This is a genomic window from Roseburia faecis, assembly GCF_001406815.1.
Classification (GTDB): domain Bacteria; phylum Bacillota; class Clostridia; order Lachnospirales; family Lachnospiraceae; genus Roseburia; species Roseburia faecis.
In genome coordinates this window covers 57,672-115,342 of record NZ_CVRR01000082.1, presented here as the reverse complement: position 1 = coordinate 115,342, position 57,671 = coordinate 57,672, and the positions used below count along the sequence as shown (strand labels likewise).

Here is a 57,671-nt window from a genome sequence, read left to right as displayed (position 1 = left end):
CTGTCTAAATGTTGTTTCATGCTGTTTTCAAGAGCAGAATACTTTTCTTCTGATATTTCTGTCCGTTCCAGTTCTCCATCTATAGCACAATCCAGCATTTGCTGCAGCCGGTTCAAAAGCTTTTTTTCTTTCTGATAAAAAATGCTATGCCAAAAGATTCCACTTAAAACAAATATTCCTACAATCAATATAATTAGTTCTATCATCCATTCACCGCCCAGGTATAACCAATTCCATAGACTGTCTTGATATATTCAGGCTTCTGCGTATCATCTTCTAATTTGTCCCTGAGGCGTTTGACTGCAACAGTCAGAGCATGAGCATCCACAAACTCTGTATCTCCCTGCCATACCTCGTCAATCAGATATTCCCGTTTCAATACTTTTCCTCTGTTTTCACACAGCACTCTAAGGAGCTTTTGATCTGTCTTACTAAGTTCAATAGGTTCTCCATCTTTGAAAAATTCCATTTTATCGAAATAGAACTCAAATCCATCAAGCTCCATAGAATTTTTAGCTGCTGCCTCTTTATTTCTAAGCTGCACAGACACTCTTGCACGCAAAACCATCAAACTAAACGGTTTCGTAATATAATCATTTGCCCCAGCTTCCAATCCTGTTACAATATCTACTTCCATGTTATTTACTGTAAGCAGAATAATCGGCACCTGACTATTTTTCCTTATTTCTCTTACAAAATCAATCCCATTCCCATCCGGCAAATTCACATCTAATAAAACCAATGTGATATCTTCCTTTTTCAAGATTTCTCTAGCTTCCTGCAAAGTTCTGCACTGATAAAAGAAATAAGCATCATTCTTTAAAGCCAGACGGATTCCATCATTTAATTTTTTGTCATCTTCAACAATCAGTAACTTTTCACTCATATTTTCTCTGCTTTCTTTCAAATTACGCTAATTGTATCATTGCCAGTTTTATAAATCAAATCATTAAGTCAAAAGCTCCGACAGAATTTATCTTATAAACAGCAAAAAGCTCCCGAAGGAGCTTTCTACGCTTTAAATATACACTAATTCTTTCAACACAATCTCTTCTGCATCATTCCATATTTGTTTTTCCTCTGCTTCACTATACAATACCGTTGTAAAAACCAATGTCCAAAGTAGGAAAAATTTGAGTAAATTCCGACACTTATTTTATGCAGTTCTATCTTTATGAGATTTCATCAACATCATAATACTTAAAATCCCGGAAGCAGGCACTTCCTCCTGTTTCCTCTGCCGCATAGCAGAACAGACCAAACCGGCAACCAGTAAAATGATCCAATTTGAAGTACAGCTTATGCACGGTTCCGATGGGTAGCCAGTCTCCCTTATTTACCCGGTAATAGCAGCGTGCTTCATCCTTCATGTTACAGAAATCTGCTTCAAGACGAAAATCCATCTGGTGTGATTCAACAACAGTTCCTTCCGTCATATCCAATATACCATCTTCTTTTTTATCCAGCATAAGGACTTCATATTTTCCATGACGTTTTGTAATGCCAACTGCAGCATAACAGCCCTGCAACGCACACAAACCTGCGACATCGCCCTCTTTCAATGCAGAAGCATCAACAGTAACCTCAGCTGCGCAGGACGGATAACTCATCCTTTGCGTAAGCGTATTTACTGCCTGTGTAAGCTCTGTACAAACTTCCCGTGTTGTAATTGTATAGGTTCCCTGCAATGCATCCAGATGATAGTACCGTGGATCTGGATCATGATTAAACTGCCAGCGCGGAAGCAGCCCATTACGGAAATCATCACTTCCCACTAATGGCTGATAAATATATCCTGGTCTGGTACTGTGAACCTCTATTTCTTCCGGCACATGTCCGTTCTGTCCAAAAAACGGAAAATGATCCTTCCAGGTAACCGGAAGCAGAATAGGAATCCGTCCAACTGCTCCGGAATCCTGAAACAGCATTGCATACCACTTTCCATCCGGCGTATCCACTATTCCTCCCTGTGCCACGCCCTGTCCACAATATCCACGATCATCACAAAGTACATCTCCACCCGTGAATTCTCCTTCCAGAGAATCACTGTAAAAGCATGCTTCCGTCCGCATCCAGCGGTCTCTCAGGGAATGAACCAGAAAAATATAATAATAGCCGTTTATTTTTTGAATATGAGAGCCCTCATAGCCTAGCTCCGGGTTCTTATGATCACTGACTAAAAGACGATGTAATCCGTCCTTCTTTGGTGCAGTCAAATCTTCATTCAATTCTGTAATCCAGATTTCATCATTTCCATATACAATATAGTTTCTGCCATCCTCATCAAATAATAAAGAGCCGTCATGATAAAAGCCTTCTATCAGCTGCTTTTTCCATGGACCATCTATTTTTTCCGAAGTATACAAATAAGTCTTACGGGTATCATTTGCCACAAAGCAGATATAAAATCGGCCTTCATGATAGCGCAGGGAAGCTGCCCACATGCCCTGTCCGTAAATATTCTGACCGCTTTTCAGTTGCTGCGCATCCGTATGATCCAACGTCTCATAGACATAAGTCACATGCTCCCAGTGCACCAGATCAAAAGACTGCAGAATCTCACAGCCCGGCATAAAGTGCATGGTTGTGGATACCATATAATAGGTGTCTTCTACGCGGATCACGTCCGGATCTGGATAATCCAATCTTGTTATAGGATTTACATTCATTGTTTATTCCTTTCTGTTTTATCTCCATATTCTTTCTTTGTTCTATTCTATTTTTACTATTTTATCTTTGTTTCTTATCTATACATTAACAGTAGTATGCTTTTTAGTTGTACGTAAAATGATATGCCCTAGCACCATGACTCTTTAATGACACACTAAGGCTCTTTTGCTCTTCCACGTGCTCTCCGCTCCAAAGCTCCGTTCCATTTACTCCATCATAAATCTCCAGATCGGCAAGCGGTATGGATATGTCACTGTCTTTATCACCCAGATTAAATACCGCGACATAATATCCACCCTTTGTATCTGCTGCAATCCACAATGCATGCTCTATACCATCGATTTCACGTCTCCACACCTGATGCGAATGCCGTGCATTTGCATGCATGGCAAGTATTTCAGAATTGGTTACCAGATTCATAGTGAATTCGTCAAACCCTGTCAGCTCTCCTCCCAGCATCAAAGGAGAACGCATGATACTCCAGAGTGTCAGCATGGTGATCTGCTCATCCTGTGTGAAATTCGTCCAGTTATTCACATCATATACCTGCCGTATCGGTCCGACCGGAAGCATATCGGCATCCGGCCAGTGCCCTGCACCTGCATGGGTGCACCATTTTTCTGCTCTTGAAAACATATCATATAACAGTTCCCACTTATCCCAGAAATCATCGGTGATTCTCCACATATTGGAAATCTGCTTATAAAGCTCTGCCTTTTCTAAAAGAGCAGGTCCCGGCGACAGACTTAAAACCATGGGTCTTCCGCAACCATGCAATGCTTTGCTCAGCATAATCAGTTCGGATTCCTCATGTGGCAGTTCCCGTGCAATATCATCACATTTAATAAAATCCACACCCCAGGAAGCATATAATTCAAAAATACTGTTATAGTATTCCCGTGCCCCGTCTTTCTCAGGATCTACACCATACATATCCGTATTCCAGGCACAGATACTGTTTGTTTTGGCAATTTCCCGGGCATGTCTGTCACTGTTCATGATTTTCGTGTTCTGATGTACAGCCTGGCGTGGAATCCCTCTCATAATATGAATGCCGAACTTCAATCCAAGAGAATGGACATATTCTGCCAATGGTCCAAAGCCCGCACCGTTTGCTGCGGAAGGAAAACGATTTACTGCGGGAAGCAGTCTTCCATACTCATCCATTACTACATCCGCAAAAGGATGATACTCATTGGTTGCAGCATAAGGCTCATACCATTGGATATCCACCACAATATATTCCCAACCGTACTCCTTCAGATGCTCAGCCATAAATTCAGCGTTCCGTCGTACGATATCTTCTGTAACAGCCGCTCCATAACAATCCCAGCTGTTCCACCCCATAGGTGCTGTTTTCATCTTCATCTGTTTTATACCCTCTCGATATCCTGTTAATTCTGTCCGTAATATGCATTTGCACCATGCTTGCGGAAATAATGCTTATCCTGTAATTCCTGCGGGGCAGGTGCTACCTGCGGATGAATCAGCTCGGTTCGATATGCCATCTTGGCAACCTCTTCAAGAACCACCGCATTGTGGATGGCCTCCTTTGCATCCTTGCCCCAGGAAAAAGGACCATGATTCTTGCACAACACTGCAGGAACTGCCATTACATCCTTCTTCATGCGTTTAAATTCCGAAACAATCAGGTGTCCGGTATTTTCTTCGTAAGCAGAGTTAATCTCTTCCTTCGTCAGACATCTCACACAGGGGATTTCTCCGTAGAAATAATCCGCATGAGTCGTACCATAACAGGGAATTGGATCTATGTCAATACTTTTGACACCAAAAGTTGAACTTTTCTCCCAGCATAACATATGCCGAGAGAATTATTTCTTAGGCTGCTAGAGCCTCATCTTCAACCTGTTGTGGTGTCTTGTAATCAATAGCACTATGGCGCCTTTTTCGGTTGTAGAATGACTCTATATATTCAAAGAGTGCTGATTTAGCCTCCTCAAATGTGTAATATGTAGTTGTGTATACTTCTTCCTTTTTTAATACAGAATGGAAGGATTCGATGCAGGCATTATCATAGGGGTTACCTGAAATTATGCCACACATATATAATTAAATTCTAACACTTAAATCATTGTTTGACTATTACTATATTGAAATCATCGACATTCATCCGCAGATCAGATAAGATAGATATCATTCATATCAGTCTTAATACTTCAGTATCATTACCTTGTCCCTTGAACACTTCCATATCAGTAAAAAGGACATCCCCTGACCTGTAAAATCTACAGTTCCGGAATGTCCTTTTTTCCATACTTCACTATATTTTTAACACATGATACTGCTTATCCACAATCTATATGATTCCAAAATGTCTAAATGCCTGCATAATCGCATCTTCCTTCTCCGGTGTACACTGTGGCTGTCTCGCATTCTCTGATTTAGCCGGATTGAAGTTCTCACCGACATCTAATCCACACTTCTTCTTAATCTGTGCGATATACAGTGATGAAACCTTCAGTCCTGTCTTTTCAAGTACATATGCCTTTATCTGCTCATAAGTTGCTTTTCCCTTAAATTCAGATAAATCCATATCCTCCAGGGAGAAGTCAACCTTCACTTTTCTGCTGTCGGCCATTCTCCGTTCCACTTCGGTGCGCGCTGAGCAAAGGTCCACCGGACCTTTAGCGCCCTTGGAAAGTAAGACAACCGTCTCCACATGTTTCGTAAACGGAAAAAGATCAAACGGTGTACACTCTTTCATCCGGTATCCATGCTTTGTCAGATACTTCAGATCCCGCGCCAGCGTTTCCGGACCACAGGATACATACACGACTTTATTCGGAGCCAGTCGCACTACAGAGGAAAGAAACGCCTCATCGCTTCCCGTACGCGGAGGATCCATAATGACCACATCCGCATGTTCTCCTTTTTCTGCCATCTCTACCATAAATTGTCCGGCATCTTCATTATAAAAAGTAACATTGTGAATATGATTGCGCTTTGCATTGGAGATAGCATCCTTTATCGCATCACGGTTTAACTCCACTCCGATCACATGCTTTGCGCGGCTGCTGGCAATCAACCCGATCGTGCCCGTACCGCAGTACGCATCGATCACAGTTTCTTTTCCCGTCAGTTTGGCACAGGAAATGGCTTTCCGGTAGAGTTTTTCTGTCTGCTGCGGATTTACCTGATAAAATGAAGTCGGTGAAATACGAAATGTGCATCCGCACAGTTCATCCTCAATAAATCCTTTTCCATAAACCGTAATATTGCGCTCCCCGAGCACCATGCTGGTCTTGCGGTCATTGACATTGATCACTACTGTACTGATCTCCGGGAACTTCTTCCGCAGTGCCTTGACAAAATTATTTTTGGATGGAAGGATCGGAGATACCAGTACAAGCACCACCATAATCTGTCCGCTGTGATAGCCCTTTCGCACCAGCACATGACGCAGCAGCCCATATCCGGTATCCTCATCATATGCACGAATCCGGAAAGAACGCATCATATTTTTGATTTCACGGATAATGGCATCTGCCTGTGCATCCTCGATCTGGCACTGCTCTACATCCACGATGTCATGCGAATGTTTCTCATATACGCCTGCCACAATATGTCCGCGTTTATTGCAGGAAAAAGCCGCCTGTACTTTATGCCGATAGTGGTATGGATCGTCCATCCCGATGATTGGATTGATCTTTCCAAACGGTTCCATGAGTTTGCGCATGTAACTCTGCTTTTTGGAAAGCTGCTGACTGTACAAAATTCCCTGATAGTCACATCCTCCGCATCTTTTTGCGTAAATGCAGTGTTCGCCTGTTTTTTGTATCTGGCTTATGTTCGGTTTTCTATCCGTTTCTCTTCCCCTGTTCCTCTCTTTTTTCATCTTCTGTCCCGTTGTTTTTTTCTGTCCTATTTGCATATTTTCCAACTTCCTGTACTTGATTTTTAAAGTTCTTTCTCGTAGCACCACCAGTCCTCGTCAAATAAATCGCTCTCTCCCACTACGTCAAAATGCAGTTTTTCATAAGAACGGAGCGCTTTTTTATTTGTCTTACACACGAGAAAATGTACACTCCTTTTCCCCTGTTTTTTCAATTCTTCCATGCCATGCTGCAGAAGCTGCCGGGCAATTCCCTGATTCTGCATATCGGTGCGTACCCCGAGTCTGGAAAGCTCCGCAGACGGCTGCAGTGTTTCTGACCAGCAGGTGAGTGCTTCCACCTGCGGATCTTCATCCACTGTGATCGTGCCAATGATTTCTCCATCTTCATTTTCCATACAAAAAAGAGCATTTCTTTTCATATCATAATCAAATTCCTGTTCTCCTGGATACCCATTGCCCCATGCGCAGTATGGAGTACCGATCAGCGACTGATACAGCGCAAGAATTTCTTCCTTATCGTCCTGCTTAGCTTTTCGAAACTTCATTTTTCCTCTTTTCATCCTTCGCTTTCGATTTTCTTTCTCAACTATGCCATAATGCTCTCTAAAATGCAAGTATACTGCCCTTTTCATTTTTTTACCCAAAACACCCCGGCAGCCGTTTTTATAACGGATACCGGGGTGTCTGTTTTCTATAGCCGGGTGTACTTATACCTGAATACGATCTGCAATCTCATTTCCCATGGCGAACCGTTCTCCATTGGCACCGATGATCAGCCCATTGGATAATTTCTGAATCACCTGTACGCTGCCACCTTCTTCTACATGATGGCGGTGCAGGAATTCTACAACTTCCGGTAATCCGAATAACCACTGAATGGTATAATTTTCACCAACTTTTGCTTTTGATAATGCCTGCATAATGCTCCCTCCTTCTATAGCTCCTCCATTCGGTTACCACTATTATATGGAGTTTATACCCGGTTAGTCAATCGAGAGCTTTCTCCTTTTATTATAACCGAAATAAGTCATCACTGATCTGAAAACATGACATGTTATAAATTATGAACCGTTTTACACTTTTCCTTGCATCAACTCATAAGATATGTTATATTATGCGTAGAAAAAGGGAAAGCCAGAGAAGCGGTTTACCCGAATATATTAAGTAACTGTTTTATCAACAGCCGTCATTATTCGCAGTAATGGCGGCTATTTTCGTTTTCCCTTGAAAATCGTGTAGCACAATCCAACAAGGGCGCAAATGAACTAAGAGGATTTGCTTATTTCGAGATATTTTTCTATAAAAGTGTGTCAAAAGGTGTGTCAGTCTTTTATTTCATATCAGAGAATTGTTCCGGAACCCCTATAAATAAGCATTCTTCGGATTATTTCTCATCCACCACCTGAAAAATAAAAAATTTAAGATAATAGCTCTCCGGCACATTCGCAGAATTTGCCCACAAAATCGGATGATCCGGTGCCTGCGTACGGAATTCCACCTGACGCAGCCGTTTGTGTGCCGCCTTTGCAGCTTCCTTCACCGTCTTTGCCAGCAGTTCCTGTGTCATAAAATGGGAACAGGAACAGGTTGCCAGGTATCCGCCGTCTTTTACCAGCTTTAACCCTTTCATATTGATCTCCCGATAACCTTTGATGGCATTCTTCGTGGCCTCACGGGATTTCGTAAATGCCGGCGGGTCGAGAATGACTACATCATACTTTTCTCCGGCTTCTGCCAGTTTCGGAAGCTCGTCCAGTACATTTGCACAGCGAAAATGTACCGTATCTTCCAGATGATTACGCACGGCATTGGCATTTGCCTGCTGCACCGCATATTCCGAAATATCAAGTCCCGTCACATCGGAAGCACCTGCGATTCCTGCATTCAGTGCAAACGTTCCCATATGTGTAAAACAGTCCAAAACTCTCTTTCCTTTACAGATCCGCTGCATTGCCAGCCGGTTATACTTCTGGTCCAGGAAAAAGCCCGTCTTCTGACCATTTACCACATCGACCAGATAGTGCACGCCATTTTCCGTGATCTCCACCTCTGTATCAAATGTTTCCCCAATAAATCCTTTCACCTTCGGAAGTCCTTCTTTCCTGCGCTCATTGGCGTCACTTCTCTCATAGACTCCACGGATAGAAATACCGTCCTCTTTCAGTACCCCTTTTAATAATGAAACGATTGTTTCCTTGAACTGCTCCATACCGAGTGCCAGACATTCCACCACCAGCACATCCTCATACTTGTCAACCACCAGTCCCGGCAAAAAATCCGCTTCCCCGAAAATCACACGACAGGAAGATGTATCCACCGTTGTCTTCCGGTATTCCCAGGCATTCTTTACACGCATACGAAGAAAATTCTCGTTAATCTCCTGATCCACATGACGGGTCAGCATGCGGATACGGATCTTCGAATTCTGATTGATAAATCCCTTTCCCATCGGATATCCGTCAAAATCATGTACCGTCACCACATCTCCATTGGTAAATGTCCCCACAATCGTATCAATCTCATTATCAAAAATCCATGCGCCACCCGCCTTGATCGTGCGGCCTTCTCCCTTTTTTAAAGTAACAATTGTATGATTCTCCATCTTCTTTTCCTTCCTGTAAATATTTTCTTCATAGAGATACCATGTGCGATGTCGAACATTTGAGGACATATACACAATATCTTCTTTTCGCTGTCCCAGCTTCGTTTTCGTTTGGGACATATACACAATATTTCTTCTTTTATGTCCCGGTTTCGTTTTCGTTTGGGACATATGCACAATATTTCTTCTTTTATGTCCCACTTTTATTTTCGTTCGGGACATATACATAATATCTGCACTTCTATATCCCATTTTTAACGCTTTCCGGGACATATCAGTGGAAACTTTTTCTATATATCCCACTCTGACTCTTCTTCGGGACTTTTCAACTTAAAAATCTTCCATATATCCCTGCCCTGTCTATCTTAGAATTTTTTCTCTCAAATATCTTCTATATGCCCTCTCCCTGTCTACCTCAGGACTTTTTCCCTTAAAGTGTACCACAGAATAATTACGTTTTCCAGCACTCCCCATTGTTTTTGAAATCCATAAATGTTATAATGTTGTTAATAAATTAACGAAGTTGTTGTATTTCTGTTCACAACTTCACTCTAAGACATACAAGGAGGTCTTATACGAATGGATTTTTCAGAAGAATACAGACAGAAGCTCGTTTCAGCAGACGAAGCCGTAAAAGTAATCAAATCCGGTGACTGGGTAGACTATGGCTGGTGTACCAACACCGTAGATACACTGGACAAAGCACTTGCCAAGCGTACCGATGAACTGAAGGATATCAACCTGCGTGGCGGAATCCTCTTAAAACCGCTTGCCGTATTTGAGCGCGAAGACGCTGGCGAGCATTTTACATGGAATTCCTGGCATATGTCCGGAATCGAACGTCATATGATCGCACGTGGCTGTGCATTCTACAGCCCGATCCGTTATTCCGAGCTCCCTCGTTATTACCGTGAGCTGGATTGTCCGGATGATGTGGCAATGTTCCAGGTTGCTCCAATGGACAAGCATGGATACTTCAACTTCGGGCCAAGTGCTTCCCATCTTGGTGCGATGTGTGAGACAGCCAGACATATCATCGTAGAAGTCAACGAAAATATGCCGCGCTGCCTTGGCGGAACAGAAAACGGTATACATATTTCCAAAGTCAATGCAATCGTAGAAGGCTCCAATCCTCCAATCGGAGAACTCGGTGCCGGCGGTCCTGCTACCGAAGTAGACCAGAAAGTTGCACAGCTGATCGTAGACCAGATTCCAAACGGTGCCTGCTTGCAGCTCGGTATCGGTGGTATGCCAAACGCAGTCGGTTCCCTGATCGCACAGTCCGACTTAAAGGATCTTGGTGTTCACACAGAAATGTATGTAGATGCATTCGTAGACATTGCCAAAGCCGGAAAGATTACCGGTGCCTGCAAAAACATTGACCGCTACCGTCAGGTATATGGTTTCGGTGCCGGAACCAAGAAGATGTATGATTATCTGGATGAAAATCCAGAACTGATGAGCGCACCTGTCAGTTACACCAACGATATCCGCTCCATCGCAGCACTGGACAACTTCATCTCCATCAACAACTGTGTAGATATCGACCTGTTCGGACAGATCAGTGCCGAGTCTTCCGGAACCAAACACATCAGTGGTGCCGGCGGACAGCTTGACTTCGTTCTCGGTGCTTATATGTCCAAAGGTGGAAAGAGCTTTATCTGCTGTTCTTCCACATTCACGGATAAGAAAGGTGTTATGCATTCCCGCATCCGCCCGACCCTGGCAGAAGGTTCTATTGTCACAGACACCCGTGCAAATACCCACTATGTCGTTACCGAATATGGCATGGTCAATGTAAAGGGATTATCTACCTGGCAGAAGGCAGAGGCTCTGATTTCCATTGCACATCCGGACTTCCGTGATGATCTGATCAAAGAGGCAGACCAGATGCACATCTGGAGACGTTCCAACCGATAAGAACACCGTTTGTTCACAATTTATTCATATTGCAAAAAAACCTCGTTTTTAACGGGGTTTTTTTATAAATTTTACCTCTTGTCTTTACTATCCTTTTTTAGTAATCTATAGTTCGAGTAAAGGAGAGGTAAAGATGAAGAAATTTTTTAGTATTATCAAAGAAAAACTATTCACCAGAGTTGAAAAACAACATTCCGAAGCTTACCTGCGTCGGATCTCATTTCTGAATAAATATTCCCTGCTGTTCCACATGTTGATATCCTGTGGGATCGTATTTATTGTGGAGGTTCTTTCCCGAAGGAGTTTTCTCTCGGCAGGTTCCTTCGTTGGGATGCATACCGGTGCATTTTTTTATAATGCCTTTATTGTATTTGCATCCTTAAGCTTTGTTTATCTGTTCCGCAGACGTGCATTCTGGCGGATCATTATCAGCGGTTTCTGGGTGCTCCTTGGAATCATTAACGGATGCATCCTTTCAAACCGTGTAACACCGTTTGGCTTTACAGACCTTAAATGTATCAATGATCTGTTTGCCATGAACAATACCAACTATTTCACGGCAGAAGAAGCTACCATCGTAGTCATCGGGCTCGGTCTGTTCCTTCTGTTTTGTGTTGCGCTCTTCATTAAAGGACCGCGCTATCAGGGCAAGACCCATAAAATTGTTGTAGTAGGTGCCATTGTATCGGTACTGTTTGTCGGTCTTCCTGTTACAACCTCTGCTGCACAGAATGCCAATGTTGTTGCAAGTTACTTCTCCAACATTGCACAGGGATATGAAAACTACGGTTTTATCTATGGATTCTCTTCGAGTGTGGTAGACCGTGGAATGAGTAAGCCGGATGACTACTCCGAGCAGAAAATTGCTTCGATTGAAAAAAATGTAAATGACACAAAAAAAGAAACAACTGTCACCAAAAAGAATGCACCAAATATTATCTGTATTCTTCTTGAATCATTCTGTGATCCGGATGAGATCAAGTTTCTGAATTATAATCAGGATCCGATTCCTACCTTCCACAATCTCGAGAAGAACTACACGAGTGGTTACCTGACAGTTCCGGTTGTTGGCGCAGGAACCGCAAACACTGAGTTTGAAGTTCTCTCCGGTATGAGTATGCAGTACTTCGGAACCGGCGAGTATCCGTATAAAACAATCCTGAAAAAGACAGACTGCGAGAGCACTGCTGCTGATCTGGCTTCCATCGGATATGGAACCCATGCCGTACATAACAATGGCGGTAACTTTTACAGCCGTGTCAATGCCTTTTCCATGATGGGATTTGATACTTTCACCAGCAAGGAACTGATGAACATTCAGAGTTATACGCCAAACGGAAGCTGGGCTACCGATGATATTCTTGTTCCTGAAACAATCAAAACCTTAGATTCCACTCCGAATCAGCCGGACTTTACCTACACCATTACCGTAGGTACACATGGTGATTATCCAAAGACTCCGGTTATCGCAAATCCGGTATATACCGTCAGCGGTGTGGATGATGAAGAAAAGAAAAACCAGTGGACATATTACATTAACCAGTTAAATGAAGTGGATACCTTTATGAATGATCTGATCACAGAACTGTCCAAGCGGGATGAAGATACCATTGTCGTAGCTTTCGGTGATCACCTTCCAACCATGGGTCTGGAAGACTCCGATATGAAATCCGGTGACATCTACAAGACAAAATATGTCACATGGAATAACATGGGATTAAAGAAGCAGGATGCGGATCTGTATGCATATCAGCTGATGGCAAGCATTACGGATTCCACAGGTATTCATGAGGGAACCATCTTAAATTACCATCAGACCCAGATGAACAACACAGACCACACTGCATATCTGGACGGACTGGATAATCTGCAGTATGACATTCTTTACGGAAACCGTTACTGCTATGATGGCAAAGACAAATACCCTGCAACCGACATTGTAATGGGAATTGACGATGTAACGGTATCGGAGACGTCGGATTCCATCGGCGGATCGGAAGTATTTGTCTATGGAAACAACTTCACCAAGTGGAGTAAGGTATTTGTAAATGACGAGAAAGTCAATACAACCTTCAGCAATTCCGGTTGTCTGATTATTCCAAAAGACAGTGTCAAAGACGGTGATACCATTAAAGTGTGCCAGATGGGTTCCAACAGTACGATTTTCCGTGAATCCAACACGTACACATACAAAGATCCTGCTGTGGAAGAAACCGTTACGGGAACAGAGTCGGACAGCAATACCGAATCTACAGTTTCAGAAAGCCAGAAATAAGCAAAAAAGACCTGCCAGTGATTTATTCACTGACAGGTCTTTTCTTGTCTTAAATTGTCTTTAACGCATCCACAGCGGCATCCAGATACGGATTTTCCATCTCATAGAATGCACCGGCATCCGCAGCTTTCGCATATGCCGGATCCAATGGCAGTTTGCCAAGAACTCTGGTTCCTTCTTTTGCGGCAACTTCGTCAATGTTGCTTTCTCCAAACAGTGCGATCTTCTTTCCACAATCCGGGCATTTCAGATAACTGAAATTTTCCACCAGTCCAAGTACCGGTATATGCATCATATTTGCCATATGGAAAGCTTTCTTTACGATCATCTGTACCAGTTCCTGTGGAGATGTAACAATAACGATACCGTCCACCGGAAGGGACTGGAACACGGTAAGCGGTACATCACCTGTTCCCGGTGGCATGTCCACAAACAGATAGTCCACATCGCCCCAGACAGCCTCATTCCAGAACTGTTTCACAGCCCCTGCAATCACAGGTCCTCTCCAGACAACCGGTGCCTCTTCATCTTCCATCAGAAGATTGATGGAAACAATTTTGATTCCTTCTTTTGTCTCATACGGATACATTCCTTTTTCGTCACCGACCAGCTGACCGTGTGCTCCAAACATCTTCGGAATGGACGGTCCGGTAATATCGGCATCCAGAATTCCCACTTTATATCCTGCTTTTGCCATCTGTACCGCCAGGGAAGAAGTGACAAATGATTTACCGACACCACCCTTTCCGCTGACAACTCCAATCACATGTTTGATATTGGAATATGCATTCATCGCTTCGAGCATACTCTGCGGATTCTGAGAATTATGGGAACATCCCTCACAGCTTTCTTTGGAACAGGATGATGCTCCGCTGCAACTTGAATTTTCTGGCATAATGATAGCCTCCTTGTTAATTATTTAATGATTTATTTATATAGACTGCCCAGTCTTTGGAATGGGTAGTATATGAAATAAGCTTTTCCGATAATTTTATCTTTGCTGACATAGGTATGATCCCAATATCTGGCATCATAGGAATCATTCCGGTTGTCTCCAAGCACCAGATAACTGTCTTTGGGAACCTCAAACTCAAACGGTCCGGTTGCCTCTGTCCATGTCTCTTTCAGGTAATCCTCCTTCAAAGGAGTCTCAGAGTCATTGATATAGATTTTCGCATCCTCAATGGTAACCTTTTCTCCGGGCAGACCAATCACACGCTTGACGTATTTTTGCGTTTCGTCATCCGGGAACCGGAAAATCACGATATCTCCTCTCTTCGGTTCTGAAAACTGATACGCCAGCCGCAGCCCGAACAGGTCATCGCCCGGTTCAATGGTATGCTCCATCGATCCGGTCGGGACTGTTGCATTGATGATCACGTAATTCTTCAAAACCATCGCCAGCGCGAAGGCTGCCAGCAGAGTGACTACCCAGCTGAGCACTTCCCGCAGAGGCGAAGAAGCTTTCTCCTTTCCCTCGCCCTTTGGATCATTGTCCATCTTTATTTCTTCTGTTGACATTTCTTTTTTCTCTTCCATAATCACTCTACTCTCTTGGTGCAAACCACCAGTCAATAAAATCTTCCCTGCGGAAAACCAGTCCCACAAGTCCCAGATCCACACGTTCTTTCTGTGTCAGGGTCTGCGCAATAAATTCATTCACAGATACATCAAAATCGCCTTCCAGGCACCAGATACAACTCACTGTCGGCACATTCTCCTGATTTTTCCAGTCATCTACGAACGAACCGCCGAAATCAACAATCTTATTCCAACGATGCTGCGTATTGATAACCCGCTGCTTGATATTCTCATAGATGACCTCCATCATCCGGTGAACTTTCGGGTGATACATCACAGGCTCAAGAATCCTTAAGAGTCGGTGCTTTGGATTGACACGCAGTTCCAGCGTTCCGTTTGCCGTATTCGTCACCATACAGAAAATCTCGTTATCCGGAAACGTTTCCGGCCGCAGATGATACTGATAACGATATGGTACCACACTTTTTATCATATGGAAATCTGCATCCATTTCTTCATATATAACACCCGGACATTCACTGCTTATCACATAGTGCATGCTACCCTGATAAGGCGCCAGAAGCTGGCAGAACAGATCCCGGTTCTTTTCGAATACAATCAGCTGGTATTCCGTCAGGAAACGCCGGAAATCCATAATATGGTTCTGCCTGTAATATGTAAACAGCCCCTTGCTGATAAATGCAATCCTTATGCTTTTTCCGGTATAACCCTGAATAATCGTTGCAACCGGAAGTTCAATCTCCCTTCCCTTTAAATAAACTTCCACCGTCACCGATTTGCCAAGAAGCTGCATTTCTTCTTCATATTCTGTTAAAACCGGCTGCTGTCCGCTGGCAATATACTGGTTCAGCCCCAGCGGATTGGATGCAAAATGTTCTACAATCCGTCTTCCGATCAGTCTGCGCAGCTCCATCAGATGTTCATCATGTGCCACATCATCCCTCGCCAGTCTCAGCGTCAGAAATTTCTTCCGCAAATGCAGATGATACGTCATATGCCTGAGCCACTCCGGTTTCAATCCCAGATCTTTCTTTTCATCGGTCACAAGAAATCCCTGCTGATACAGGCAGGATGTCCCGATCAGCCCCTGATGTTTGGAATTATAAATCCAGATACACCCCTCCATCAGTTCATCCATAATACGAATCGATATAATTCCAAGAATATCCGCAAATGGATTGTCCATGATGTGATTCTGTTCCTGCAGCGTCACTTTTTTTTCATCAAAGGAAATCTGAATCGGAAATGGCTGATACAGCATATAGTGCTGTACTGCGTGTACCAGCCTCTGAAGGGACAGATTCTTTGCATATTTCGGCCGTAACACCAGCGTAATTCTGGTTCCGGACTGTTCGCGGTTGGAATTGATATATTCCATTGTTTCCGCCCCTTCTATCCATTTTGCGGTAACCGGTTCTAACGTCTGGCGATCCGTAACATTCCACGCGGTATTTACCGATTTGTCCTTTCTCGACTCAATCAACAGTGCCCGTGCAACCATAAAACCGGAAAGCATACCGACTCCAAACTGCGCCACCGGTTCATAGTGAAGCTGCTGTGTAGAAAAATCCTCGCTCTGATAAAAACTCACTCCGATTTTGGCGACATACTGCTCAATATCCCTGGCATTGATTCCGATTCCGTTATCCTCAAACACCAGACGCTGCGTTTCGGAATTATACTGAATGGAAATTTGAGGAGAATACGGATTTCGCATGGAATTTAAGGCTCTTGCCTCCTCCATCTCCAGAAACTCTGTTCCCCAGCTCCATTCCAACGCCGCCCTGGTATTGCATGCATCAATGGCATTTTGAAGAAACTCCCGGATATAGGCATCCGGATCTCCGTAAAACTGCGTACTTGCAAAGGTCGATATGATATTTTCCTGATCCATACCTACTTTGCACTGTTTCATAGCTGTTCCTCATTTAATAAAATTGCCTGAACCACAAACCGCTTGTCTGCCTGTCTGCTCACACAGGTTGATAAAGTCAGCAGATGACTGTCCACCGAAAGCTGGATTTTGTCCTTTACCTCCGGCGAATTCTTGGATTTTTTCACAATGCTTTCAAGATAACTTACACGTCCCTCTTTCGTTGAAAAGTCATTGGTGTGCAGAATATGTGCATCGTCCGTCTTATATGCCGCAAAAATCTCATACACGAGCACCTTTTCCTTTGTATACACATATATATACGGAAAATTGTTAAAAAATGTCTGGTCTTCATAGTTGTGGAGAGAAGCAAACATTGTGTCATTGCGCATATTGTGCCCATACACGACGGTATCAAAATCCGTAAACTCTTTACTGTTTGCCTTCTCTGTATAAATACATCCAGGATATCCCCTGGTACCATTCATATTGTAATTCAGATAATAGGAATCATCACTCGGATGCTGTAACACCGGATAATCCACCCCGGTTCCCGGAATGTAGATCCATGCGTAAATATCCGGATTGACTCCCTTTAATTTTTTCCAGTTTAAATTTTTCTGTGGAATTTCTATTCCTTTTTGTTCCAGTTCGCTGTCTTCGGTCTGCACTTCCTGTGCCACATTCTCCGTCTCTGTCTGCGTATCTGACGGAATATTGATCTGATTATCATTCACCTGATTCTGCAGATCATTTACCTGGGCAGAAAGCTTTTCATATTCTTTCTGTGCATTCTTCTGAACCATCCAGCTTCTTCCAAATATTATGAGTACCACGATCAATACAACTGCCAGAACAATGGTCAGAATTTTATAGATATTGATCGTTCTGTCGTTCTTTCTTTCCTGTCTTTTCATAAAATAGTTTTCTTTCTTTAAAATTGAGGCAGGGCGGCAGATTCCATTCCACCGCCCTCACGTGATGCCATGCATCACCTATCCATAGACCTACATGCTAAATAAAATTGTATCCAGTGAGATTAATTCTTACGTGCTTTTCTTCCGCATACAACAATACCTGCTGCCGCAAATACTGCAACGAACGGAAGTGCCGGAAGCGCTGCCCCGGTTTTCGGAGATGTCTTATAGGAAACAGATCCGGAAACGGATGTTCCTTTCTGACTTCCTGCTCCACTTTTGCCATTGACACGGGCAGAAGAACTCTTTGTGGAAGTATTCCGTACGGAATTCTTTCCATCGGTATAACCATCTGTATAACCGTCATCATAATCATCCTCGAAACTGTCCTCTCCATCGTCATAAGACTGTGGATAGTTTACTGTCACATTCTGATTTACACTAACCGGATTATACTGATTATTGGTCTGTGAGTTGTTCTGGTTGTTGTTGTTTGTCTGGCTGCTGCTGTTGGAATTGTCATTTACATTGGAATTTGTATTTGATCCCTGGGAATTTTCATCCTTTGACGGATCTGTTGTAACGGTAGGATTCACATTTGAACTGTACCTTACAACTATAACCGGTGAAAATGAATACAATGTAACCGTGACTTTGCCATTGGAAACGCTGTCCGGCTTTACCGTCTGCCAGCTTCCGCTTTTTAATTTATGTAATACATAAACATTGTCTCCAGCCTTAATTCCACTTGCACAAATCGTTACTTTGATTCCTTTGGATGTATTCGTTGCAGACGGAACACTGATATCAGACATGGCCATGACGGTTGCACTTCCGTTCTGTGCACTTGCCACAGCATTTGCCTGACGGTTTCCCTCGCGGTAAACATCTTTGTCCACACCCTTGGAAGAAACCGTGATAAGCTCATTGTTTGCATTATAACCGCTGCTTTCAACGGTTGTTGCCTTATTCAGCTCATTGGTTCTTTGAACCAGTGCCGTATCACTTGTTGGTGATGGATCTGCAAACACGGTTGTGCCCATTGTAAATACCAGCATCATAGCTGTCACAACTCCTGTGAAAATTTTCTTTTTCATCGCAATCTACCTCCTTTCCACGTAATATAAACTGCATGTAACTCTATCTATATCAAGTGCGCGCGCACTGGATACCTTATTGTACGGGTGTATAAAACACCTTCATAATGAGTTCTTCCATGGCATCTTCATCGACATGGTACTCCTCATACCGTTTCCCGTCAATCGGCTTTCCCTCCACCGTTTTTCCGGGAACCGTATACATCTGGTCTTCTGAAAAACCGTAATTCATCAGCTGCTCAATCATACTTGTGAAATCCACACTGGTTACCAGATAATCGGAAACAGAATTGTAAATTTCTGTCACCTGATCCGGGTTTTCTGTGGATACTTTTTTTAATTTATCCATATAGGCAACAATATACTGTTCTTCGCGCTGCAGACGCTTTGTTGCACTGTCATATTCTTCGGTATCCCTTCCATGCAGGTAATAATAAGCCTGCGTCCCATTCAGGGTTACTTTTTGCCCTTTCTTCAAATTCACACCGGCTTTTGGAAACGAAATATCCTGCTGTACAGTCACTTCCACTCCTCCCACAGCATCATTCATCTGTGGGATTCCCCCCATATTCATCGCAAGATAACCGCTGATCGGAATATTTTGAAACAGGCCGGAAACCGCATCCACGGTTTTGCTGCAGCTGAGGCGCTTACCGTCCCCGAATGCATGCTGCAAACAGATCTGAGTTTTAAGCGGTCCCATATCAATACCTTCTTCATCACACAATTCGATATCTGCCATCGTGTTTCGATTGATGGAAATGACCTGCAGCTGCTCTGTTTTGTTGTTTACAACAAGAAGAAACAGTGCATCGGACTGCCCGCCTTGGGTATAATCGCTGCTTCGCTGTACCGGACCATCGATATCAACCCCCATCATGAGGTAGGTTTTGATATCTGTATTATACAGATACTCTTTTCCCTGATAAGCAACTACACCCTCCTGCCACTTTTCCTGACCGGAATCGTGTGTGGTATCTGTCTGCCCCGCAACCTGCTGCTCATAAGAATTTTCTGTATCATCTGCAATGTGGAAGCCGGCATTTTCCGCCTTCGTTTTGACCCCTGCCACAATCACAAGTGCAAGAATCACCACCATCATTCCGGACATAAAATACAATGCATTATGAAGTTTTGTCGATGGTTCATGCATTCTTCTCATGATGTTCTCCGTAATTTCCATAATAGCTGCCATAATAGCCGCCATAGTAGCCACCCTCATAGCCGTTCTTCTTCATCCGTACTTTGTTCAGTACCGCACCAAGTACCCTCACTCCGGAAGCTTCCATCTGCTTTTTGACAGTCTGGATCAGACGTCCGCTTGCCATGCCCTGGGCAATAACAAGAATCGCACCATCACAGTGTTTTGCGATCACTGCTGCGTCGATTGCAGCTCCGATCGGCGCACAATCCAGCAATACATAATCAAAATGTTCTTTTGCAAAATTAAGTAACTCGGTAAAATACTTTTTTTCCAGAATTTCTGTCGGGTTTGGTACTGACGGACCGGCAAAAATCATAAACAGGCCCGGAATCGTTGTACCGTAAAGTACGTCTTCGAGTTTTCTCTGTCCGGACAGAAAATGGGATAATCCATAGATTTCTCTTCCATCCGAAGCCACTGCCCGTAATCGTCCCACGTATACGGATTTACGCATATCGGTATCGATCAGCAATACACGTTTGCCGGATTCCGAAAAAGAACGTGCCAGATCCATCGTCACGGTACTTTTCCCTTCGTTTGGCATGGCAGACGTCACAACGATGGTGCAGATATCATCTCCGCAGAACTGGATATTGGTTTTTAATGCCCGGAGTGATTCTTTCATCGTATAATTTTGTTTTTTCAGATTCTCAAATGTTACCGATTTCATTTCTTTTTCTTCCTTCTCTTACGCTTGCGCTCTTTTTCCCCATCGTATTCGGCTTCTTCCAAAGGAAGCGTACCAAGAACATTCAGCCCCAGCTTCCTTTGTACATCATCTGCATTCATAATCGTATCATTGAACAGATAAACCACCACAATAACCGCAATCGCCAAAAACATGCCAAGTATTCCTCCGACCGCCGTATTTTTCATGGTATTCGGGCTGACCGGTTCTCCGTCGGAATATCCCTTTTGAATGATATTCGGTGCATCCTGATCCATTTTCTGTTGGATAAAGGCCACACTGACACGCGCAATCTCATCCGCAATCTTTTTTGCCATGGATGGGTTTGCATCGCGCACCGTAATCTCGAGGATTCGCGAGTTGGAAGGATTATTCAGGGTAATTTTTTTCTTCAGGGAACTGTAGGTCTCGTCCAGTCCGAGATTCTCAATTACCTGCTCAAGCACGGGACGCCCCTCTACGATAACCATATAATCGTTTGTCAGACTTGTACCTGTCTGTATATCCGCAAGACTTGTAATCGACATGCTTTTGGACAATACATAAAACTGGGATGTTGACTCATATTGCGGCACCATTACAAACCTGCTGATACAATATGCGGTCACGGCTCCGATAATCAGTGCAAACAACACCCATTTCCAGAAAGAAAGGATCTCTAAAACGAGATCTTTCAGATCAATTTCAATTTCATCATCATTTTCAATTACAATACGTTCCTGTTGTAACTGCTGCTCCATATCAATGCTCCATTACTAACTATTTCATTTCTCCGGTCAGAATCTTTGCCGGATGATTCACCAAAAGCTGATCTGCATATTCCCTGCCAAATTTTTTTTCAATCAGCTCATAGCATTTTCCCATATGATTGGCACGGTTTTTTATTCCATGACTGTCCGATGCAATCGCATCCACACATTCTGCCTTCAGCATCTTTTTACAGTATTTCTTTGGACCCATACCCTCAAGTCCGAGTACCGCATCCGCATTCACCGTAATCCATGCCCCAAGATTGCGCAGCTCCTCTGCCAGCTGTAAATCTGCAAGTGCTCCATACCGCTCCACATGTGCAAATACCGGAATATATCCGTGCAGAACCAGTTCCTGCGTCATCTGGTAAATATAGGCATATTCACTGTCGTGCGAATACTCACACAACACATACCGCGAGCCGGCCATTGTCCGGCATCTGCCACTGTCAAGTGCCTCGACAATATGACTGTTCACATGGTATTCGGTGCCCAATGCAAGATAAATTCCAAGTTTCTGTGCATACGGCTCCAGAATACGGAAATGTTCTTCAATTTCTTCCTTCGGATAAGCAAACATGCCGTGCCGGTAATGCGGTGTCAGGATCATTGCAGAAATGCCCTGCTCTTTTGCTGCCTCAAGCATCGCCACAGATTCTTCTATTGTTTTTGCTCCGTCGTCTACTCCGTATAGAAGGTGACAGTGAATATCGATCATGGTTTTCCTTGCCTTTACTTTTTTATACCTTATTATACTATATCGACCATTTTCTTGCAATCTTTGAGCCGTTTTTCCCTCTTTTGACACAACTTTTTGTATTTCTCGGATTTCCACAATTGATTTCCCGGCAGACATAGCGTATAATGGTCATGAAAAGCGAATAACACTTGACAAACTTCGGTTTTCGGGGTACGCTTATATGAGTCCATATAAGGACGGTACAATATTTGACCATCAGGCTCAGGCGGTGAGAGTACCGCACGCATAAACAAGTAGGCTTTATTCTCTGAACTGTCAGTATTACAGCTCAGTATGTCATAGATTTCATTGATCTGTTTTTTACAGCAAGCGCGATTGTCCAGCGCAGGGATTTGTTTTCACAACATGACATGCTGCCTGTTGAAAACGCAGTACAGCAGATGCGGACTATTTGGATCAGGAATTCCTGCGGAGGGTTCCGGTATCCGTCGTGTGCTCACACCCCTGCCGGAGAGGTTAAACTCCGGAACTGCCTAGCAAGTCCGAATACAATTGAACAGAACAAACATATATTTATCTAAAAACCCTATGCATTATGCATAGGGTTTTTTGTTTCTTCTTTTCTGTTGTCCGTTACAAAGTAATGATTCCAAGTGCATTTAATACCGAACTGAATAAAATCAGCAGTACCAGTATCGGTGCAACATACTTGATCAATACAATATACAGTTTCTTACTCTTAAATTTCTGTGTGGAAGATTCCACTTCATCCGTAATCGCCTCTGGTTTCACAATAAAACCGACAAATACACAGGTCAGGAATGCCACAATCGGCATAAGGACACTGTTGGATATAAAATCGAAGAAATCCAGAATACTCATTCCGTGAATCGAAAAACCGCTCCAGATTCCAAATCCAAGAGAAGACGGAATTGCCATCAACACCGTATAAACGGTTACACAGACCGTAATAAATTTACGGCTCTTTTTTGTCTTATCCACGAAAATGGAAACCACTGTCTCCATCAGGGAAATGGACGATGTCAGTGCAGCAAACAATACCAGCACAAAAAATACCGTTCCGATCAGGTGTCCTCCCGCCATACTGTCAAACACTTTTGGCAGTGTAATAAACATTAGTGTCGGTCCTGCCTTCAACGATGCCTGATCTCCACCGGAAAACACAAACACGGCCGGTACAATCATCAGTCCTGCCAGAAATGCAATTCCGGTATCAAAGATTTCGATATTCCGCACACTGCTCTCTATATCCTCATTTTTCTTCATATAGGAGCCATATGTAATCATAATGCCCATCGCCAGCGACATGGAATAAAACAGCTGTCCCAGTGCCGCCAGGAAAGCATTCGCACTGATCTTGGAAAGATCCGGCTTTAAGTAGTAGACAATTCCTGCCCCTGCTCCCGGACGGGTCACAACAAATACCGCAATAATAACGGAAAGGACTACCAGAAGCGGCATCAGCACTTTGCTGATATTTTCAATTCCTTTATTTACGCCAAGCAGAATCACAACCGAAGTGGCAAGGATAAAAAATACCAGCCACATCACCGGTTCCCCAGTCCTTGCAATAAAATTTGAAAAATAATCATCTGCTGCCGCTGCATTTCCGCTTCCTGTAAGAAATGCCCATGCAAATTTGATGACCCATCCGCCGATCACACAGTAATACGGAAGAATGATAATCGGCACAATACTGGCAAGAATTCCAATGAAACCGCACTTTTCATGCAGCGTGCTGAATGCATACAGTGCACTTTTCCCGGTTTTTCTGCCTAGTGCAATTTCTGTGATCATAAGTGCAAATCCAAACGTAACCGCAAGGATCACATAGATCAGTAAAAAAGAACCTCCACCGTATTTTGCGGCAAGGTAAGGAAACCTCCACAGATTTCCAAGTCCGACAGCAGATCCCGCAGCGGCAAGAATAAAGCCCATTTTGCTGGAGAAACTGCTGCCATGTTTTTTGTGTTCGTTCATAACAGCCCCCTTAATCATAGTTTCAGGAGGCAGACCGTTTATAATTTAAACCGATATCCGACTCCCCAGATGGTCTCGATGTACTGCGGCTTGTTCGTATTCATCTCAATCTTCTCTCGAATCTTTTTGATGTGTACGGTAACCGTTGCAATATCACCGATAGATTCCATATCCCATATTTTACGGAACAATTCCTCTTTTGTAAATACATGATTTGGATTCTCTGCCAAAAAAGTCAGCAAATCAAACTCTTTTGTCGTAAACTGTTTCTCTTCTCCATTGACCCATACCCGGCGCGCCGTCTTGTCTATTTTAATGCCCCGGATCTCAATGATATCATTCTGTGGCATATTGCTGCCGATCAGTCGCTCATACCGTGCCAGATGTGCCTTCACACGAGCTACCAGTTCACTCGGGGAAAACGGTTTTGTCACATAATCGTCTGCCCCCAGTCCGAGCCCGCGAATCTTGTCAATATCATCCTTTTTTGCAGAAACCATAAGGATTGGTGTATTCTTTATCTCACGGATCTTTTTACAGATTTCAAATCCATCTACTCCCGGAAGCATGAGATCTAAGATAAACAGATCAAACTCCTCATGCAGGGCTCTTTCGAGTCCTTTGGTTCCGTCATTTTCAATTTCCACTTCAAAGCCACTCAGTTCCAGATAATCTTTCTCCAGATCTGCAATAGCCACTTCATCTTCAACGATCAGTATTCTGCTCATTTGCTGTTACCTCCTGATATTTGCGTATTACAAAGTACATGGTAGTGCCGGAATCTTCTTTGCTGGTTGCCCAGATTTTCCCTCCATGATCCTCTATGATCTTTTTTACAATGGAAAGTCCGATTCCGCTGCCACCGGTTGCCGAATTTCTGGAAGCATCCGTCCGGTAAAACCGGTCAAAAATATACGGCAGATCTTTCTGTGCAATTCCTCTTCCATTGTCTTCGATTTCCACCTGAATAAAGTCCCCCACATCCTTGATACGGATATTGATGAACTTTTCTGTTTTATTCATATATTTTACGGAATTTCCTATAATATTATTGATCACTCTGCGCAGCTGCTCCGGATCTGCAATAATCTGGGTATCCGGCGTTGCATAATTAAAATAGGATAACGCAATCCCCTTTGCTTCCAGATCCAGTCCGATTTCTTCCACGCAGTCTTTAAAATATGCGGCAACATTCAGTTTTGCAAAGTCATACGGAATACGGTTGGTATCAATTTTGGAATACAATGTCAGTTCATTGATCAGCGTATCCATTTCGTTTGCCTTATTATAAATCGTCCGGATATACTTATCGAGTTTTTCCGGAGTATTGGCAACGCCGTCCATAATGCCTTCCGAATACCCCTTTACTGCCGTAATCGGCGTCTTCAGATCGTGGGCAATGTTGCTGATGAGTGCACGGTTTTCTTTTTCATTACTGAGTTTTTCCTCCGCATTATCCTTCAGACGCTGACGCATCTGTTCAAACGTCGTGCAGAGCTCACCGATCTCATCGTCGCCCTGGGTATCCAGCGCAAAATCCAGATTACCTTCCTTAATATTCTCCGCTGCCACCCGCAGCTTCTGGATCGGTGTGATCATGCTCCGGTAAATCCACACAATCATCATAACCGCCGTCAGTAACAGGATAATTACCACGCAGATAATTCCCCATACAATAAACTGGCGGATTTCCTGCCCGGTAGCGTCAAAGGACGTGACAATATATGCCGTACATTTTTCTCCCGAATCCAGCTTGAAATCTACCTGTTTTACCAGAATTTCATCATCCCGGTCGATATATTTGTCCACCCCATGCCGGGAACTGTTTTCTCCGTATCCCGGAAGTTCCGAAAGGATCTTTTCATTTTCACTTCCGCCGTTGAACGAAATTTTCTCTCCGATCCTTACAATCAGATAAGAATATTTCTGCTTCAGATCCTCATTGATCTCGGTGAGATACGAAGCATCTTCCATTTTCGAAGGGGATAATCTGATTGTCTTTTTGATTTTTTCAAAATCCAGTGCCGTATAACGGTTTAACAGCGGCACAGAATTGATAATACTATAGGCATCCGCATTCTTAATTCCATACGTCTGCTCGATCACATGCGATTGAAAATTACAATAGGCGCTGATCGTGGCAATCGCCAGGATCGATGGCACAAAGATAATAATACAGAACGAAATGATCAGTTTGGTTTTTATCTTCATTCGTATTCCTTCCCTATAAAAAAATAAGACACAGAACAAACTCTGTGTCTTATTATATCATTCTTTTATAAAAAATTATGTAAACTTTTCATAAATTAAAGGTACTTCTTTAAAGCCTCTGCCTTGTTTGTTGCCTCCCATGGGAGATTTAAGTCATTGCGTCCGAAGTGACCATAAGCAGCTGTCTGACGGTAAATCGGACGGCGCAGATCCAGCATCTTGATAATTCCTGCCGGACGAAGATCAAAGTTCTCACGTACAATCTTTACCAGCTCATCATCTGCGATCTTTCCTGTACCGAATGTATCAACCATGACAGAAGTAGGCTGTGCAACACCGATGGCATAAGATAACTGAATCTCACACTTATCAGCAAGACCTGCTGCAACAATGTTCTTTGCAACATAACGTGCAGCATATGCTGCGGAACGGTCAACCTTTGTGCAGTCTTTTCCGGAAAAAGCTCCGCCGCCGTGACGTGCATATCCACCATAGGTATCAACGATGATCTTACGCCCGGTCAGACCTGCATCTCCGTGTGGTCCGCCGATTACGAAACGTCCGGTCGGATTGATAAAGAATTTGGTATCTCCATCGATCAGCTCCTTTGGAAGGATCGGATCAAAGACATATTTCTTAATATCCTCATGGATCTGTTCCTGGGTAACGTCCTCATCATGCTGGGTAGATAAAACAACTGCCTCAAGTCTCTTTGGCTTTCCTGCTTCATCATACTCTACAGAAACCTGTGTCTTTCCATCCGGACGAAGGTAGGTAAGTGTTCCGTCTTTACGAACCTTTGTAAGCTGTAATGCCAGCTTGTGTGCCAGTGAAATCGGATATGGCATAAATTCCGGTGTCTCATTGGTTGCATATCCAAACATCATTCCCTGATCTCCGGCGCCGGTATCCAGATCATCTGTCAGCTCGCCCTCTTTTGCCTCAAGTGCCTTGTCAACACCCATGGCAATATCTGCGGACTGCTGATCTAAAGCTACCATAACCGCACAGGTATGTCCGTCAAAACCGGTCTTTGCATCGTTGTATCCGATCTCGTTTACAGTCTTTCTTACAATTGCAGGAATATCAAGAGTTGCCTTTGTTGTAATTTCTCCTGTAACAAGTACGAAACCGGTACAGCTTGCTGCCTCACAGGCTACACGGCTCATCGGATCCTGCTCCATGCATGCATCCAGAATGGCATCTGAAATCGCATCACACATTTTGTCAGGATGTCCTTCTGTAACGGACTCTGATGTGAATAATAATTTTTCCATTGCTTTTTGTTTCTCCTCTCTTGTTTTATACAGAAATAAAAAAAACCGCCTCGCAGCGGATTGATCTAAAGATAATCAAATCCCCTTATTGTTCGATTAACTCGCTCAGGTTGGCACCTTCCAAACAGGGGTTGCCGTGACTTCACAGATCCTATGTATCTCCATCACTCTGAATAAGAGAAAGCTTACAATATTAAATTTGAAATATCCAAGTGCTACCATACTCCAGTTTCTTTCATCTGTCAAGCCCTAAAAGATTGACTTTTGTGCGAAATAATTCTATACTTTTGTATATACGTTACATACGGAGAGATAAAATATGATAAAAATTGAGACAAAACAACTACAAGAAGGTGCCATCCTTGCACAGCCTGTGATCACACCGCTTGGACAGCCGTTGGCTCCCGCCGGTTCTGCTGTAACCCGTCAGCTGATCAACCGCATGAAACTGTACCGTGTGGAATATGCAGAAATTGAGGGCGAAGAACCTGCTCCGCAGGAGGAGGCTCCAAAGCCTGTAAAAGAAGCAAAAACATACGCACAGGAAAGCAAAACACACTCACAGAAAGTCGCCGGTTCCAGTGAATTCCGCACGTTCCAGATTGAGTATGTTCAGGCAATTGAGCTGATGAAACAGTTGTATACCGCAGCCATCAAGGATAACAAACCGATTGACTCGCAAAAACTTCTGGGCAGTGTCGCAGATCTGTTCCAGTCCCGCAACACCATCGTTGAAATGTTTGATATGCTTTACAACATGCGTACTGTGGCCGATTCGGTTTATGCGCACAGTCTCAACGTTGCACTCATTTCACGAATGATCGGCCGCTGGCTGCGTTTTGAACGTCACGATCTGGACATTCTTACGCTTGCCGGACTGATGCACGATATCGGAAAACTGCTGATTCCTTCCGATATCTTAAATAAGCCGGGATCTCTGACCGATGAGGAGTTTGCAAAAATCAAACAGCACCCGGCACTCGGATACGAGATTTTAAAACGTCAGCCGGATCTGGATTCCCGTATCAAAAAAGCTGCCCTGATGCATCACGAGCGCTGTGATGGAAGCGGCTATCCGACCGGATTGACGGAAGATTACATTGACAATTTTGCAATGATCGTTGCAATTGCCGATGTGTACGATGCCATGACAGCGGCACGTTCCTATCGCTCTCCGTTGTGTCCGTTCGAAGTGATCAGTAAATTTGAAGAAGATGGTTTCCAGAAATACCATACAAAATATATTCTGGTTTTCTTAAAGCAGATTGCCAGCACTTACCAGAGTAACCGCGTCATCTTAAGTGACGGAAGGGGATGTACCATTGTCATGTTAAATCAGAATGCACTGTCCCGTCCGATTGTCCAGTTTGATGATAAATCCTGTCTGGATCTTTCCACCGCCAGCCGCGACCTCTATATCAAAGCGGTTTTATAAATTTTTCAAATGAAAAGGGAGTGTGAAAACATACCAATGTTTTTCACGCTCCCTTTTTTGCCCGTTCTTTTTATTTATGAAACTTTCAGAATAAACTTCTGAATTTCTTTTTCATCCGATACCTTTTCAATCTGTGCCCCAATGCCGCGCAGCTTCTGATCAAATTCTTCGTATCCACGCTCGATAAAATAAATATCATCAATCACCGTAATTCCCTCTGCCACCAGACCGGCAATCACCAGCGCTGCTCCCGCACGCAGATCCGGCGCATTCACCCTGGCACCTGTATAACGGGCCACTCCATTGATAATGGCAATATTGCTCTCTACCTTGATATTGGCTCCCATACGTGTCAGTTCATCCACATATTTGAAACGGTTTTCAAAAATGCTCTCCGTAACGGTACTGGTTCCCTCTGCAATTCCCAGAATTACTGCCATCTGTGGCTGCATATCTGTCGGGAATCCCGGATACGGAAGTGTTGTCACCTGTGTGTGATGCAGTTTTCCATCCGAAATAATCCGAACCGCATCATCGAACTCCTCAACTTTGCATCCTGCCTCCACAAGTTTGGCGGTTGTTGCTTCCAGATGTTTCGGAATAACATCCTTTACCAGCACATCTCCCCCTGCTGCCGCTGCCGCAAACATAAAGGTTCCTGCCTCTATCTGATCCGGGATAACCGAATACTCTGTCTTATGCAGCTTCTCCACACCGACAATACGGATAACATCCGTTCCTGCACCACGGATATTCGCACCCATACTGTTTAAGAAATTTGCCACGTCTACCACATGAGGCTCTTTTGCCGCATTTTCAATTACGGTTTTTCCTTCTGCCATGGATGCTGCCATCATAATATTGATCGTTGCTCCAACCGATACTTTATCCAGATAAATATGTGTTCCGTTTAATTTTTCTGCCTCTGCAATAACAAGACCATGTGCAATATCCACGTCTGCTCCCATTGCACGAAATCCTTTGATATGCAGATCAATCGGTCTGCTTCCGATATCGCATCCGCCCGGAAGAGCCACTTCCGCCTTTTTGTATTTTCCAAGAAGTGCACCGATCAAATAATAGGACGCACGGATTCTACGGATAAATTCATTGTCCACCGTCACGTCTTTGATAAATGAACCGTTGATCTTTACGGTATGTGCATCAATACGGTCTACCATTGCACCGATCTCTGCAATCGCCTGCAATAATACATTAATATCTCTCACGTTCGGCAAATTTTCGATTGTAACCGTTTCATCCGTCATGATCGCAGCTGCAAGAATTGCCAGTGCCGCATTCTTTGCCCCGCCGATTTCTACCTCACCATTCAGCGGATTTCCGCCTTTGATTACATATTGTTCCATATCTCACCTCAATAAACGCCCTATTTCGTATAGTACGCTACCCTACTATCTATCCTATTCATCTAGTGTAAATTTGTGATACCATCCACAATCTGTTCAACGGTCTGTTCGATATCCAGCCCCGTCTCCGAAATCCGGATATCCGCATATTTTTCATACAGCGGCGTGCGCTCCAGATACAGATCATATAACGTCTGTCCGTCTCTTAAAACAACACCCCTGCCTTTGATATCTTCCAGACGTTTTTCCAGCTCCGGATATGCCACCTCAAGATATATAACCGTTCCGATTTCCTGCAGATGCTCCATAGCTTCTTTTCCGTAGACGACACTGCCTCCGGTTGCAATAATTGCATGATGTGCCTCAAGTGTCGCATTCACACGGTTTTCTACCTGAATGAACCCTTCGGTTCCCTCTTCTGCAATGATCTCACGAAGCAGGCGCTTCTCCTGCTCCTGAATGACTAAATCTGCATCTATAAACTGATATCCCAGCACCTTAGCAAGGATAACGCCGACGGTGCTCTTACCCACCCCCGGCATTCCAATTAACACAATGTTATCTTTTTGCATTACTGTGTACTCTCTACATTCTGTGTTTCTGTGGAAGTCTGTGTCTCTGTAGAGGCATTCGGGTCCTGCTGTGTCAGAGAATTCTTAAATGAAATCTTTGCAACATTCTTTTTATTGACCTTCCAGCCGTCTTTTTTCTGCCAGCCCTCCAGCACTTCATTGTAGTGGTCACTTTTACGTTTGTCAATAATATTCTGACGATTTTTTTCTGTAGCGTCTTTGTCTGTTTCACTGTCCAGACGAACAATATATAATGCACTGTCTGTTTCAATCACATCGGAAGTTTCTCCTTCTTTCAAATCATCCAATGCCTTTTTCACAGATGTATCCAGTGTGGAATCATCGGATGCATACGCACCGGTAGTGGTCTGCTGATCCTCATCCTTTGCAGCATCTTCGAGAGTTTTTCCATTCTTTACCGCATCTTCGATTTTGTTTGCGGTCTCCTTCAGCTGCTTTTTCTCATCATCGGTATATTCTACGGTATTTCCGCTGTCATCCTGATGGGAAGTTGTAGAAATAGTCATCATCGTATAACCGCGCTCATTTGCCTCTTCATCCGTCACATTGGTATCTGCTTCTGCCTCGATGGCTTTCTGCATCTTGCTGCGGATGGTGTAGAGCGTAAGCAGTTCCTCCACGGTATCTTCGTCTGCAGTCATCTCCTTGAGTGCCTCGGAAGAATTATCGCTGATAAACTGCTGTGCAGCTCTTTTGATTGCTGCCTTTTCGTCTTTTGTCACACTCACATCATAGTCTTTCATATGTGCCTGTAACGTATACATCTCATGAAGCTGTTCCATAACGGAATCTTTCATGGTGTCTTCCATGGTTGTTCCGTTTCCATATAAATCCTTGCTCCAGAGCTCACTGCTGCTTTTGGCCCCCATCATGCTCTTATAATAATCTTCTACATTTGCCTGCTGATAACGGCATGTAAAGTTTGCCATGCCCATCGTGACGGTCTGATTTTTCATGCTTGCTGCCGTCGCACCTGTATTTATACCACATCCGGTAAAAGCTGCTGCGCAGATTGCACCGGCTAAAATAATCGCTGTAACTTTTTTTGCTTTCATAGTTCCTCCCGGGAGTTTCTTTTCACCTATATACCAGAGTATTATAATTCTTTTCCCTACATCAGGCAAGCACTTTTACGGCTCCGCACACAAAAAAACGTGCATTTGTTCCAATAATTGCCTGAGAACTTCCAGAATTTCCCTGTTCTTTTCCCTTGAATTTGCTCCCAGACGGTAAGTGAAGTACGGTTCCTTCGGATCTGCCGCAAATTTCAGTGACGGGGCAAACGCTTTTACCAGCCCCGGAATATGCTCCGCGTGAATCTTTGCTTTTTCGTACATTAGGATTTTTAACAGATCTTCTCTTTGAACAATTTCCTTAATATATACACTGTGGGCAACCGCTTTGAGTCTGGCAATTGTCAGCAGATTCTGCACGGACTTCGGAGGCTCTCCAAAACGGTCAATCAGTTCTTCGAGCATTTCCTCCGCTTCCTCATCCGTTTCAATTCCGGCGATCCGCTTATACATATCCAGTTTCTGCGACTCATTTGCAATATATGTGGACGGAATAAATGCATCCGTCCGGATATCAACGGAAGTCTCAAACTGTTCGGCCGGTGCTTCTCCCCGGGCTTCTTTCACCGCTTCGTGAAGCATCTTGCAGTACAGATCATATCCAACCGCCTCCATGTGACCGCTCTGTTCGGCTCCCAGCAGATTTCCGGCTCCCCGGATCTCCAGGTCCCGCATGGCAATCTTAAATCCGCTGCCCAGATCCGAATACTCCCGGATGGCAGCCAGTCGTTTTTCCGCCACCTCTTTGAGCATTTTGTTTCTGCGGTACATAAGAAACGCATACGCCGTACGATTGGATCTGCCGACCCGCCCGCGCAGCTGATACAGCTGGGAAAGCCCCATATTATCCGCGTCATGAATGATCATTGTATTGACATTTGAGATATCCAGTCCCGTCTCTATGATTGTCGTTGATACCAGTACATCAATGTCTCCATTGATAAACCGGTACATGATATCCTCCAGCTGGTTTTCTCTCATCTGTCCATGAGCAAATGCCACATTTGCCTCCGGCACCAGCTCCTGAATGCGTGACGTCACTTCATCAATATCCCTTACTTTGTTATACACATAATATACCTGTCCGCCACGGGCAAGTTCCCGCGTGATTGCCTCCCGGACCAGTTCCTCATTATATTCCATGACATACGTCTGAATAGGGACACGGTCCATCGGTGGTTCCTCTAAAACGCTCATATCCCGGATTCCGATCAGGCTCATGTGAAGTGTCCGCGGAATCGGTGTGGCAGTAAGTGTCAGCACATCCACATTGGTCTTTAACTGTTTGATTTTTTCTTTGTGAGCCACACCAAACCGTTGTTCCTCGTCCACGACAAGAAGCCCAAGATCTTTAAACTGCACATCTTTTGACAGAATCCGGTGTGTTCCCACAATAATATCCACCTGTCCTTTTTTCAGATCACTGATGGTCTTCTTCTGCTGCGCTGCCGTGCGGAAACGGCACAACAGATCCACCCGGACAGGGAAATCCTTCATTCTCTGGGAAAACGTATTATAAATCTGCTGGGCAAGAATGGTTGTCGGCGCAAGGTATGCCACCTGTTTATTCTCCTGCACTGCTTTGAAAGCTGCACGGATCGCAATCTCCGTCTTTCCGTAACCGACATCCCCGCAGATCAGCCGGTCCATAATCTTATGACTCTCCATATCCCGCTTGGTTGCATCAATGGCAAGCACCTGATCTTCGGTCTCTTCAAACGGGAACAGTTCTTCAAACTCTCTCTGCCATACCGTATCCGGTCCATACATATAGCCATTCTGTTCTTCCCGCTCGGCATATAATTTCACCAGATCCTGTGCGATCTGACGCACGGCTCCACGCACTTTTCCCTTGGTTTTTGTCCACTCCTGGCTTCCAAGTTTATTGAGTTTTGGTTTTCTTGCGTCTTTCCCCGCATATTTCTGGATCTGGTCAAGCTGTGTTGCAAGAATATACAGATTGGAGCCTCCCGCATATTCGATCTTGATGTAATCTTTCACCTTTCGGTCGACTTCTATCTTTTCAATTCCTTTGTAGATACCAAGCCCATGATTTTCATGTACGACATAATCCCCGACACTCAGATCCGTAAACTGCTGGATTTTTTCGCCCTCATAGGTGCGGTGCCGCTTCTTTTTCTTTTTTTCTTCCCCGAAAATATCCGTATCCGTAATCACTGCAAACTGCAGGATCGGATATTCATACCCCTGATGCACTTTTCCGTAGCAGACCATGATCTGTCCTGCCACCAGATCGTGATCGTAATCTTCCGTATAAAAACAGTTGAGTCCTTCGTTTAAAATATCCTCTGCCAGACGCTTCGCGCGTGTGCGGGAACCGGAAAGTAAAATAATACGGTATCCGTTTTTTTTGTATTTCTTCAGGTCTGCGATCAGAAGTTCAAAGCTGTTATTGTATGCGCTTACGCTCTTTACATGAATGCCGAACTGCCCATTGGATTTTAATCCGCAGGTCTTGATATCCAGTGCGGAAACCGCACAGCAGGAATATTTTTCAAGCCTTCCCATGATTTCCTTATAGCCAAACAGTTCGTTCATCTGCCCCGGCAGAATATACCCCATTTCCAGACGCTGCTTCATGCTCTCCGAAAATTCCAGTTCCGTCTGCCGTCCGCGTTCCGCGCTCCGGCTCAGCTCATCGAAAAACACAAATGTATCTGCCGGATCAAAATAATCCAGAAGGCTCCACCGTTCCCTGCAGAAATAGGACAAAAAAGCATCCATTCCCGCGGTTTCCGACAATTCTTCCCATTCCTGTGCCAGTTCTTTTGCCTGTGACAGTGCCCGATAGGCTTCCTCGGTTTTCATTTCTTTCCGCAATTTATCGGAAAAAGCTTCTGCTTCCTTTAACAGTCTGCGGATACCTTCTGCTTTCTCTTCGGTCGAAAGAACCAGTTCACATGCCGGATATACCACAAGCTTTTCTATATTTTCAATAGATTTCTGACTTTCCACATCAAAGGTGCGAAGGGTATCTACTTCATCATCCCACAGTTCAATCCGGACCGGATTTTCTTCCGTCAGCGGAAAAATATCAAGAATTCCACCTCTTAATGCAAACTGACCGATATTATCCACCTGATACTGCCGTTCATACCCCATCCGCACCAGCTGTTCCACAAGTGCATCCAGATCCAGGGTATCTCCCTGTGCAATATGCAGCACACTGTCCCACACCTGTGCATCCCTTGGCATCGTATTCATCAGGGCATCAAATGTTGTGATCACCGTCACCTGTTCATTTTCATGAATTGCCCGCAATGCACTGATCCGCTCTGCGGTAAGAAGGTTTCCGCGGATATCCGATTGATAAAACAGCACATCCTTTGCCGGATAATACACCACTGACGGATCAAAAAAACGATAGTCGTCATACAATTCTTTCGCTTTCTGCTCATGAAACGTTACGATCAGACGCCGGCTGCGTGTCCTTCCAAGCGTATAAATCATATGTGGCTTCTGTGCATCAATACAGCCACTGATGGTCACCAGTCCCGGCTGCATGGCCGCTTTTGTCATATCTTCATATCCGCTCAATTCCTGCAGCGGTTCTATAAATGCTTTCACTTACTTTGTATTCTCCTGCTTTTTTGCATTAAAATCATTCATTGCCTTGTCTGCTTCCCCCTGAATCATCAGGACTGCTGCATCTTCCGCATCCCGTATGGCTTCTTCCACCCTTGCACGGTCCTCCCCGGAAAAACGGCCAAGCACATGGTCTGCCAGATCCCATCCCTGTGGCTTTTCCCCCACACCGACTTTAATTCGCATAAAGTTTGAGGTTCCCACACTTGAAATAATGCTCTTGATTCCATTATGCCCACCTGCACTGCCTTTTTTGCGCACACGGATATTTCCCGGTGCCAAAGAGATGTCATCAAAAATAATCAGCATTTCGCTCTCCGGATCAAGCTTATAGAAATTCACGATTTCTGCGATGCTTTCTCCGCTTAAATTCATATAGGTCTGCGGTTTGGCCAGGATGACTTTTACGCCTTCGATCACACCGCTTCCACACAGCGCTTTATGTTTTTTCTCCGTGATGCTGATGTTGTATTTTTCCGCCAGTGCATCGACGGTATCAAATCCAATATTGTGTCTTGTTTTTTCGTATTTCTTGTCCGGATTTCCAAGTCCTGCAATTAAAAACATGTATCCAATTCTCCTTTTATTTGAATTTTTGTCCGTTAATTACGAAAGGTACCGCCGGGTGGCTCCCGTGTGGTGGCTGGGGCTGCTGCTTCCTGTGACGTGCGATTCAGACAGAATCTTAGAATTTGCGAAAATGATTGCGTGGCTCTAATTTTGTGTCCGGGCAACGTTTCGACAGCGGCGCGGCTTGTGTCCGTCTGGCAGGGATGCGCTCAGAATTTCTAGTCTGCCTAAGCGGAGCACTTCAAAAATTTTATTGCGCCCGCTCCCGGTTGTGTCTCCCTATGAACACTTTGACAGTCCTTTCATAAATGTGGTCGCAAACCGACCCGCGAGCACAGTATTTTGAAGCACTCCGCTAAGGCAGACACGAAATCCTTCGGACGCGTCCCTGCCAGACGGACACAAGCCGCGCCGCTGTCGAAACTTGAACGAACGCAAATCATCAAAGGAGCCACGCGGTCATTTTCTGCAGATTCTTGATTCTGGATGTTGAGCACGTCACAGGAAGCAGCAGCCCCAGCCACCACACGGGAGCCGCCCATCCATAAGTTTCGCAATTACGGATTCAAAAAGTCTGTAATTAAGAAAAGGACCATGGATTACTCCACAGTCCCATTTCTCTTATTTTAATCGTTTATTCCTTCTCCTGCAAGACCTCTTCATACTTTTTCAGTATCAATCCCTGAATCTGATCCCTTGTAGCGGAATTGATCGGATGTGCGATATCCCGGAAATCTCCGTCGCCGGCTTTTCTGCTCGGCATCGCAATAAACAATCCTTTTTCCCCTTCGATCACTTTGATATCATGTACGACAAATTCATCATCGATTGTGATAGATACCACGGCTTTCATCTTGCCTTCTTTTTCCACCTTGCGGATTCTAACGTCTGTAATCTGCATATGTATCCCCCTTCTAGTCTCTCCCTAGAGCATATATCTTTCGTTGTTTTCTGCAACAATCCGGACAGCATCGTCTCCGGAATAAAATGTATTTGCCCGAAGCGTTCCATGGCTCTCCACAATGCAGTTTTCTACATGCGTATTATCGCCAATATATGCATCATTCAAGATAATCGAATTCTTGATCACGCAATTTTTTCCTACAAACGCTTTCTTAAACAAAACAGAATTTTCTACCCTGCCGTTTACAATACATCCACTGGCGATCAGACTGTTGCTGACGTCCGATCCCATATTGTATTTTGCCGGCGGAAGATCATCCACTTTCGAATAAATCTTCGGCTCTTCGCGGAAAAAGTACTTTCTCACATCCGGTTTCAAAAAGTCCATATTTGTACGGAAGTAATCATCTACACTTGCAATATTACTCCAGTAACTATTCAGTTTATATCCATACACACGCTTTACATTGCGGTAACGCACCAGCACATCCGTAACAAAATCAAACCGGTTTTCCTCCGCTGATTTTTCGAGAATTTCGATCAGCTGTCTTCTCCGGATAATATACACTCCTGTGGAAATCGTATTGGATTGTGCCACCAGCGGTTTTTCCTCAAAATCCGTGATCCGGGAATCTTCATTCATACGGACGACTCCGAAACGGCTGACATCCGCATCTGCCGGCATATCCTTGCATGCAATGGTAATATCTGCTTTCTTTGCGATATGAAACTCCAGCAGGTCATTGTAATCCATCTTATACACACAGTCACCGCTGGATATGATCACATACGGTTCGTGACGGTTTTTCAGGAAATCAATATTCTGATACATGGCATCTGCCGTGCCTCGGTACCAGTCACTGTTTTCTGCCGTAACGGTTGGTGTAAACAGATACAGACCTCCCTGTTTTCTTCCAAAATCCCACCATTTTGAAGAACTTAAATGTTCATTCAGTGAACGGGAATTATACTGTGTGAGTACCGCAACTGTCTGTACATGCGAATTGCTCATATTACTTAAGACAAAGTCAATGCAGCGGAAACTTCCGCCGACCGGCATCGCCGGAATCGCACGTTTTCTGGACAGTTCTCCCATCCGGTTGTTATTGCCACCCGCCAAAATAATTCCTACTGCTTTCATTTTCTGTCACCTGCCTTAATGATTACTTCGCCGCCTGCCAATACCCCGTCTGGATAATCTTCTTTTACTGTCACACCGGAAATGGCTGTGTTTTTGCCCACCTTTACATTCTCCGGAACAACAGAATCGTCTCCAATCGTTACCAGTCCAAACGAATAAACACTCTCGTTTAATTTGTTTGGTGCTGCTTCTCCTATTCCCAGTGTTACCCCATCTTCAATTCTGCAGTTTTCTGCAATTATGGATTTGTCGATCGTTACATCCCTGCCGATACTGGTATCCTTCATAATAATGGAATCCCGCACGACAGCCCCCGGTCCAATATATACGTTTGGTCCGATTACCGAATTGATCACCGCTCCATGGATCTCTGCTGCCTCCCCAATAATGCAGCGCTCCACTTTTGCCCCCGGTGCTATGTACTGCGGCTCAATCGTATCGCACTTCGTGTAAATCTTCCAGAACTCCTCATAGAGATTGAATTCCGGAATCAGATCAATCAGCTCCATATTGGCTTCCCAGTATGAGCCAAGTGTTCCCACATCCTTCCAGTAACCGTTGAACTCATATGCAAAAAGCCTCTTGTTGTTTTTGAAGCAATACGGAATAATATGCTTTCCGAAATCACAGCTCTGCTGATCTTTTAATTCGATAAGAGCATCTCTTAATACTTTCCAGGAGAAAATATAAATTCCCATGGATGCCAGATTACTCCGCGGTTTTTCCGGTTTTTCCTCAAAATCCTGAATCTTTTTGTTTTCATCCGCAATCACAATTCCGAAACGGCTTGCCTCCTCCATGGAAACAGGCATCGTCGCAATCGTCACATCCGCATGATTTGCCTTATGGAAGTCCAGCATAACCTCATAATCCATCTTATAAATATGATCTCCGGAAAGGATCAGAACATATTCCGGATTATAACTTTCCATATAGCGCAGATTCTGATAAATGGCATTGGCTGTACCGGTATACCATTCACTGTTATTGCTTCTCTCATACGGTGGAAGTACGGTCACTCCACCATTGTTCCGATCGAGATCCCACGGAATGCCGATGCCGATATGTGTGTTCAGCCGGAGTGGCTGATACTGCGTCAGCACACCAACCGTATCAATTCCGGAATTGATACAATTGCTGAGTGGAAAATCGATAATTCTGTACTTGCCGCCAAATGCTACCGCCGGCTTGGCGACGTCCGATGTCAGAACTCCAAGTCTGCTGCCCTGACCGCCTGCTAAAAGCATGGCTATCATTTCTTTCTTAATCACGTCATCACTCCTCGTCTGTTCTAAATATTATGTTTGTTTCTTACTATTACTGTAGTATATCATATTATCCTTTTATGTACAACAGTTTATACAAAAATGCTGAGTTTTTTTGTTGTTTTTTGGCAAAATGCACAATATATTTTCGGGTGCGCCTTTGGTTATAGAGTGGTATAATAGAAAAAAACTTTATTAAAATAGGTAGGTAATCCTGATGTATAAATTAAAATTTAATGACCCCATTCATATTCACTTTATCGGAATTGGCGGAATCAGCATGAGCGGACTCGCTGAAATTCTTCTGGAAAAAGGCTTTACGATTTCCGGGTCCGATGCAAAAGAATCCGATCTTACCCGCATGCTCGCATCCAAAGGTGCTCAGATTTTTTATAGACAAAGTGCCGAAAATATCATTCCCGGCATTGATCTGGTTGTCTACACAGCCGCAATCCATCCGGATAATCCGGAATTTGCAGAGGCCAGATCCCAGGGACTGCCAATGCTCTCCCGTGCAGAACTGCTTGGACAGATCATGGACAACTACAACAATTCCGTTGCCGTTGCCGGAACCCACGGCAAAACAACCACAACTTCCATGATCAGTGAGATTCTTCTTGCTGCGAAATCCGATCCGACCATCACTGTTGGCGGAATTCTTCCCTCTATCGGAGGAAACCTGCGTGTCGGTCATTCCGGAATCTTTGTTTCGGAGGCCTGTGAATACACCAACAGTTTCCTGAATTTCCGTCCAAAATACAGCATCATCTTAAATGTAGAAGCAGAACATCTGGACTTTTTCAAGGATATCAACGACATCCGTCGTTCTTTCCGTAAATTTGCCGGCAATACACTGGCAGACGGAGCAACCATTATCAATGGAGAAATTGCAGACCATCAGGAACTGACCGACGGACTTCCACAGCAGATCATCACCTACGGTTTTGATGATTCCTGTGAATATTATGCAGATAATCTGACATATGATGACAAAGCCTGTCCTTCTTTTACCGCCATGCACAACAAAGAGGCCATCTGTGAAATCAAACTTGCCGTTCCCGGACGACACAATGCCGGAAATGCCATGGCCGCCATCGCCCTTGCCTGTACCATGGGAATCAGCACAGATGCCATCATCAGAGGTCTGGACGCTTTCCACGGTGCCAACCGCCGTTTCCAGTACAAAGGAACCGTAGACGGTGTCACCATCATTGACGATTATGCACATCATCCGACAGAGATCCGTGCGACACTGACCGCCGCGCAGAAATATCCGCATAAGCGTCTGGTGCTGGTATTCCAGCCACACACCTACTCCCGCACCAAAGCTTTTCTGGATGATTTTGCCGAAGTACTTTCCATGGCAGATGTCATTGTTCTGGCAGACATCTTTGCTGCCCGCGAACAGAATACCTTCGGTGTAAGCTCGAAAGATATTCTGGAGCGCCTGACAGCCAAAGGAAAAGACGCGCACTATTTTCCTTCTTTTGAAGAGATCGAAAAGTTTTTATTAAAAAATTGTATGAACGGAGATCTGTTGATAACCATGGGAGCCGGAAATGTCGTAGAAATCGGCGAATCCCTCCTTGGAAAATAACTTATCCACATTATCCACATAGAAACGTTGATTCTTTCTTCGTTCTGTGTGGATTTTTTGTCTATATTTATCCACTCCTTTCCGTTTTGAATTTGTACGTTTGGGTGGACTTATCCACTTTATCCACAATGTTGTTCACAATCAGTATCCCCCTGATTACCAGGGATTTACGGGTGTTTTTCTTCTTCCATTTGGAAAATGATTGTGCTATAATCACAAATGCATAATAAGAAAGGTACTATGACATATGATAAACATTCAGCTGCACAATGATTGTCCAGCCACGGACACAATCGTTCCCAACCAGTTTATTGACCGCTTTATGCCGTCAGCAAACGGGGAATTTGTTAAGGTATATTTATATTTATTACGGTGCATCCATTCTCATGCATCAAATTGTACAATTTCTGAAATTGCTGACAAATTTAACAATACAGAAATGGACATTCAGCGTGCACTGCGTTACTGGCAGAAAGAAGGACTCCTCTCTCTGGAGGAAACCGCCGACGGTAAATTGTGCGGAATCGGTCTTCTTCCGTTTCCGGAAGATTCCACAGACACGGAAGAGGCATCTTCCTCTCCTGCCCCGTCTGCTGTTTCTTTGGAAGAAACACCAGCATCCGCTGCAGGGGAAAACGTTTCTGGCTCCCAGCCTGTGAATCAGCCGCAGGAACCGCAGATCCGCCATTATACGCTGGATGAAATCGCAGAATTTCAGAAAAATCCGGATATTCAGGAAATGCTTTTTGTCGTGGAAACCTATATCCGGCATCCATTCAGTGAGAATGATATCAACACGATCTTATTCTGGCATGAAGATCTTCACTTTTCTGCCGAACTGATCGTCTATCTGGTGGAATATTGCGTCAGCAAAGGACATACAAATCTTCGTTATCTGAATAAAGTGGCACTGGCATGGCATGAGAAAAAAATTACTTCTGTGGAACAGGCCAAAAGTGAAGCCGCCGTCCGCAGCAAAGCGTACTACGCCGTCATGAAAGCTTTCGGCATCACAGGAAGAAACCTTATCGATTCCGAAACAGCCATGATCCGCAAATGGACCAAAGAATACGCTTTTGATCTGTCATTGATCCAGGAAGCCTGTGCCCGCACCATTTCCAGTACCGGTCAGTCAAGTTTCAGTTATGCCGATTCTATTCTGACCAGCTGGTATAACGACAAGGTACATTCTCTGGAAGATGTCAAACGCCTCGACGCCACCCATCAGCAAAAGAAAAAGGAGAGAGCCGCAGTGAAAGCAAATGCAGCCGCTTCTCCGAAGAAAAACAATTTTAATAACTTTGAATCCCGTGAAAATGACTATAAGAGTCTGGAAGCCATGCTTTTAAACTCTCCGATCCGGTCATAATCACTCCCATATCATCTGTTGAGCAATAAAAGGAGAATCAAATGCCGCTTTCCAATGCACAGTATGATGAGATCATGCATGAATACGATGAGCGCCAACTGCATAACCGTCATATTCTCGAAACACGGCGTGCGGAGGTTTTAAAAAAGCTTCCCCGTCTGAAGGAAATTGATGCAAGTGTTGCATCTTCTTCCGTCCGTCAGGCGCGTCTGCATCTTGATGGAGACACCCATGCACTGGCCTCCTTAAAGCAGGAACTGAGTGCCCTGTCTCTGGAACGGCAGCAGCTCCTTACTGCAAGCGGGTATCCGGCAGACTATCTGGACCCGGTTTATACCTGTCCGGATTGCAAAGACAGCGGGTATATCGACGGGAAAAAATGCCACTGTTTTAAACAGGCAATTATCAATACCGTCTATGCCCAGTCCAACATTCGCCAAATACTCCGTATTGAAAATTTTGACAATTTCCGCTACGATTTTTATTCGAAAGAGGAAAAAAATCCGCTGACAGGACTTTCTTCTTATGAAACCGCACAAAAAGCGGTGCGGGAATGTCATTATTTTATTGACGATTTTGATCACAAGCCAAAAAATCTGCTGTTTTACGGAAAAACCGGTGTCGGAAAAACTTTTCTGACAAACTGTGTTGCCAAAGAACTTCTTGACCACGGATATTCCGTAATTTACTTTACAGCATTTCAATTATTTGATATATTAAGCAAAGGTGTGTTTGAAAAAGATTCCGATGCAATTGCCACACACCAGAATATTTTCGACTGCGATTTGTTAGTCATCGACGACCTGGGAACAGAACTGATTAACTCTTTTACCTCTTCCCAGCTGTTTTTGTGTGTGAATGAACGGCTGATCCGGCAAAAATCCACCATTATTTCTACCAACCTGAGTGTGGAACGGATCAAGGAGTCCTATTCTGAACGAACATTTTCACGTATTTTAGATTCCTATACTTTTATCAATCTGTTCACAGAAGAAGATATCCGCAAACAGAAACGCACACGTATCATTTCCAGATAATACCCCATAGTTATGGGTCTATTATATGCATATATGTTTATCAATTAATTTAAACCTGGAGGAAAATCATGCCAAACGACGAAAGAATTTTGGAAACCATGCCAACCGGTACTCTCGGACTGATTCCGACTGCAAGCTGTATGGAATTAGGAAAAAAAGTAGACAGCTATCTGTCCACCTGGAGAGAGCATCGCGAACACGAGCATCACAACGATATTGCTTTCAAGGAATATCACAAAGAAAGCTACATCATCGAGCCTCATATTCCACGATTTGGTTCCGGAGAAGCGAAATGTGTTATCAATCAGTCTGTCCGGGGCTATGACCTCTATATCATGGTAGATGTTACGAACTACAGCATGACCTATTCACTCTGCGGACATACCAATCATATGTCTCCAGATGATCACTTTGCGGATTTAAAGCGTGTCATTGCTGCAGTCGGCGGAAAAGCCCGCCGTATCACTGTCATTCTTCCATTCCTGTACGAAAGCCGTCAGCACAGAAGAACTGCCCGTGAATCTCTTGACTGCCCATTAGCACTGCAGGAGCTTTACAATATGGGAATCGACAACATCATCACATTTGATGCTCACGATCCTCGTGTTATGAATGCTATTCCTCTGAATGGCTTTGAGAATGTAATGCCTTCCTATCAGTTCATCAAAGGTATCTTAAAGAACGTAAAGGATCTGACCATTGATGCCGAGCATCTGATGATCATCAGCCCGGACGAAGGTGCCACCAACCGTGCAATTTACCTTGCAAACGTACTTGGCATTGATATGGGTATGTTTTACAAGAGACGTGACTTCAGCCGTGTCGTAGACGGACGTAACCCGATCGTTGCCCATGAATTCTTAGGCTCCAACGTCGAAGGCAAAGATGTACTGATCATTGATGATATGATTTCCTCCGGCGAAAGCATGATTGACACTGCACGTGAATTAAAGAAGCGTAAAGCAAACCGTATTTTCGTTGTTTCTACGTTCGGATTATTCACAAACGGACTTGCTTCTTTCGATAAAGCATACGAAGAAGGCCTGATTTACCGTGTAGTAACCACAAACCTGATTTATCAGACTCCGGAGCTTCTCTCCCGTGAGTACTATATCAGCTGCGATATGAGTAAATATATTGCATATATCATTGATACTTTAAATCATGATTCTTCTATCAGCGATCTGTTGAATCCATACGATCGTATCAAGAATTATGTAAAGAAGTACAACGATGCAAAAAATGCGTAATTATTTCATGACAATCTCATAAAAAACGCAGACGAAAAGCGTGTGAAAATTTTCTGGTTTTCACACGCTTTTGTTCTGCATTGCAGCCCTGAACTATTTCTTTTCATCCTCGATGATATGCCCGTTGTCAAGATTCGGCTGTATAAACATTTCCCTTGCATATTCCATTAAAGTTTCAGAATATTCTGCTGTATGCTCGTTACGCTTCATAATCTGTGCCAGATGCACCCCGTGTTCTACCCACGCTTTGCCGTCTGTAGCGGCGTTTAACATCATAGGCTGTAGATTATCCATCACACGCGCGAACTTTGCTTCTGGCGTCTTCTGCGCCTCAAATTCAAGCCACAGATCATACAGCATCTTTCCCTGTTCTTCCGGAAGAAGACCATAAATCCGGTCGGCCGCTTTTTTCTCCCGGTCAGCCTGTGTCTTCTTTCCCTCCTCATCATAAGCATAAGTATCTCCGGCATCAATCTCCACCAGATCATGGATTAAAAGCATGCCGATTGTATGAAGCACATCAATCGGTTCATTCGCATACTCACTGAGCAGCATGGTCATGATCGCCATATGCCAGGCATGCTCCGCATCATTTTCCTTTCGTCTGCCATCCGATAAATAGGTTTGTCTCCCAATAAATTTTTCCCTGTCAATTTCCCGGATAAAAGCAAACTGCTGGTCTAAGCGCTTTTTTGTGTTTTCGTCCATATTGTTTTCCTCTTTTCTATTTCTAATTTCATGCTCGCCTGATTTTGAAAAAGAAGTGACCTCCATGATGGCTCTGTCACTCCCTTCCAATAGTGTTATTATTTTGTTTTTATTCCTGTTCATCCAATACGGATGTACAGTGCGGACATCTGGTTGCCCTGATATCAATTTCCGAATAACAGAATGGACATTTTTTTGTTGCCGGTTCCGGCTTTTCTTCCTCCATACCTGCTAACATGCTCAGTTTTTCTGTGATCCGGTTGATAACTTTCAACATAATAAAAATCACAAGTGCCGTGATCAGAAAATTGATTACTGCAGTAATAAAATTGCCATAATGCAAAACCGGTGCATTTTCTCCTGTTCCAAGCGTAACCGTAAGGTAAGAAAAGTCCGTGCCTCCGAAAATTCCCAGGATCGGAGTCAGGATATCTGCATTCAGAGATGTCACAATGGACGTAAATGCGCCGCCGACAATAACACCGACCGCCATATCCATCACATTTCCACGCAGAATAAACTTCTTGAACTCTCCAAAGAATTTGCTTTGCCTTTTCATTGGTAAAAAACCTCCTTATTTTTTCCCGAAGCGGAACAGTCCTTTCTTTTCGTATGGCTCATTGGAACTGCCGGTCATCTCATAACCAATTTCATGGATTACTTTCTTTGCCCACGGAATATCAATCGGCTCTTCGCTGATGATAACCGTCTCCCCATCCCGTGCGGAAGATGTCACTTTCTTTATTTTAAAATTTTGGCGGATCACATCATTCATGTGGGATTCACACATTCCACACATCATGCCGTCAATTTTTAAGGTTGTTTTGATCATTGTGTCTGCTCCTTTTGTATTATCTGAAAGATTTTTATTTTTGCACTTATGTTATACCCCTATAGGGTATTTGTCAAATATTCTCTGGTTGTAACTCTGAGACCGTTTTATGTGTCCAAAAAACTTGACAGAAAATATTTATGATGATCGTATATTGATTTTGGAGAAATTGATGCTCTTTTAAATTAGTTCCTTAACAGAACGGAAACCTTATCCTCTCTCCAAATCACATATTTCATAAATTTAAAAAATCCGCATCGGCAAAACCGGCGCGAATTCTCACTTTTAAGTATAAAAACCCCCATCTGCCTTCACAGATGAGGGTTCTCATTGACAAATTTTAAACTAACTCAAGTAATACTTCCAGAGCGCCGTCACCTTTACGCTGACCAATCTTTACGATTCTTGTGTAACCACCGTTACGGTCTGCATACTTTGGTGCGATCTCATCAAATAACTTAGCAACAAGGTCAACTTCCTTTGCGCCCTTCTTGGTTCCGTCATTTGTCTTTACTGTGTAAAGAACTTTAAGCATTTCTCTTCTTGCATGAAGACGGGAAGGCTGATCCTTCTTAATCTTCTTCTCTACTTCGTCATAAACAGTAACTTTCTTACCATCAACAACTTCTTTTACTCTCTTGCCATCTGCATCTTTACGAGCAACCTTAGCAGTAACAGTAACTTCGTCAAAGTTGTCTTTCTCACGAACAGCAGCAGCGATCAGGCCTTCTGCAACCTTACGGATTTCCTTAGCCTTTGCTTCTGTTGTTACGATCTTGCCATTAGCGATCAGAGCAGTAACCTGACCTCTGATTAAAGCCTTTCTCTGGCTGGATGTTCTGCTTAACTTACGATACTTTGCCATTTTAATTTTCCTCCATTTGTGGGGTATCCTGCCATACTCTTTGGATTTACCGGCAGAACCCATTCTTAATTCTGTGGCATTTCAAACCACAAGCCATAAATGTTCTATGACGTTGTCACACTCATCGGGATTACTGACACCGCCAGTTTTTATTATTCTTCACCCTGATTTAACTGTAAACCTAACTCTTTGAGTTTTGCAAGTACTTCTTCAAGAGACTTGCGGCCAAGGTTACGAACCTTCATCATATCTTCCGGAGTACGGTTGATAAGCTCTGCAACGGTATTGATACCAGCTCTCTTCAGACAGTTGTAAGAACGAACCGATAATTCCAGTTCATCGATATTCATCTCAAGAACCTTCTCCTGTGTATCGTTCTCTTTCTCAACCATGATCTCTGCCTGCTGTGCAGCATCTGACAGATCAATGAAGAGATTTAAGTGCTCACTCAATACTTTTGCAGCAAGGCTGACTGCCTCATCTGGCTCTAAAGTTCCATTGGTATATACATCCAATGTAAGCTTATCATAATCAGTAACCTGACCTACACGAGTATTCTCAATCGTTACATTTACACGATCTACCGGTGTATAGATAGAATCGATTGCGATCACACCAATTGGTGTATCCTCTGTCTTATTCTTATCTGCGCTGACATATCCTCTGCCCTTTGTAATGGTAAGTTCCATATAGAGCTTGCAGTCTGCACCACCGTTTAAATGTGCGATCTCCAATTCAGGATTCATGATTTCGATATCCGAATCGACCTGGATATCTGCAGCTGTAACAACGCCTTCCCCTTCGAATTCAATGTAAGCAACTTTTGGTTCATTTGTAGAACTGTTATTGCGGATAGCGAGGTTCTTGATGTTCATAATAATTTCAGTAACATCTTCCTTAACGCCCGGGATTGAACTGAATTCATGGAGAACTCCGTCAATCTTCACCTGGCTTACAGCAGCTCCCGGTAAAGAAGAAAGCATAATTCTTCTTAAAGAGTTGCCAAGTGTAGTACCATATCCTCTTTCCAAAGGCTCTACAACAAATTTGCCATATGTCTTGTCTTCTGAAATTTCAGCGATCTCAATTTTTGGTTTTTCAAAATCGAACACTACAAAGTCCCTCCTTCTCGGGTTTACGATGCGTTAAACTAATTACTTAGAATATAACTCGACGATAAGCATCTCGTTTACTGGAACGTCGATCTGCTCACGGGATGGTAACTCTTTTACAGTTCCCTGCAGCTTCTCTGCGTCGATATCTAACCATTCTGGAACGATTCTTCCACCAGCAACCTCAACGATGTCTTTCATACGCTGAATGTTCTTCTTGCTTTCCTTAATCTCAACAACATCGCCAGCCTTAACCAGGTAAGAAGGAATGTTTACAACCTTACCGTTTACGGTTACGAACTTGTGGTCAACGATCTGTCTTGCTTCCTTACGGGTTCTTGCGAATCCAAGACGGAATACTACGTTGTCAAGTCTTGATTCAAGGATTGTCATCAGGTTTGGACCTGTTAATCCTCTCATCTTATCTGCTCTCTTATAGTAATTACGGAAAGGCTTCTCTAATACACCATAGATGAATTTAGCCTTCTGCTTTTCTCTTAACTGAAGTCCGTACTCAGATACCTTACGGTTTCCTCTCTGAAGATTTCTCTTTGACTTCTTATCATATCCTAAATAACTTGGCTCTAAACCAAGGGATCTACATCTTTTCAGTACAGGTACTTTATTCACTGCCATCTTAATCGATACCTCCTAATTAAACTCTTCTACGCTTTGGTGGACGGCATCCGTTATGTGGTACTGGAGTAACATCCTTGATGGAAACTACTTCAAGACCGCATGCGGAAAGGGCACGGATAGCAGCCTCACGTCCTGAGCCTGGTCCCTTAACCATAACATCAACTGTCTTCAAACCATGAATTAAAGCTGCCTTTGTAGCAGTTTCTGCTGCCATCTGTGCAGCATATGGAGTAGATTTCTTTGAACCTCTAAATCCAAGACCACCAGCACTAGCCCATGATAAAGCGTTACCTTCAGTATCAGTAATTGTCACAATTGTGTTATTGAAAGATGCCTGAATGTGTGCCTGTCCGCGTTCAACGTTTTTCTTTACGCGCTTTTTTGTTGTTTTCTTTGCAACGTTCTTAGCCATATCTAAACTAACCTACTTTCTCTGATTAAACTTATTTCTTCTTATTTGCTACAGTTCTCTTAGGACCTTTTCTTGTTCTTGCGTTTGTCTTAGTCTTCTGACCACGAACTGGCAGTCCTTTTCTGTGACGGATTCCACGATAGCATCCGATCTCCTGAAGTCTCTTAATATTAAGAGCGATCTCTCTTCTTAAATCACCTTCTACAGTCTGTGTCTCATCGATGACTGCACTGATTCTCTTAACCTCATCGTCAGTAAGATCTCTAACACGTGTGCTAGGATCTACGTTTGCTGCTTCAAGGATACGGTCAGCACTTGCTCTACCGATTCCGTAGATGTAAGTCAGACCGATTTCTACACGTTTTTCTCTTGGTAAATCTACACCTGCAATACGAGCCATGTGTGTTTACACCTCCATAAAATTTTTAAGATTATTTAGTAGTCATAAATACACCTGCAACCGCGTATTTTCCCGAACCCTATCCGTATACAGCTACGGTTGCACGTCCTGAAATGTGTGCATACAAATAGGATTTCCATATTCGCATATTTGTCCCATGCCACTCGGTATTATAGCAAAAAAGACCAGACTATGCCTCTGTTTATTATGAACAGCGCAAATTCACTGCGCTGCAGCCGCACATAATGATTTCATCGCAAATGCGATGCTGCTTTCGCCAGTCTGTTATAAACTGACCATAGCGCACAAATAACAGGGTTCTTCTGTCAAGAAGTAATTAACCCTGTCTCTGTTTGTGCTTCGGATTCTCACAGATAATTCTGATGCTTCCTTTTCTCTTGATGACTTTGCATTTCTCGCAAATAGGCTTAACTGATGATCTTACCTTCACAGCAAATCCTCCTTTCTCTATAAAAGCCCTGTTTCTGCAGTTTTCCGCATTTTTCAGGTACTTTCCAAAAAGTGTCCGAATAATATTATACACAGACACCTTGTGGAAGTCAACATATTTTTTATTTATCTCTCCAGATGATTCTTCCCTTTGTCAGGTCATATGGGGACATTTCAATTGTTACTTTATCTCCCGGCAGGATACGGATAAAATTCATACGAAGTTTTCCGCTGATCGTTGCCAGAATCTGGTGACCATTCTCAAGTTCTACTTTGAAAAAAGCGTTTGGCAGTTTTTCTACTACTACGCCTTCCACTTCAATAACATCTGCTTTTGACATAACTTTCTTTCCTCCTGTATCGACTCTTTTCCATTTTCCTGTTGTTAAAAGAGATTTAAAAATCCGGCTTTCTTTTCCTCTTCTGTCAGAGAAAGGATCTCCGGTTTTCCATCTGTAATAAGTATCGTATTCTCATAGTGAGCGGATAATGACTTATCTTCCGTGACAACGGTCCACTCATCATCCATCCAGAGTACATCTTTGGTTCCCACATTAATCATCGGCTCCACGGCAAGTGTCATCCCCGGTTTCAGCTTAATTCCTCTGCGAAACCGTGACTGTCTGAAATTCGGGATCTCCGGTTCTTCATGAAGATGGCTTCCAACTCCATGTCCACAAAGATCCTCGACCACTCCATATCCAAACTGATTTGCATAGTCACCAATTGCTGCGGAAATATCATAAAGATGATTTCCAGCCACTGCTTTTTTCATTCCTTCGATAAAGGACTGTCTGGTCCGTTCGATCAGAAGCTTTGCCTCCTCACTCACTTCTCCGACTGCAACGGTTCTCGCCGCATCTGAATGATAGCCTTCATAAATAACTCCTGCATCCAGACTGACAATATCTCCTTCTTTGATGATCCTCTCGTCTGTCGGAATCCCATGCACCACTTCTTCGTTTACCGAAACACAAATGGACGCCGGATATCCGCAATAATTTTTAAATGAAGGAATACATCCATATCCGCGGATCATCTCTTCCCCCAACCGGTCAATGTCCAAAGTAGACATCCCAGGTTTGATTTCTCTTGCAAGATTCTGATGCACGGCAGCGAGGATTTCCCCCGCGCGGCGCATTTTTTCAATCTCTTCAGCAGATTTGATCGTTACTTTCATCTTATTCACCTAAGATTGCAACAATATCGGTAAACACTTCATCCATTGGCTTGGTTCCGTCAACGGATTTCAGGATTCCCTGTGCCTTGTAATAATCGATCAGTGGCTGTGTCTGTTCATGATATACAGACAGACGCTTCTGTACAGTTTCCGGCTTGTCATCATCCCGAAGTACGGTTTCCGCTCCACAGGCATCACACTTGCCTTCCACCTTTGTCGGATTAAATACGATATGATATGTTGCCCCGCAATTTAAGCAGGCACGTCTTCCACCCATACGTTTTACAATATTCTCATCCGGAACATCAACATCAATTGCATAATCCATCGTCTGGCTGATTTTCTTTAATGCTGCATCTAAAGCTTCCGCCTGTGGAATTGTTCTTGGAAATCCGTCCAGAACAAATCCGTTTTTGCAGTCATCCTGCTGGATACGATCCATAACCAGATCACAGGTCAGTTCATCCGGCACAAGTGCACCCTGATCCATATATGTTTTTGCTTTTTTTCCTAACTCTGTACCATTTTTGATATTTGCACGGAAAATATCACCGGTGGAAATATGAGGAATCTGGTATTTTGCAGCAATCTGCTTTGCCTGTGTTCCTTTTCCTGCCCCCGGAGCCCCTAACATAATAATCTTCATATCATTTCTCCATTTCTGTTATTAAACACGATATATTTTTATATAGAAGAATTGCTCCCCGTATCATAAGGGAAATGGAGATACCGGAATCCAGTATCTCCAAAATATAATTAGTCGTTCAAAAATCCCTTGTAATAGCGAACTCTCATCTGTGACTCAACCTGCTTAATTGTCTCAATAACAACACCGACAATAATGATGATTGATGTACCACCGAAAGAAACATCTGCCTTAAATACACCGTTGAAGAAAATTGGAATAAATGCAACGATGGACAGACCAACTGCTCCGATGAATACAATGTAGTTGAGTATCTGATTTAAATAATCACTGGTAGGCTTTCCAGGACGGATACCCGGAATAAAACCACCGGCTTTCTTCATATTGTTTGCAATCTCCAAAGGATTGAATGTAATCTGTGTATAGAAATATGCAAACGCGATAATTAACAGAATATAAACCACAAGTCCGATACTGTAGATCGGCTCTTCCGGATTGCACCAGTTAGACTGGGACATTCCCTTTAAGATCTTGCTTCCGATACCTGTTCCATTACCTTTTCCAAGAATCGCTGCGATAATCACTGGTGTCTGTAACAGTGACTGTGCAAAGATGACAGGGATTACACCGCCGGTATTGACCTTAAGCGGAATGTGTGTGGACTGACCACCCACCTGTTTTCTTCCCTGCAGTTTCTTGGAATACTGAACTGGGATTCTACGCTCTGCATCCTGAAGTACTACTACGAATACTACCATTGCAACGATGATTGCAATAATGATCAGGCCTGCCACGATTCCCTTTGGAATGGATTTGTTCGCAATGAACTGACTCCAAAGAGTTCCCATATCTTCCGGCATACGTGAAATGATGTTGATAACCAATACAATGGAAATACCATTTCCGATACCTTTCTCTGTGATGCGCTCACCAATCCACATAAGAACTGCAGATCCTGCCGTAAGTCCTGTAATAACCTCAATAACGGCTAAAGGTCCCTGGCCGGTGAGATATCCACCACGGTAAAAACCGATTGTCATTGCTATAGACTGAATCAATGCAAGAACGATGGTCACATAACGGGTAAGTGCAACCATCTTCTTTCTTCCCTCTTCTCCGTCACGCTGAATTTCTTCAAGCTTCGGAATCGCAATGGTAAGCAGCTGAATAATGATGGATGAAGTAATGTACGGTGTAATATTCAGTGCGAATACAGACATATTCAGGAAAGAACCACCTGTAATCGCATTGAAAAATCCAAGTCCGTCTGCAGACTGGCTTGCCCACCACTGTTTAAACACTTCCCCATCAACACCCGGAGCCGGAAGTTCACTTCCGATCCGGATGATGATCAGCATCAAAAAAGTAAAAAGAATTCGATCTCGAATGTCCTTTACTTTAAATGCATTACGCAGTGTCTTAAACATTAGATCACCTCAGCTTTTCCACCAAGAGCTTCAATCTTCTCCTTGGCACTAGCACTGAAAGCGTTAGCCTGGACTGTAAGCTTCTTAGTAAATTCTCCATTTCCAAGAATCTTTACGCCGTCTCTTGGGTTCTTAACGATACCTGCTTCGATCAGTGTATCTACTGATACTACAGTGTCATTATCGAATTTCTCAAGAGCTGAAAGATTAATTCCGATGATTTCCTTAGAGTTTCTGCACTTGAAACCTCTCTTTGGTAATCTTCTGTATAATGGCATCTGGCCACCTTCGAACCCTGGTCTTGGTGCTCCAGAACGAGCCTTCTGACCCTTATGGCCCTTACCAGCAGTCTTGCCATTTCCTGAACCGTGTCCACGACCTCTTCTGAAGTTATCGCTGTGTACGGAGCCTTCTGCTGCTTTTAAACTAGATAAATCCATTTTGGCACCTCCTTATTTTATTCTATGCTTCTTCTACGTTAACGTATGGTGCAACCTTGCGAAGCGCGCCCTGTGTAGCTGCGTTGTTTGGTAACTCTACAGTCTTGTGTAACTTAGTTAATCCAAGAGCTTCGATTGTCTTCTTGTTCTTCGGAACAGCACCGATTGTTGACTTAATAAGTGTAACTTTTACTTTATCTGCCATGACTTAGTCGCTCCTCCTTAACCTAAGATTTCTTCTACAGATTTACCGCGAAGTCTTGCAACTTCTTCCGGGCTTCTTAACTGAGAAAGTGCCTCGATAGTAGCAAGTACAACGTTCTGCTTATTATTTGATCCTAATGATTTTGTACGGATATTTGTGATACCTGCAAGCTCACATACGGAACGAGCCGGACCACCTGCGATGATACCAGTACCTTCAGGAGACTTCTTTAATAATACGGAAGCACCTGTGTATTTTCCTGTTACATCATGTGTAATAGAGTTATTCTCGTCTAATTTAACACTGATGAGGCTCTTAATTGCATCTTCTTTTCCTTTGCGGATTGCTTCAGGAATTTCAGCAGCCTTTCCAAGACCTGCACCAACATGACCATTCTTGTCACCAACAACAACGAGAGCTGTGAAGCGCATGTTACGTCCACCCTTAACGACCTTTGTTACACGCTTGATGTCAACAACCTGGTCAACTAATTCTAATTGACTCGCATCAATGATTTCACGTTTCATGTTTGTCTCCTCCTAAAACTCTAAACCAGCTTCTCTTGCTGCTTCAGCTAATGCCTTTACCTTGCCTGCGTAAATAAAACCGCCTCGATCGAAGACAACTGTGGTAATACCCTTATCTAATGCTTTCTTTGCAATAACAGTACCAAGTTTTGCTGCTGCATCAACGTTATTAGTCTTCTCAAGCTCTGCCTTTAAATCTTTATCCAGAGTTGAAGCAGAAACAAGTGTATTTCCAACTGTATCATCAATAATCTGAGCATACATATGGTTATTACTTCTGAATACAGCTAAACGAGGACGCTCTGCTGTACCTGCAAGATGATTACGCATTCTGCTATGCTTCTTTTCACGAACTTCTGTTCTTGACTTTTTACTAACCATTTCTTGTCCACTCCTTTAATTATTTCTTACCAGTCTTACCAACTTTACGTCTAATAACTTCATCAGCATACTTGATACCCTTGCCCTTATATGGCTCAGGTCTTCTCTTATCTCTGATTTCAGCTGCGTACTGGCCAACTTTTTCTTTGTCAATACCTTTAACGATAATCTTGTTATCTTCAACAACTGCCTCAAGTCCTTCCGGATCTTCCATCTCAACCGGATGAGAATATCCAAGGTGAAGTGTTAACTTCTTTCCAGACTTCTGTGCTCTATAACCTACACCGTTTACCTCAAGGATCTTGGTGTAACCATCAGTTACACCAACAACCATGTTGTTTATCAGTGTTCTTGTTAATCCGTGTAAGGATTTCATTTTCTTTAAATCGTTTGGTCTTGTAACTACGACTTCAGAGCCCTCAACCTTAATATCCATCTCTGATGGAAGAGTTCTCTCCAAAGTACCCTTTGGACCTTTTACAGTCACATGATTATTTTCTGCGATCTCAACTGTTACTCCAGCTGGAATTGCGATTGGCATTCTTCCTATACGTGACATGCCCGTACCTCCTGTATTTATTGGATGTTAATAGTTTCTATCTGGTTTTGACTACCATACAAATGCTAATACTTCGCCACCAACCTGAAGCTTTCTTGCTTCCTTGTCGGTAACGATTCCCTGGTTCGTAGAAAGGATTGCGATTCCTAATCCACCAAGTACACTCGGGATTTCATCCTTGCCAGCGTATACACGTAAACCTGGCTTGGAAATTCTCTTAATTCCTGTAATGATCTTCTCATTCTTATCAGCGCCATACTTCAATGTGACACGGATTGTCTTGAAGTTACCATCCTCGATGATGTCATACTTCTCGATGAAACCTTCATCAACAAGGATGCCAGCGATAGCAACTTTGATCTTAGAAGCTGGAATATCTACTGTATCATGTTTTGCAGTATTTGCATTACGGATTCTTGTAAGCATATCTGCAATTGGATCACTTGTCATCATCATGACATTTTTCCTCCTTTTGGACTACAACTTTTCTCTTAAAGGTTTACCAGGATGCCTTCTTAACGCCTGGAATCTGACCTTTATATGCTAACTCACGGAAACATACTCTACAGATTCCGTATTTTCTTAAAACTGAATGTGGACGTCCACAAATTCTGCAACGTGTATATTCTCTGGTAGAGAATTTTGGTTTACGCTGCTGTTTAATTTTCATACTTGTCTTAGCCATTAAAAATTCCCTCCTGATTATTTAGCAAATGGCATGTTGAACAGAGTTAATAACTCACGTGCCTCTTCATCTGTCTTTGCAGTTGTAACGAAGATGATATCCATACCACGAACCTTATCTACCTTATCGTACTCGATCTCTGGGAAGATAATCTGCTCTTTGATACCAAGTGCGTAGTTTCCACGACCATCAAATGCGTTCGGATTAACGCCACGGAAGTCACGTACACGAGGTAATGCTAAGTTGATCAGACGATCAGCGAACTCATACATCTTCTCGCCACGTAAGGTAACCTTACATCCGATTGGCATGTTCTCTCTGATCTTGAAGTTTGCGATCGCATTCTTAGCCTTTGTTGTAACAGCCTTCTGACCGGTAATAGCCTCCATGTCCTTTACAGCTGCCTCAAGAAGCTTTGCGTTCTCCTTAGCCTCACCAACACCCATGTTAACTACGATCTTGTCAAGCTTTGGAACCTCCATTGTATTCTTGTATCCGAACTTTTTGATCATTGCGTCTTTGATCTCATTTTCGTACTGCTCTTTAAGTCTACTCAATGTTTTGTCCTCCTCTCTTCAATTAATCGATAACATCGCCTGTTGATTTCGCATAACGTACTTTCTTGTCTCCGTCCATCTTGAAACCTACACGGGTAGCTTTTCCTTTGTGAAGGAACATTACGTTAGATGCATCAATAGGTCCTTCCTGATGAAGGATTCCGCCCTGCTGGTTTGCCATGCTTGGCTTTGCATGCTTGGTAACCATGTTAACGCCTTCAACGAGGAGTGTGTTGTCTTTTTTATTTACGGCAATAACCTTGCCCTCTTTGTCTTTATCTCTGCCAGCGATAACTTTTACCATATCGCCTTTTTTGATCTTCATACTTGCCATCTTCGTTCCTCCTATAATACTTCTGGAGCCAGAGAAACAATTTTCATGAACTGTTTCTCACGAAGCTCACGAGCTACTGGTCCAAAGATACGAGTTCCTCTCGGAGTTTTGTCGTCCTTGATAATAACTGCTGCGTTCTCATCAAACTTAATATAGGAACCATCTTTACGACGGGCACCCTTTACTGAACGAACAACTACGGCTTTTACAACATCGCCCTTTTTAACAACACCGCCTGGTGTTGCATCTTTAACAGTAGCAACGATCACATCGCCGATGTTCGCATATCTTCTGGTAGATCCACCCATTACGCGGATAACAAGTAACTCTTTTGCGCCAGTATTGTCCGCAACTTTGAGTCTGCTTTCCTGCTGTACCATGCTTGTAGCCTCCTTTTATTATTTTGCTCTTTCCATGATTTCTACAAGTCTCCATCTCTTATCTTTAGATAATGGTCTTGTTTCCATAACTCTGACGGTATCGCCGATCTTAGCATCGTTGTTCTCGTCATGAGCCTTTAACTT

Annotated in this window: 60 protein-coding genes, 2 pseudogenes and 1 riboswitch (2 of these 63 cut by a window edge); of the genes and pseudogenes, 7 read left to right on the top strand and 55 right to left on the bottom strand. The window is 43.5% G+C overall.

Annotated features, from left to right (window positions below):
- The 10 genes and pseudogenes from M72_RS15520 to M72_RS15480 all read right to left on the bottom strand — a co-directional run.
- Positions 1-206 carry the start of a sensor histidine kinase gene (locus tag M72_RS15520; RefSeq protein WP_055068852.1) on the bottom strand. The gene continues 703 nt to the left of window position 1, outside the view, so the window shows 206 of its 909 coding nt (coding positions 1-206); its start codon is at positions 204-206; its stop codon lies off the left edge, out of view.
- Positions 203-886: a response regulator transcription factor gene (locus M72_RS15515; RefSeq protein ID WP_055068851.1), complete on the bottom strand. Its 684-nt coding sequence runs from the start codon at positions 884-886 to the stop codon at positions 203-205. The genes M72_RS15520 and M72_RS15515 overlap by 4 nt, the downstream gene beginning before the upstream one ends.
- Before the next feature lie 286 nt (positions 887-1,172).
- A complete protein-coding gene (locus M72_RS15510; RefSeq protein WP_055068850.1) occupies positions 1,173-2,669 on the bottom strand; it encodes a glycoside hydrolase family 43 protein in 1,497 nt (498 codons plus the stop codon).
- A gap of 103 nt (positions 2,670-2,772) precedes the next feature.
- The gene (locus tag M72_RS15505; protein WP_055068849.1) at positions 2,773-4,038 is read right to left on the bottom strand and encodes a glycoside hydrolase family 27 protein; all 1,266 of its coding nucleotides are present in this window, start codon (positions 4,036-4,038) and stop codon (positions 2,773-2,775) included.
- Positions 4,039-4,064: 26 nt separating this feature from the next.
- Positions 4,065-4,433 (bottom strand): annotated as a pseudogene (locus M72_RS15500) (class II aldolase/adducin family protein); the annotation flags it as partial.
- A 76-nt stretch (positions 4,434-4,509) separates the two neighbouring features.
- Positions 4,510-4,716: pseudogene (locus M72_RS16610) on the bottom strand (integrase core domain-containing protein); the annotation flags it as partial.
- Between the two features lie 271 nt (positions 4,717-4,987).
- Positions 4,988-6,562, bottom strand: a complete 1,575-nt coding sequence (rlmD, locus tag M72_RS15495; RefSeq protein WP_082413939.1) for a 23S rRNA (uracil(1939)-C(5))-methyltransferase RlmD — start codon at positions 6,560-6,562, stop codon at positions 4,988-4,990.
- Positions 6,563-6,588: 26 nt separating this feature from the next.
- Entirely contained in the window at positions 6,589-7,071 is a 483-nt protein-coding gene (locus M72_RS15490) for a GNAT family N-acetyltransferase (protein ID WP_055068848.1), read from the bottom strand.
- A gap of 162 nt (positions 7,072-7,233) precedes the next feature.
- Positions 7,234-7,446, bottom strand: a complete 213-nt coding sequence (locus M72_RS15485; protein WP_022045509.1) for a FeoA family protein — start codon at positions 7,444-7,446, stop codon at positions 7,234-7,236.
- Positions 7,447-7,910: 464 nt separating this feature from the next.
- Complete coding sequence (locus M72_RS15480) at positions 7,911-9,128, bottom strand: class I SAM-dependent rRNA methyltransferase (protein WP_055068858.1); 1,218 nt, start codon at positions 9,126-9,128, stop codon at positions 7,911-7,913.
- 579 nt (positions 9,129-9,707) lie between these two features.
- Between M72_RS15480 and M72_RS15475 the strand changes: the two genes are divergently transcribed.
- Positions 9,708-11,048, top strand: coding sequence for a butyryl-CoA:acetate CoA-transferase (locus M72_RS15475; protein ID WP_022045811.1), 1,341 nt, complete (start codon positions 9,708-9,710; stop codon positions 11,046-11,048).
- A gap of 133 nt (positions 11,049-11,181) precedes the next feature.
- Entirely contained in the window at positions 11,182-13,323 is a 2,142-nt protein-coding gene (locus M72_RS15470) for a sulfatase-like hydrolase/transferase (RefSeq protein WP_055068847.1), read from the top strand.
- A gap of 49 nt (positions 13,324-13,372) precedes the next feature.
- On the opposite strand, the gene M72_RS15465 is transcribed toward M72_RS15470, so the two are convergent.
- From M72_RS15465 to metK, 13 genes are all read right to left on the bottom strand, one after another.
- Positions 13,373-14,218, bottom strand: a complete 846-nt coding sequence (locus M72_RS15465) for an Mrp/NBP35 family ATP-binding protein (protein ID WP_022045813.1) — start codon at positions 14,216-14,218, stop codon at positions 13,373-13,375.
- 32 nt (positions 14,219-14,250) lie between these two features.
- Positions 14,251-14,862, bottom strand: coding sequence for a signal peptidase I (gene lepB / locus M72_RS15460; RefSeq protein ID WP_022045814.1), 612 nt, complete (start codon positions 14,860-14,862; stop codon positions 14,251-14,253).
- Positions 14,863-14,869: 7 nt separating this feature from the next.
- On the bottom strand, positions 14,870-16,780 hold the full coding sequence (locus M72_RS15455; protein ID WP_055068846.1) for an ATP-binding protein: 1,911 nt from the start codon (positions 16,778-16,780) through the stop codon (positions 14,870-14,872).
- Complete coding sequence (srtB, locus tag M72_RS15450; protein ID WP_055068845.1) at positions 16,777-17,655, bottom strand: class B sortase; 879 nt, start codon at positions 17,653-17,655, stop codon at positions 16,777-16,779. Before srtB ends, M72_RS15455 begins: the two co-directional genes overlap by 4 nt.
- Before the next feature lie 122 nt (positions 17,656-17,777).
- Positions 17,778-18,752, bottom strand: coding sequence for a hypothetical protein (locus M72_RS15445; protein WP_055068844.1), 975 nt, complete (start codon positions 18,750-18,752; stop codon positions 17,778-17,780).
- Positions 18,753-18,828: 76 nt separating this feature from the next.
- Positions 18,829-19,959 carry an LCP family protein gene (locus tag M72_RS15440; RefSeq protein WP_176694799.1) on the bottom strand — a complete coding sequence of 377 codons (1,131 nt, stop codon included), beginning with the start codon at positions 19,957-19,959 and terminating at the stop codon, positions 18,829-18,831.
- Positions 19,898-20,626 carry a CpsD/CapB family tyrosine-protein kinase gene (locus M72_RS15435; RefSeq protein ID WP_055068842.1) on the bottom strand — a complete coding sequence of 243 codons (729 nt, stop codon included), beginning with the start codon at positions 20,624-20,626 and terminating at the stop codon, positions 19,898-19,900. Before M72_RS15435 ends, M72_RS15440 begins: the two co-directional genes overlap by 62 nt.
- Positions 20,623-21,384 (bottom strand): YveK family protein, encoded by a 762-nt coding sequence (locus M72_RS15430; RefSeq protein WP_055068841.1) that lies wholly within the window; start codon positions 21,382-21,384, stop codon positions 20,623-20,625. The genes M72_RS15435 and M72_RS15430 overlap by 4 nt, the downstream gene beginning before the upstream one ends.
- Before the next feature lie 19 nt (positions 21,385-21,403).
- A complete protein-coding gene (locus M72_RS15425; RefSeq protein WP_022045821.1) occupies positions 21,404-22,111 on the bottom strand; it encodes a CpsB/CapC family capsule biosynthesis tyrosine phosphatase in 708 nt (235 codons plus the stop codon).
- A gap of 615 nt (positions 22,112-22,726) precedes the next feature.
- Positions 22,727-24,094, bottom strand: coding sequence for a sodium-dependent transporter (locus tag M72_RS15420; RefSeq protein WP_055068840.1), 1,368 nt, complete (start codon positions 24,092-24,094; stop codon positions 22,727-22,729).
- A 38-nt stretch (positions 24,095-24,132) separates the two neighbouring features.
- The gene (locus M72_RS15415) at positions 24,133-24,822 is read right to left on the bottom strand and encodes a response regulator transcription factor (protein WP_055068839.1); all 690 of its coding nucleotides are present in this window, start codon (positions 24,820-24,822) and stop codon (positions 24,133-24,135) included.
- Positions 24,800-26,305: a sensor histidine kinase gene (locus M72_RS15410; protein ID WP_055068838.1), complete on the bottom strand. Its 1,506-nt coding sequence runs from the start codon at positions 26,303-26,305 to the stop codon at positions 24,800-24,802. The genes M72_RS15415 and M72_RS15410 overlap by 23 nt, the downstream gene beginning before the upstream one ends.
- Positions 26,306-26,400: 95 nt before the next feature.
- Positions 26,401-27,582, bottom strand: a complete 1,182-nt coding sequence (gene metK, locus M72_RS15405) for a methionine adenosyltransferase (protein ID WP_022046305.1) — start codon at positions 27,580-27,582, stop codon at positions 26,401-26,403.
- Positions 27,583-27,664: 82 nt separating this feature from the next.
- A riboswitch (SAM riboswitch) is annotated at positions 27,665-27,762 on the bottom strand.
- Positions 27,763-27,901: 139 nt separating this feature from the next.
- Here metK and M72_RS15400 point away from each other — a divergent pair.
- Positions 27,902-29,017 (top strand): HD-GYP domain-containing protein, encoded by a 1,116-nt coding sequence (locus tag M72_RS15400; RefSeq protein WP_022046304.1) that lies wholly within the window; start codon positions 27,902-27,904, stop codon positions 29,015-29,017.
- A gap of 74 nt (positions 29,018-29,091) precedes the next feature.
- On the opposite strand, the gene M72_RS15395 is transcribed toward M72_RS15400, so the two are convergent.
- From M72_RS15395 to M72_RS15360, 8 genes are all read right to left on the bottom strand, one after another.
- A complete protein-coding gene (locus M72_RS15395; RefSeq protein ID WP_055068837.1) occupies positions 29,092-30,384 on the bottom strand; it encodes a UDP-N-acetylglucosamine 1-carboxyvinyltransferase in 1,293 nt (430 codons plus the stop codon).
- 62 nt (positions 30,385-30,446) lie between these two features.
- On the bottom strand, positions 30,447-30,956 hold the full coding sequence (locus M72_RS15390) for a shikimate kinase (protein ID WP_022046302.1): 510 nt from the start codon (positions 30,954-30,956) through the stop codon (positions 30,447-30,449).
- Entirely contained in the window at positions 30,956-32,032 is a 1,077-nt protein-coding gene (locus M72_RS15385) for a peptidylprolyl isomerase (protein ID WP_055068836.1), read from the bottom strand. The genes M72_RS15390 and M72_RS15385 overlap by 1 nt, the downstream gene beginning before the upstream one ends.
- Positions 32,033-32,107: 75 nt before the next feature.
- Positions 32,108-35,638 (bottom strand): transcription-repair coupling factor, encoded by a 3,531-nt coding sequence (gene mfd / locus M72_RS15380; protein ID WP_055068835.1) that lies wholly within the window; start codon positions 35,636-35,638, stop codon positions 32,108-32,110.
- The gene (gene pth / locus M72_RS15375) at positions 35,639-36,223 is read right to left on the bottom strand and encodes an aminoacyl-tRNA hydrolase (RefSeq protein WP_022046299.1); all 585 of its coding nucleotides are present in this window, start codon (positions 36,221-36,223) and stop codon (positions 35,639-35,641) included.
- Between the two features lie 637 nt (positions 36,224-36,860).
- Positions 36,861-37,127: a septation regulator SpoVG gene (gene spoVG / locus M72_RS15370; protein ID WP_022046298.1), complete on the bottom strand. Its 267-nt coding sequence runs from the start codon at positions 37,125-37,127 to the stop codon at positions 36,861-36,863.
- A 24-nt stretch (positions 37,128-37,151) separates the two neighbouring features.
- A complete protein-coding gene (glgD, locus tag M72_RS15365) occupies positions 37,152-38,270 on the bottom strand; it encodes a glucose-1-phosphate adenylyltransferase subunit GlgD (protein WP_055068834.1) in 1,119 nt (372 codons plus the stop codon).
- On the bottom strand, positions 38,267-39,541 hold the full coding sequence (locus M72_RS15360) for a glucose-1-phosphate adenylyltransferase (RefSeq protein ID WP_022046296.1): 1,275 nt from the start codon (positions 39,539-39,541) through the stop codon (positions 38,267-38,269). The genes glgD and M72_RS15360 overlap by 4 nt, the downstream gene beginning before the upstream one ends.
- Before the next feature lie 211 nt (positions 39,542-39,752).
- Here M72_RS15360 and murC point away from each other — a divergent pair, with 211 nt between their 5' ends.
- The 4 genes from murC (at position 39,753) to M72_RS15340 (ending at position 44,788) form a co-directional block, all read left to right on the top strand.
- A complete protein-coding gene (murC, locus tag M72_RS15355; RefSeq protein ID WP_022046295.1) occupies positions 39,753-41,132 on the top strand; it encodes a UDP-N-acetylmuramate--L-alanine ligase in 1,380 nt (459 codons plus the stop codon).
- 247 nt (positions 41,133-41,379) lie between these two features.
- Positions 41,380-42,501 (top strand): DnaD domain protein, encoded by a 1,122-nt coding sequence (locus tag M72_RS15350; protein WP_055068833.1) that lies wholly within the window; start codon positions 41,380-41,382, stop codon positions 42,499-42,501.
- Between the two features lie 41 nt (positions 42,502-42,542).
- A complete protein-coding gene (locus M72_RS15345) occupies positions 42,543-43,538 on the top strand; it encodes an ATP-binding protein (protein ID WP_055068832.1) in 996 nt (331 codons plus the stop codon).
- A gap of 68 nt (positions 43,539-43,606) precedes the next feature.
- Positions 43,607-44,788 (top strand): ribose-phosphate pyrophosphokinase, encoded by a 1,182-nt coding sequence (locus tag M72_RS15340; protein ID WP_022046292.1) that lies wholly within the window; start codon positions 43,607-43,609, stop codon positions 44,786-44,788.
- Positions 44,789-44,881: 93 nt separating this feature from the next.
- Here M72_RS15340 and M72_RS15335 read toward each other — a convergent pair whose 3' ends face one another.
- The 24 genes from M72_RS15335 to rpsQ form a co-directional block, all read right to left on the bottom strand.
- Positions 44,882-45,496, bottom strand: coding sequence for an HD domain-containing protein (locus tag M72_RS15335; RefSeq protein WP_022046291.1), 615 nt, complete (start codon positions 45,494-45,496; stop codon positions 44,882-44,884).
- A gap of 109 nt (positions 45,497-45,605) precedes the next feature.
- Positions 45,606-46,055, bottom strand: a complete 450-nt coding sequence (gene mscL, locus M72_RS15330; RefSeq protein WP_055068831.1) for a large conductance mechanosensitive channel protein MscL — start codon at positions 46,053-46,055, stop codon at positions 45,606-45,608.
- 15 nt (positions 46,056-46,070) lie between these two features.
- Positions 46,071-46,328 (bottom strand): heavy-metal-associated domain-containing protein, encoded by a 258-nt coding sequence (locus M72_RS15325; protein ID WP_055068830.1) that lies wholly within the window; start codon positions 46,326-46,328, stop codon positions 46,071-46,073.
- Between the two features lie 340 nt (positions 46,329-46,668).
- Complete coding sequence (locus M72_RS15320) at positions 46,669-47,193, bottom strand: bL17 family ribosomal protein (RefSeq protein ID WP_055068829.1); 525 nt, start codon at positions 47,191-47,193, stop codon at positions 46,669-46,671.
- A 152-nt stretch (positions 47,194-47,345) separates the two neighbouring features.
- Positions 47,346-48,305 carry a DNA-directed RNA polymerase subunit alpha gene (locus M72_RS15315; RefSeq protein WP_022046376.1) on the bottom strand — a complete coding sequence of 320 codons (960 nt, stop codon included), beginning with the start codon at positions 48,303-48,305 and terminating at the stop codon, positions 47,346-47,348.
- Positions 48,306-48,347: 42 nt separating this feature from the next.
- Complete coding sequence (gene rpsD / locus M72_RS15310) at positions 48,348-48,941, bottom strand: 30S ribosomal protein S4 (RefSeq protein WP_022046377.1); 594 nt, start codon at positions 48,939-48,941, stop codon at positions 48,348-48,350.
- Positions 48,942-48,960: 19 nt separating this feature from the next.
- Positions 48,961-49,356: a 30S ribosomal protein S11 gene (rpsK, locus tag M72_RS15305; RefSeq protein ID WP_022046378.1), complete on the bottom strand. Its 396-nt coding sequence runs from the start codon at positions 49,354-49,356 to the stop codon at positions 48,961-48,963.
- Between the two features lie 31 nt (positions 49,357-49,387).
- A complete protein-coding gene (gene rpsM, locus M72_RS15300) occupies positions 49,388-49,756 on the bottom strand; it encodes a 30S ribosomal protein S13 (RefSeq protein ID WP_022046379.1) in 369 nt (122 codons plus the stop codon).
- A 337-nt stretch (positions 49,757-50,093) separates the two neighbouring features.
- Positions 50,094-50,207, bottom strand: a complete 114-nt coding sequence (gene rpmJ / locus M72_RS15295; RefSeq protein ID WP_003022746.1) for a 50S ribosomal protein L36 — start codon at positions 50,205-50,207, stop codon at positions 50,094-50,096.
- 121 nt (positions 50,208-50,328) lie between these two features.
- Positions 50,329-50,547 carry a translation initiation factor IF-1 gene (gene infA / locus M72_RS15290; protein ID WP_012741348.1) on the bottom strand — a complete coding sequence of 73 codons (219 nt, stop codon included), beginning with the start codon at positions 50,545-50,547 and terminating at the stop codon, positions 50,329-50,331.
- Positions 50,548-50,591: 44 nt separating this feature from the next.
- A complete protein-coding gene (gene map, locus M72_RS15285) occupies positions 50,592-51,386 on the bottom strand; it encodes a type I methionyl aminopeptidase (protein WP_055068828.1) in 795 nt (264 codons plus the stop codon).
- Between the two features lies 1 nt (position 51,387).
- A complete protein-coding gene (locus M72_RS15280; RefSeq protein WP_022046381.1) occupies positions 51,388-52,032 on the bottom strand; it encodes an adenylate kinase in 645 nt (214 codons plus the stop codon).
- 110 nt (positions 52,033-52,142) lie between these two features.
- A complete protein-coding gene (gene secY / locus M72_RS15275) occupies positions 52,143-53,459 on the bottom strand; it encodes a preprotein translocase subunit SecY (RefSeq protein ID WP_022046382.1) in 1,317 nt (438 codons plus the stop codon).
- A complete protein-coding gene (rplO, locus tag M72_RS15270) occupies positions 53,459-53,899 on the bottom strand; it encodes a 50S ribosomal protein L15 (protein ID WP_022046383.1) in 441 nt (146 codons plus the stop codon). The genes secY and rplO overlap by 1 nt, the downstream gene beginning before the upstream one ends.
- A gap of 22 nt (positions 53,900-53,921) precedes the next feature.
- A complete protein-coding gene (gene rpmD, locus M72_RS15265; RefSeq protein ID WP_022046384.1) occupies positions 53,922-54,104 on the bottom strand; it encodes a 50S ribosomal protein L30 in 183 nt (60 codons plus the stop codon).
- A 17-nt stretch (positions 54,105-54,121) separates the two neighbouring features.
- A complete protein-coding gene (gene rpsE, locus M72_RS15260; RefSeq protein WP_022046385.1) occupies positions 54,122-54,631 on the bottom strand; it encodes a 30S ribosomal protein S5 in 510 nt (169 codons plus the stop codon).
- 12 nt (positions 54,632-54,643) lie between these two features.
- Positions 54,644-55,012, bottom strand: a complete 369-nt coding sequence (gene rplR, locus M72_RS15255; protein ID WP_022046386.1) for a 50S ribosomal protein L18 — start codon at positions 55,010-55,012, stop codon at positions 54,644-54,646.
- Between the two features lie 19 nt (positions 55,013-55,031).
- Positions 55,032-55,571, bottom strand: coding sequence for a 50S ribosomal protein L6 (gene rplF / locus M72_RS15250; protein WP_055068827.1), 540 nt, complete (start codon positions 55,569-55,571; stop codon positions 55,032-55,034).
- A gap of 51 nt (positions 55,572-55,622) precedes the next feature.
- Positions 55,623-56,024, bottom strand: coding sequence for a 30S ribosomal protein S8 (rpsH, locus tag M72_RS15245; RefSeq protein WP_055068855.1), 402 nt, complete (start codon positions 56,022-56,024; stop codon positions 55,623-55,625).
- 46 nt (positions 56,025-56,070) lie between these two features.
- Positions 56,071-56,256, bottom strand: coding sequence for a type Z 30S ribosomal protein S14 (locus M72_RS15240; protein WP_022046388.1), 186 nt, complete (start codon positions 56,254-56,256; stop codon positions 56,071-56,073).
- A 17-nt stretch (positions 56,257-56,273) separates the two neighbouring features.
- A complete protein-coding gene (rplE, locus tag M72_RS15235; protein WP_022046389.1) occupies positions 56,274-56,813 on the bottom strand; it encodes a 50S ribosomal protein L5 in 540 nt (179 codons plus the stop codon).
- Between the two features lie 22 nt (positions 56,814-56,835).
- Positions 56,836-57,147 carry a 50S ribosomal protein L24 gene (rplX, locus tag M72_RS15230; protein WP_022046390.1) on the bottom strand — a complete coding sequence of 104 codons (312 nt, stop codon included), beginning with the start codon at positions 57,145-57,147 and terminating at the stop codon, positions 56,836-56,838.
- A gap of 11 nt (positions 57,148-57,158) precedes the next feature.
- The gene (gene rplN, locus M72_RS15225; RefSeq protein ID WP_014080983.1) at positions 57,159-57,527 is read right to left on the bottom strand and encodes a 50S ribosomal protein L14; all 369 of its coding nucleotides are present in this window, start codon (positions 57,525-57,527) and stop codon (positions 57,159-57,161) included.
- Between the two features lie 18 nt (positions 57,528-57,545).
- Positions 57,546-57,671, bottom strand: the 3' end of a protein-coding gene (gene rpsQ, locus M72_RS15220; RefSeq protein ID WP_022046399.1) for a 30S ribosomal protein S17. 132 nt of this gene lie beyond the right edge of the window; the window shows 126 of its 258 coding nt (coding positions 133-258); its start codon lies off the right edge, out of view — the gene reads right to left on this strand; it ends in the stop codon at positions 57,546-57,548.

Bases quoted from the DNA above. Each gene is read 5' to 3' on its own strand.
- M72_RS15515 (WP_055068851.1), bottom strand. From the start codon at position 886: ATGAGTGAAAAGTTACTGATTGTTGAAGATGACAAAAAATTAAATGAT.
- M72_RS15510 (WP_055068850.1), bottom strand. From the start codon at position 2,669: ATGAATGTAAATCCTATAACAAGATTGGATTATCCAGATCCGGACGTG.
- M72_RS15505 (WP_055068849.1), bottom strand. From the start codon at position 4,038: ATGAAGATGAAAACAGCACCTATGGGGTGGAACAGCTGGGATTGTTAT.
- rlmD (WP_082413939.1), bottom strand. From the start codon at position 6,562: ATGCAAATAGGACAGAAAAAAACAACGGGACAGAAGATGAAAAAAGAG.
- M72_RS15490 (WP_055068848.1), bottom strand. From the start codon at position 7,071: ATGAAGTTTCGAAAAGCTAAGCAGGACGATAAGGAAGAAATTCTTGCG.
- M72_RS15485 (WP_022045509.1), bottom strand. From the start codon at position 7,446: ATGCAGGCATTATCAAAAGCAAAAGTTGGTGAAAATTATACCATTCAG.
- M72_RS15480 (WP_055068858.1), bottom strand. From the start codon at position 9,128: ATGGAGAATCATACAATTGTTACTTTAAAAAAGGGAGAAGGCCGCACG.
- M72_RS15475 (WP_022045811.1), top strand. From the start codon at position 9,708: ATGGATTTTTCAGAAGAATACAGACAGAAGCTCGTTTCAGCAGACGAA.
- M72_RS15470 (WP_055068847.1), top strand. From the start codon at position 11,182: ATGAAGAAATTTTTTAGTATTATCAAAGAAAAACTATTCACCAGAGTT.
- M72_RS15465 (WP_022045813.1), bottom strand. From the start codon at position 14,218: ATGCCAGAAAATTCAAGTTGCAGCGGAGCATCATCCTGTTCCAAAGAA.
- lepB (WP_022045814.1), bottom strand. From the start codon at position 14,862: ATGGAAGAGAAAAAAGAAATGTCAACAGAAGAAATAAAGATGGACAAT.
- M72_RS15455 (WP_055068846.1), bottom strand. From the start codon at position 16,780: ATGAAACAGTGCAAAGTAGGTATGGATCAGGAAAATATCATATCGACC.
- srtB (WP_055068845.1), bottom strand. From the start codon at position 17,655: ATGAAAAGACAGGAAAGAAAGAACGACAGAACGATCAATATCTATAAA.
- M72_RS15445 (WP_055068844.1), bottom strand. From the start codon at position 18,752: ATGAAAAAGAAAATTTTCACAGGAGTTGTGACAGCTATGATGCTGGTA.
- M72_RS15440 (WP_176694799.1), bottom strand. From the start codon at position 19,959: ATGGCGGCTATTATGGCAGCTATTATGGAAATTACGGAGAACATCATG.
- M72_RS15435 (WP_055068842.1), bottom strand. From the start codon at position 20,626: ATGAAATCGGTAACATTTGAGAATCTGAAAAAACAAAATTATACGATG.
- M72_RS15430 (WP_055068841.1), bottom strand. From the start codon at position 21,384: ATGGAGCAGCAGTTACAACAGGAACGTATTGTAATTGAAAATGATGAT.
- M72_RS15425 (WP_022045821.1), bottom strand. From the start codon at position 22,111: ATGATCGATATTCACTGTCACCTTCTATACGGAGTAGACGACGGAGCA.
- M72_RS15420 (WP_055068840.1), bottom strand. From the start codon at position 24,094: ATGAACGAACACAAAAAACATGGCAGCAGTTTCTCCAGCAAAATGGGC.
- M72_RS15415 (WP_055068839.1), bottom strand. From the start codon at position 24,822: ATGAGCAGAATACTGATCGTTGAAGATGAAGTGGCTATTGCAGATCTG.
- M72_RS15410 (WP_055068838.1), bottom strand. From the start codon at position 26,305: ATGAAGATAAAAACCAAACTGATCATTTCGTTCTGTATTATTATCTTT.
- metK (WP_022046305.1), bottom strand. From the start codon at position 27,582: ATGGAAAAATTATTATTCACATCAGAGTCCGTTACAGAAGGACATCCT.
- M72_RS15400 (WP_022046304.1), top strand. From the start codon at position 27,902: ATGATAAAAATTGAGACAAAACAACTACAAGAAGGTGCCATCCTTGCA.
- M72_RS15395 (WP_055068837.1), bottom strand. From the start codon at position 30,384: ATGGAACAATATGTAATCAAAGGCGGAAATCCGCTGAATGGTGAGGTA.
- M72_RS15390 (WP_022046302.1), bottom strand. From the start codon at position 30,956: ATGCAAAAAGATAACATTGTGTTAATTGGAATGCCGGGGGTGGGTAAG.
- M72_RS15385 (WP_055068836.1), bottom strand. From the start codon at position 32,032: ATGAAAGCAAAAAAAGTTACAGCGATTATTTTAGCCGGTGCAATCTGC.
- pth (WP_022046299.1), bottom strand. From the start codon at position 36,223: ATGTTTTTAATTGCAGGACTTGGAAATCCGGACAAGAAATACGAAAAA.
- spoVG (WP_022046298.1), bottom strand. From the start codon at position 37,127: ATGCAGATTACAGACGTTAGAATCCGCAAGGTGGAAAAAGAAGGCAAG.
- glgD (WP_055068834.1), bottom strand. From the start codon at position 38,270: ATGAAAGCAGTAGGAATTATTTTGGCGGGTGGCAATAACAACCGGATG.
- murC (WP_022046295.1), top strand. From the start codon at position 39,753: ATGTATAAATTAAAATTTAATGACCCCATTCATATTCACTTTATCGGA.
- M72_RS15350 (WP_055068833.1), top strand. From the start codon at position 41,380: ATGATAAACATTCAGCTGCACAATGATTGTCCAGCCACGGACACAATC.
- M72_RS15345 (WP_055068832.1), top strand. From the start codon at position 42,543: ATGCCGCTTTCCAATGCACAGTATGATGAGATCATGCATGAATACGAT.
- M72_RS15340 (WP_022046292.1), top strand. From the start codon at position 43,607: ATGCCAAACGACGAAAGAATTTTGGAAACCATGCCAACCGGTACTCTC.
- M72_RS15335 (WP_022046291.1), bottom strand. From the start codon at position 45,496: ATGGACGAAAACACAAAAAAGCGCTTAGACCAGCAGTTTGCTTTTATC.
- mscL (WP_055068831.1), bottom strand. From the start codon at position 46,055: ATGAAAAGGCAAAGCAAATTCTTTGGAGAGTTCAAGAAGTTTATTCTG.
- M72_RS15325 (WP_055068830.1), bottom strand. From the start codon at position 46,328: ATGATCAAAACAACCTTAAAAATTGACGGCATGATGTGTGGAATGTGT.
- M72_RS15320 (WP_055068829.1), bottom strand. From the start codon at position 47,193: ATGGCAAAGTATCGTAAGTTAAGCAGAACATCCAGCCAGAGAAAGGCT.
- rpsD (WP_022046377.1), bottom strand. From the start codon at position 48,941: ATGGCAGTGAATAAAGTACCTGTACTGAAAAGATGTAGATCCCTTGGT.
- rpsK (WP_022046378.1), bottom strand. From the start codon at position 49,356: ATGGCTAAGAACGTTGCAAAGAAAACAACAAAAAAGCGCGTAAAGAAA.
- rpsM (WP_022046379.1), bottom strand. From the start codon at position 49,756: ATGGCTCGTATTGCAGGTGTAGATTTACCAAGAGAAAAACGTGTAGAA.
- infA (WP_012741348.1), bottom strand. From the start codon at position 50,547: ATGTCAAAAGCAGATGTTATTGAAGTGGAAGGCGTAGTAGTAGAAAAA.
- map (WP_055068828.1), bottom strand. From the start codon at position 51,386: ATGAAAGTAACGATCAAATCTGCTGAAGAGATTGAAAAAATGCGCCGC.
- M72_RS15280 (WP_022046381.1), bottom strand. From the start codon at position 52,032: ATGAAGATTATTATGTTAGGGGCTCCGGGGGCAGGAAAAGGAACACAG.
- secY (WP_022046382.1), bottom strand. From the start codon at position 53,459: ATGTTTAAGACACTGCGTAATGCATTTAAAGTAAAGGACATTCGAGAT.
- rplO (WP_022046383.1), bottom strand. From the start codon at position 53,899: ATGGATTTATCTAGTTTAAAAGCAGCAGAAGGCTCCGTACACAGCGAT.
- rpmD (WP_022046384.1), bottom strand. From the start codon at position 54,104: ATGGCAGATAAAGTAAAAGTTACACTTATTAAGTCAACAATCGGTGCT.
- rpsE (WP_022046385.1), bottom strand. From the start codon at position 54,631: ATGAAACGTGAAATCATTGATGCGAGTCAATTAGAATTAGTTGACCAG.
- rplR (WP_022046386.1), bottom strand. From the start codon at position 55,012: ATGGTTAGTAAAAAGTCAAGAACAGAAGTTCGTGAAAAGAAGCATAGC.
- rplF (WP_055068827.1), bottom strand. From the start codon at position 55,571: ATGTCACGTATAGGAAGAATGCCAATCGCAATTCCAGCTGGAGTAACA.
- rpsH (WP_055068855.1), bottom strand. From the start codon at position 56,024: ATGATGACAAGTGATCCAATTGCAGATATGCTTACAAGAATCCGTAAT.
- M72_RS15240 (WP_022046388.1), bottom strand. From the start codon at position 56,256: ATGGCTAAGACAAGTATGAAAATTAAACAGCAGCGTAAACCAAAATTC.
- rplX (WP_022046390.1), bottom strand. From the start codon at position 57,147: ATGGCAAGTATGAAGATCAAAAAAGGCGATATGGTAAAAGTTATCGCT.
- rplN (WP_014080983.1), bottom strand. From the start codon at position 57,527: ATGGTACAGCAGGAAAGCAGACTCAAAGTTGCGGACAATACTGGCGCA.